At 68.4% G+C, this 54,890-nt stretch carries 52 protein-coding genes and 1 pseudogene (1 of these 53 running past the window's edge); 31 read left to right on the top strand and 22 right to left on the bottom strand.

Annotation, left to right across the window (positions count from 1 at the left end; all coding sequences use genetic code 11):
- Nucleotides 1–170, top strand: the end of a protein-coding gene (locus tag AC3WRI_RS22690; RefSeq protein WP_011617941.1) for a LysR family transcriptional regulator. 778 nt of this gene lie to the left of the window's left edge; the window shows 170 of its 948 coding nt (coding positions 779–948); the start codon falls outside the window, past its left edge; it ends in the stop codon at nucleotides 168–170.
- A gap of 16 nt (nucleotides 171–186) precedes the next feature.
- On the opposite strand, the gene AC3WRI_RS22685 is transcribed toward AC3WRI_RS22690, so the two are convergent.
- Genes AC3WRI_RS22685 through AC3WRI_RS22675 form a run of 3 tightly spaced genes read right to left on the bottom strand, consistent with a single transcriptional unit; the run spans nucleotide 187 to nucleotide 3,160 of the window.
- Nucleotides 187–963: an enoyl-CoA hydratase gene (locus tag AC3WRI_RS22685; RefSeq protein ID WP_010811194.1), complete on the bottom strand. Its 777-nt coding sequence runs from the start codon at nucleotides 961–963 to the stop codon at nucleotides 187–189.
- 15 nt (nucleotides 964–978) lie between these two features.
- Nucleotides 979–1,947 carry a tripartite tricarboxylate transporter substrate binding protein gene (locus tag AC3WRI_RS22680; RefSeq protein WP_010811195.1) on the bottom strand — a complete coding sequence of 323 codons (969 nt, stop codon included), beginning with the start codon at nucleotides 1,945–1,947 and terminating at the stop codon, nucleotides 979–981.
- A 49-nt stretch (nucleotides 1,948–1,996) separates the two neighbouring features.
- Nucleotides 1,997–3,160, bottom strand: coding sequence for a CaiB/BaiF CoA transferase family protein (locus AC3WRI_RS22675; protein WP_011617940.1), 1,164 nt, complete (start codon nucleotides 3,158–3,160; stop codon nucleotides 1,997–1,999).
- A 302-nt stretch (nucleotides 3,161–3,462) separates the two neighbouring features.
- Here AC3WRI_RS22675 and argG point away from each other — a divergent pair, with 302 nt between their 5' ends.
- From argG to AC3WRI_RS22655, 4 genes are all read left to right on the top strand, one after another.
- Entirely contained in the window at nucleotides 3,463–4,788 is a 1,326-nt protein-coding gene (argG, locus tag AC3WRI_RS22670) for an argininosuccinate synthase (protein WP_010811197.1), read from the top strand.
- 232 nt (nucleotides 4,789–5,020) lie between these two features.
- Nucleotides 5,021–6,361, top strand: coding sequence for an MFS transporter (locus AC3WRI_RS22665; RefSeq protein ID WP_010811198.1), 1,341 nt, complete (start codon nucleotides 5,021–5,023; stop codon nucleotides 6,359–6,361).
- A gap of 17 nt (nucleotides 6,362–6,378) precedes the next feature.
- Nucleotides 6,379–6,969, top strand: coding sequence for an RBBP9/YdeN family alpha/beta hydrolase (locus AC3WRI_RS22660; protein ID WP_011617938.1), 591 nt, complete (start codon nucleotides 6,379–6,381; stop codon nucleotides 6,967–6,969).
- Nucleotides 6,970–7,036: 67 nt separating this feature from the next.
- On the top strand, nucleotides 7,037–8,200 hold the full coding sequence (locus AC3WRI_RS22655) for a porin (protein WP_010811200.1): 1,164 nt from the start codon (nucleotides 7,037–7,039) through the stop codon (nucleotides 8,198–8,200).
- 568 nt (nucleotides 8,201–8,768) lie between these two features.
- On the opposite strand, the gene AC3WRI_RS22650 is transcribed toward AC3WRI_RS22655, so the two are convergent.
- Nucleotides 8,769–9,770 (bottom strand): AraC family transcriptional regulator, encoded by a 1,002-nt coding sequence (locus AC3WRI_RS22650; RefSeq protein WP_010810820.1) that lies wholly within the window; start codon nucleotides 9,768–9,770, stop codon nucleotides 8,769–8,771.
- A 116-nt stretch (nucleotides 9,771–9,886) separates the two neighbouring features.
- On the opposite strand from AC3WRI_RS22650, the gene AC3WRI_RS22645 reads away from it, so the two are divergent.
- The 4 genes from AC3WRI_RS22645 to AC3WRI_RS22630 are packed head-to-tail and all read left to right on the top strand — an operon-like array spanning nucleotide 9,887 to nucleotide 12,945.
- A complete protein-coding gene (locus AC3WRI_RS22645) occupies nucleotides 9,887–10,945 on the top strand; it encodes a beta-keto acid cleavage family enzyme (protein WP_010810819.1) in 1,059 nt (352 codons plus the stop codon).
- Nucleotides 10,946–11,003: 58 nt separating this feature from the next.
- Complete coding sequence (locus tag AC3WRI_RS22640; protein ID WP_010810818.1) at nucleotides 11,004–11,204, top strand: DUF1289 domain-containing protein; 201 nt, start codon at nucleotides 11,004–11,006, stop codon at nucleotides 11,202–11,204.
- Nucleotides 11,201–11,917: a DsbA family oxidoreductase gene (locus AC3WRI_RS22635; protein WP_011617937.1), complete on the top strand. Its 717-nt coding sequence runs from the start codon at nucleotides 11,201–11,203 to the stop codon at nucleotides 11,915–11,917. The genes AC3WRI_RS22640 and AC3WRI_RS22635 overlap by 4 nt, the downstream gene beginning before the upstream one ends.
- A 53-nt stretch (nucleotides 11,918–11,970) precedes the next feature.
- Nucleotides 11,971–12,945, top strand: coding sequence for a Bug family tripartite tricarboxylate transporter substrate binding protein (locus tag AC3WRI_RS22630; protein WP_011617936.1), 975 nt, complete (start codon nucleotides 11,971–11,973; stop codon nucleotides 12,943–12,945).
- 67 nt (nucleotides 12,946–13,012) lie between these two features.
- Here the strand turns inward: AC3WRI_RS22630 and AC3WRI_RS22625 are convergent, their stop codons facing one another.
- The 3 genes from AC3WRI_RS22625 to AC3WRI_RS22615 are packed head-to-tail and all read right to left on the bottom strand — an operon-like array spanning nucleotide 13,013 to nucleotide 16,525.
- Nucleotides 13,013–14,659, bottom strand: a complete 1,647-nt coding sequence (locus AC3WRI_RS22625) for a fatty acid--CoA ligase (RefSeq protein ID WP_011617935.1) — start codon at nucleotides 14,657–14,659, stop codon at nucleotides 13,013–13,015.
- A gap of 11 nt (nucleotides 14,660–14,670) precedes the next feature.
- Nucleotides 14,671–15,519: a TauD/TfdA dioxygenase family protein gene (locus tag AC3WRI_RS22620; RefSeq protein WP_011617934.1), complete on the bottom strand. Its 849-nt coding sequence runs from the start codon at nucleotides 15,517–15,519 to the stop codon at nucleotides 14,671–14,673.
- 25 nt (nucleotides 15,520–15,544) lie between these two features.
- The gene (locus tag AC3WRI_RS22615; RefSeq protein ID WP_010810813.1) at nucleotides 15,545–16,525 is read right to left on the bottom strand and encodes a quinone oxidoreductase family protein; all 981 of its coding nucleotides are present in this window, start codon (nucleotides 16,523–16,525) and stop codon (nucleotides 15,545–15,547) included.
- A 190-nt stretch (nucleotides 16,526–16,715) separates the two neighbouring features.
- On the opposite strand from AC3WRI_RS22615, the gene AC3WRI_RS22610 reads away from it, so the two are divergent.
- The gene (locus tag AC3WRI_RS22610) at nucleotides 16,716–17,714 is read left to right on the top strand and encodes an AraC family transcriptional regulator (RefSeq protein ID WP_037024847.1); all 999 of its coding nucleotides are present in this window, start codon (nucleotides 16,716–16,718) and stop codon (nucleotides 17,712–17,714) included.
- Between the two features lie 14 nt (nucleotides 17,715–17,728).
- Here the strand turns inward: AC3WRI_RS22610 and AC3WRI_RS22605 are convergent, their stop codons facing one another.
- Both AC3WRI_RS22605 and AC3WRI_RS22600 read right to left on the bottom strand, forming a co-directional pair.
- The gene (locus AC3WRI_RS22605; RefSeq protein ID WP_011617932.1) at nucleotides 17,729–18,862 is read right to left on the bottom strand and encodes an NADH:flavin oxidoreductase; all 1,134 of its coding nucleotides are present in this window, start codon (nucleotides 18,860–18,862) and stop codon (nucleotides 17,729–17,731) included.
- The gene (locus AC3WRI_RS22600; RefSeq protein ID WP_010810810.1) at nucleotides 18,859–19,257 is read right to left on the bottom strand and encodes a RidA family protein; all 399 of its coding nucleotides are present in this window, start codon (nucleotides 19,255–19,257) and stop codon (nucleotides 18,859–18,861) included. Before AC3WRI_RS22600 ends, AC3WRI_RS22605 begins: the two co-directional genes overlap by 4 nt.
- Nucleotides 19,258–19,403: 146 nt before the next feature.
- Between AC3WRI_RS22600 and AC3WRI_RS22595 the strand changes: the two genes are divergently transcribed.
- The 3 genes from AC3WRI_RS22595 (at nucleotide 19,404) to AC3WRI_RS22585 (ending at nucleotide 22,013) form a co-directional block, all read left to right on the top strand.
- The gene (locus tag AC3WRI_RS22595) at nucleotides 19,404–20,291 is read left to right on the top strand and encodes a LysR substrate-binding domain-containing protein (protein ID WP_010810809.1); all 888 of its coding nucleotides are present in this window, start codon (nucleotides 19,404–19,406) and stop codon (nucleotides 20,289–20,291) included.
- Between the two features lie 69 nt (nucleotides 20,292–20,360).
- Nucleotides 20,361–21,317 carry a prolyl aminopeptidase gene (pip, locus tag AC3WRI_RS22590; RefSeq protein WP_011617931.1) on the top strand — a complete coding sequence of 319 codons (957 nt, stop codon included), beginning with the start codon at nucleotides 20,361–20,363 and terminating at the stop codon, nucleotides 21,315–21,317.
- A gap of 42 nt (nucleotides 21,318–21,359) precedes the next feature.
- Nucleotides 21,360–22,013, top strand: coding sequence for a glutathione S-transferase family protein (locus AC3WRI_RS22585; RefSeq protein ID WP_010810807.1), 654 nt, complete (start codon nucleotides 21,360–21,362; stop codon nucleotides 22,011–22,013).
- Here AC3WRI_RS22585 and AC3WRI_RS22580 read toward each other — a convergent pair.
- On the bottom strand, nucleotides 21,971–23,278 hold the full coding sequence (locus tag AC3WRI_RS22580; RefSeq protein WP_011617930.1) for an SGNH/GDSL hydrolase family protein: 1,308 nt from the start codon (nucleotides 23,276–23,278) through the stop codon (nucleotides 21,971–21,973). The genes AC3WRI_RS22585 and AC3WRI_RS22580 overlap by 43 nt on opposite strands.
- A 135-nt stretch (nucleotides 23,279–23,413) precedes the next feature.
- Here AC3WRI_RS22580 and AC3WRI_RS22575 point away from each other — a divergent pair, with 135 nt between their 5' ends.
- A complete protein-coding gene (locus AC3WRI_RS22575; RefSeq protein WP_011617929.1) occupies nucleotides 23,414–24,319 on the top strand; it encodes a LysR family transcriptional regulator in 906 nt (301 codons plus the stop codon).
- Nucleotides 24,320–24,334: 15 nt separating this feature from the next.
- Here AC3WRI_RS22575 and AC3WRI_RS22570 read toward each other — a convergent pair whose 3' ends face one another.
- The 3 genes from AC3WRI_RS22570 to AC3WRI_RS22560 all read right to left on the bottom strand — a co-directional run bounded on the left by AC3WRI_RS22570 (nucleotide 24,335) and on the right by AC3WRI_RS22560 (nucleotide 27,609).
- Nucleotides 24,335–25,552, bottom strand: coding sequence for a cation:proton antiporter (locus AC3WRI_RS22570; RefSeq protein WP_011617928.1), 1,218 nt, complete (start codon nucleotides 25,550–25,552; stop codon nucleotides 24,335–24,337).
- A 25-nt stretch (nucleotides 25,553–25,577) separates the two neighbouring features.
- On the bottom strand, nucleotides 25,578–26,309 hold the full coding sequence (fabG, locus tag AC3WRI_RS22565; protein WP_011617927.1) for a 3-oxoacyl-ACP reductase FabG: 732 nt from the start codon (nucleotides 26,307–26,309) through the stop codon (nucleotides 25,578–25,580).
- A gap of 70 nt (nucleotides 26,310–26,379) precedes the next feature.
- On the bottom strand, nucleotides 26,380–27,609 hold the full coding sequence (locus tag AC3WRI_RS22560) for an NAD(P)/FAD-dependent oxidoreductase (protein ID WP_011617926.1): 1,230 nt from the start codon (nucleotides 27,607–27,609) through the stop codon (nucleotides 26,380–26,382).
- Between the two features lie 296 nt (nucleotides 27,610–27,905).
- Here AC3WRI_RS22560 and AC3WRI_RS22555 point away from each other — a divergent pair, with 296 nt between their 5' ends.
- Nucleotides 27,906–28,940, top strand: a complete 1,035-nt coding sequence (locus AC3WRI_RS22555; protein ID WP_010810784.1) for an aldo/keto reductase — start codon at nucleotides 27,906–27,908, stop codon at nucleotides 28,938–28,940.
- 223 nt (nucleotides 28,941–29,163) lie between these two features.
- Nucleotides 29,164–32,439, top strand: coding sequence for a transglycosylase domain-containing protein (locus AC3WRI_RS22550; RefSeq protein WP_011617925.1), 3,276 nt, complete (start codon nucleotides 29,164–29,166; stop codon nucleotides 32,437–32,439).
- On the opposite strand, the gene AC3WRI_RS22545 is transcribed toward AC3WRI_RS22550, so the two are convergent.
- Both AC3WRI_RS22545 and AC3WRI_RS22540 read right to left on the bottom strand, forming a co-directional pair.
- Nucleotides 32,412–32,663 carry a GlsB/YeaQ/YmgE family stress response membrane protein gene (locus AC3WRI_RS22545; RefSeq protein ID WP_011617924.1) on the bottom strand — a complete coding sequence of 84 codons (252 nt, stop codon included), beginning with the start codon at nucleotides 32,661–32,663 and terminating at the stop codon, nucleotides 32,412–32,414. The genes AC3WRI_RS22550 and AC3WRI_RS22545 overlap by 28 nt on opposite strands.
- Nucleotides 32,664–32,785: 122 nt before the next feature.
- The gene (locus AC3WRI_RS22540) at nucleotides 32,786–34,342 is read right to left on the bottom strand and encodes a methyl-accepting chemotaxis protein (protein WP_011617923.1); all 1,557 of its coding nucleotides are present in this window, start codon (nucleotides 34,340–34,342) and stop codon (nucleotides 32,786–32,788) included.
- Between the two features lie 459 nt (nucleotides 34,343–34,801).
- Between AC3WRI_RS22540 and AC3WRI_RS22535 the strand changes: the two genes are divergently transcribed.
- From AC3WRI_RS22535 to AC3WRI_RS22510, 6 genes are all read left to right on the top strand, one after another.
- On the top strand, nucleotides 34,802–35,458 hold the full coding sequence (locus AC3WRI_RS22535; RefSeq protein WP_011617922.1) for a PepSY-associated TM helix domain-containing protein: 657 nt from the start codon (nucleotides 34,802–34,804) through the stop codon (nucleotides 35,456–35,458).
- Between the two features lie 55 nt (nucleotides 35,459–35,513).
- The gene (locus AC3WRI_RS22530) at nucleotides 35,514–36,038 is read left to right on the top strand and encodes a DUF2271 domain-containing protein (protein ID WP_010810779.1); all 525 of its coding nucleotides are present in this window, start codon (nucleotides 35,514–35,516) and stop codon (nucleotides 36,036–36,038) included.
- 18 nt (nucleotides 36,039–36,056) lie between these two features.
- On the top strand, nucleotides 36,057–36,896 hold the full coding sequence (locus AC3WRI_RS22525) for a DUF4198 domain-containing protein (RefSeq protein ID WP_011617921.1): 840 nt from the start codon (nucleotides 36,057–36,059) through the stop codon (nucleotides 36,894–36,896).
- A 14-nt stretch (nucleotides 36,897–36,910) separates the two neighbouring features.
- Nucleotides 36,911–37,918 carry an FAD:protein FMN transferase gene (locus AC3WRI_RS22520; protein WP_492294118.1) on the top strand — a complete coding sequence of 336 codons (1,008 nt, stop codon included), beginning with the start codon at nucleotides 36,911–36,913 and terminating at the stop codon, nucleotides 37,916–37,918.
- An 11-nt stretch (nucleotides 37,919–37,929) separates the two neighbouring features.
- Nucleotides 37,930–39,513, top strand: a complete 1,584-nt coding sequence (locus AC3WRI_RS22515) for a sulfite reductase subunit alpha (protein ID WP_492294119.1) — start codon at nucleotides 37,930–37,932, stop codon at nucleotides 39,511–39,513.
- Nucleotides 39,514–39,638: 125 nt separating this feature from the next.
- Entirely contained in the window at nucleotides 39,639–42,071 is a 2,433-nt protein-coding gene (locus AC3WRI_RS22510) for a penicillin acylase family protein (protein ID WP_492294116.1), read from the top strand.
- Between the two features lie 108 nt (nucleotides 42,072–42,179).
- Here the strand turns inward: AC3WRI_RS22510 and AC3WRI_RS22505 are convergent, their stop codons facing one another.
- Entirely contained in the window at nucleotides 42,180–42,857 is a 678-nt protein-coding gene (locus AC3WRI_RS22505; protein ID WP_439669474.1) for a type 1 glutamine amidotransferase domain-containing protein, read from the bottom strand.
- A gap of 119 nt (nucleotides 42,858–42,976) precedes the next feature.
- Here AC3WRI_RS22505 and AC3WRI_RS22500 point away from each other — a divergent pair, with 119 nt between their 5' ends.
- The gene (locus AC3WRI_RS22500) at nucleotides 42,977–43,933 is read left to right on the top strand and encodes a LysR family transcriptional regulator (protein ID WP_492294114.1); all 957 of its coding nucleotides are present in this window, start codon (nucleotides 42,977–42,979) and stop codon (nucleotides 43,931–43,933) included.
- Here the strand turns inward: AC3WRI_RS22500 and AC3WRI_RS22495 are convergent.
- Nucleotides 43,920–44,612 (bottom strand): SDR family NAD(P)-dependent oxidoreductase, encoded by a 693-nt coding sequence (locus AC3WRI_RS22495; RefSeq protein WP_011617917.1) that lies wholly within the window; start codon nucleotides 44,610–44,612, stop codon nucleotides 43,920–43,922. The genes AC3WRI_RS22500 and AC3WRI_RS22495 overlap by 14 nt on opposite strands.
- A 183-nt stretch (nucleotides 44,613–44,795) precedes the next feature.
- Entirely contained in the window at nucleotides 44,796–45,758 is a 963-nt protein-coding gene (locus AC3WRI_RS22490; RefSeq protein ID WP_011617916.1) for a LysR family transcriptional regulator, read from the bottom strand.
- 216 nt (nucleotides 45,759–45,974) lie between these two features.
- On the opposite strand from AC3WRI_RS22490, the gene AC3WRI_RS22485 reads away from it, so the two are divergent.
- From AC3WRI_RS22485 to AC3WRI_RS22450, 8 genes are all read left to right on the top strand, one after another.
- Nucleotides 45,975–46,922: a hydroxymethylglutaryl-CoA lyase gene (locus AC3WRI_RS22485; RefSeq protein ID WP_011617915.1), complete on the top strand. Its 948-nt coding sequence runs from the start codon at nucleotides 45,975–45,977 to the stop codon at nucleotides 46,920–46,922.
- A gap of 8 nt (nucleotides 46,923–46,930) precedes the next feature.
- Nucleotides 46,931–48,088 (top strand): CaiB/BaiF CoA transferase family protein, encoded by a 1,158-nt coding sequence (locus tag AC3WRI_RS22480; protein WP_011617914.1) that lies wholly within the window; start codon nucleotides 46,931–46,933, stop codon nucleotides 48,086–48,088.
- Nucleotides 48,089–48,164: 76 nt separating this feature from the next.
- Entirely contained in the window at nucleotides 48,165–49,157 is a 993-nt protein-coding gene (locus tag AC3WRI_RS22475) for a tripartite tricarboxylate transporter substrate binding protein (RefSeq protein WP_011617913.1), read from the top strand.
- Between the two features lie 101 nt (nucleotides 49,158–49,258).
- Nucleotides 49,259–49,639 carry a DUF427 domain-containing protein gene (locus tag AC3WRI_RS22470; protein ID WP_011617912.1) on the top strand — a complete coding sequence of 127 codons (381 nt, stop codon included), beginning with the start codon at nucleotides 49,259–49,261 and terminating at the stop codon, nucleotides 49,637–49,639.
- A 107-nt stretch (nucleotides 49,640–49,746) separates the two neighbouring features.
- Complete coding sequence (locus AC3WRI_RS22465; RefSeq protein WP_010810766.1) at nucleotides 49,747–50,571, top strand: ABC transporter substrate-binding protein; 825 nt, start codon at nucleotides 49,747–49,749, stop codon at nucleotides 50,569–50,571.
- Between the two features lie 29 nt (nucleotides 50,572–50,600).
- Nucleotides 50,601–51,341, top strand: coding sequence for an ABC transporter permease subunit (locus tag AC3WRI_RS22460; RefSeq protein WP_011617911.1), 741 nt, complete (start codon nucleotides 50,601–50,603; stop codon nucleotides 51,339–51,341).
- Nucleotides 51,334–52,119 carry an amino acid ABC transporter permease gene (locus AC3WRI_RS22455; RefSeq protein WP_136227892.1) on the top strand — a complete coding sequence of 262 codons (786 nt, stop codon included), beginning with the start codon at nucleotides 51,334–51,336 and terminating at the stop codon, nucleotides 52,117–52,119. The genes AC3WRI_RS22460 and AC3WRI_RS22455 overlap by 8 nt, the downstream gene beginning before the upstream one ends.
- A gap of 171 nt (nucleotides 52,120–52,290) precedes the next feature.
- Complete coding sequence (locus tag AC3WRI_RS22450) at nucleotides 52,291–52,806, top strand: DUF2306 domain-containing protein (RefSeq protein ID WP_492294112.1); 516 nt, start codon at nucleotides 52,291–52,293, stop codon at nucleotides 52,804–52,806.
- A gap of 12 nt (nucleotides 52,807–52,818) precedes the next feature.
- Here the strand turns inward: AC3WRI_RS22450 and AC3WRI_RS22445 are convergent, their stop codons facing one another.
- The 4 genes and pseudogenes from AC3WRI_RS22445 to AC3WRI_RS22430 all read right to left on the bottom strand — a co-directional run.
- Entirely contained in the window at nucleotides 52,819–53,169 is a 351-nt protein-coding gene (locus AC3WRI_RS22445) for a hypothetical protein (protein WP_037024831.1), read from the bottom strand.
- Nucleotides 53,170–53,224: 55 nt separating this feature from the next.
- On the bottom strand, nucleotides 53,225–53,644 hold the full coding sequence (locus tag AC3WRI_RS22440) for a cupin domain-containing protein (RefSeq protein WP_010810761.1): 420 nt from the start codon (nucleotides 53,642–53,644) through the stop codon (nucleotides 53,225–53,227).
- Nucleotides 53,645–53,759: 115 nt separating this feature from the next.
- The gene (locus AC3WRI_RS22435) at nucleotides 53,760–54,578 is read right to left on the bottom strand and encodes a GntR family transcriptional regulator (protein ID WP_011617908.1); all 819 of its coding nucleotides are present in this window, start codon (nucleotides 54,576–54,578) and stop codon (nucleotides 53,760–53,762) included.
- A gap of 90 nt (nucleotides 54,579–54,668) precedes the next feature.
- Nucleotides 54,669–54,890: pseudogene (locus AC3WRI_RS22430) on the bottom strand (allantoinase); the annotation flags it as partial.

The raw sequence follows: 54,890 nt of genomic DNA, 5'->3' as shown, positions 1-54,890 counted from the left end.
TGGTGGGGGTGCGGCTGGCAGAGCCGTGGGCGCTGCGCGAACTGAACCTGATCGTGCGCGCCGACGGCAAGCTGCCGGCGTTTGCCGAGGCCTTTGCGCAGTTCCTGCTGAACGATCCGCGCGTGGTGGCCACGCGCGAAGGCGGCGCCGTGGCAGCCACGGCGCCGTAAACACTTTCCCCGCGCTTCAGCGCTTGCGGTTCAGGAAGGTGGCCATGTGCTGCTGTGGCTCGCCGGTGTCGAAGGCGCTGCCGAACTCGGTCACGCTGTTGTTGATCGAGACTTCCAGCGGCGCATCTTCCCACTCGCGCAGCAGGCGCTTCTGCTGGCGCACCGCGACCGGGCCGAAGCCGGCCAGCAGCGCGGCCACGCGTTCGATTTCCAGGTCCAGCTCCGCCAGCGGCACCACGCGGCTCACCAGCCCCCATTGCAGCGCCTCGGCGGCATCGGTGATCTCGCCCGTCAGCAGCATCCACGCCGTGCGCGCATTGCCGATCAGGCGCGGCATCAGCGCGGCGTGGATCACCGACGGGATGCCGACCTTCACTTCCGGCATGCCCAGCTGCGCGTTGTCGGCGGCGATGCGGATATCGCACGCCAGCGCCAGTTCCAGCCCGCCGCCCAGGCACCAGCCCGGCATGCGCGCGATCACCGGCACCGGCAGGTGGCGCACGGCGTCGCACAGGCGGCGCAGGCCGCTGATGAAGGCCTCGGCGCTGGCGCGGTCCAGTGCGGCCATTTCCTTGATGTCGGCACCGCCGACAAAGCCTTTCTCGCCGGCGCCGCGCAGCACCAGCACGCGTACCGCGTCATTGCCGGCCAGCGCTTCGATGGCGCGCGTGAGCGATGCGATCACCGGCGTGCTCAGGATATTGAGCGAGCCCGCCTCGCGGATGGTGACGGTGGCGATGCCGCGCGCGTCGATCTCGACGCCGGCGTGCGGTTCTTGCTGAAGTGCGCTCATGTCGTTCCTTGTGGCTTACTGGAGCCTGGTGAAATGGATGTCCTCGACGACTTGCTTCCAGTGCGCATTCTGCGCCCGGATCAGGTCGCCGAAGGCCTTGCGCGAACTCGGTGCCGGGATCGCACCTTGTTTCTCGATGGCGGCGATCACCTCGGGCTCGGCCAATACCTGGCGCACGGCGTCGTTGAGCTTGTCGAGAATGGCCGAGGGCGTGCCCGCCGGTGCGCCCAGGCCGAACCACGACGGGTTGTTCATCGCCGGCAGGCCGGCCTCGGCATAGGTCGGCACATTGGGCAGCACCTTCAGGCGCTGCTGCGCGGCGACCGCCAGCGGCTTCAGGCGCCCGCCCTGGATCAGGCCGGACGACGACGGGATATTGTCGAACACCACCTGGATCTGGCCTGCCACCGCATCGTTGAGCGCCGGGCCCAGGCCCTTGTATGGCACGTGCAGCATGCGCGTGCCGGTGGCGTTCATGAACAGCTCGCCGTTCATATGGCTCAGTCCGCCGTTGCCGGACGAGCCGAACGAGTACTTGCCCGGGTTGGCCTTCAGCAGCTTGATGAACGACTGCAGGTCCGTGGCCGGGAACGCCGGGTTGACCACCAGCACGTTGGGCACGTCGGCCAGGTTGCTGACCGGCGCGAAGTCCTTGACCGGGTCATAGGCGGTCTTCAGGTAGACGTTGGGGTTGACGGCGTGCGAGCTCTCCACCTCCATCACCAGCGTGTAGCCGTCGGCCGGCTGCCTGGCCGCGTAGGCGCTGCCGACCGCGCCGCCGGCGCCCGGGCGGTTCTCGACCACCACCGGTTGCCCCAGCACCGGGCCCAGGCGCGTGCCGACGATGCGGGCAATGATGTCGGTGGTGCCGCCGGCGGCGTAGGGGACGATCAGCTTGATCGGCCGGTCGGGATACGCGCTTGCATGTGCGGCGCCGCTTGCGCATGCCGCCAGCAGCGCGATGGCGGTGAAGGTCGGTTTCATCGGTGTCTCCGTGTCGGTGTTTTTGGTCTCGTGGGTAGCTGCGCGCCGTTCAGCCCGCCGGGCTGTGTTCGCCCAGCAGCGGCGGCGGTGGCAGCGGCAGGTCGTGCCCGGCCAGCATCGGGTTGCGCACCATGGGTACGCGGCCCATGACGGGGTGTTCGGCCATCTGCATCAGCCCGCGGTGCTGGACCTGCGGGTGGGCGAAGACTTCGGCCATGGTGTGGATCGGCCCCCAGGGCACGCCGGCCGCATCGAAGGCATCGGTCCACGCAGCGCGGGTGCGCGTGGGGAAGAGATCGGTCAGCAGGGCGCGCAGCGCGGGCAGGTGTTCGATGCGCGCGGAATTGGTGGCATAGCGCGGGTCCTGCGCAAGATCCGGCATGCCGGCAACGGCGCAGAAGCGCGCAAACTGGCTGTCATTGCCGATCGCCAGGATCAGGTGGCCGTCGGCGCAGCGGAACACCTCATAGGGCGCGCAGTTGGGATGAGCGTTGCCGCTGCGCTGCGGGTTCTGGCCCGACACCAGGTAGTTGGCAGCCTGGTTGGCGTTCATCGCCACCGCGACATCGAGCAGCGCGATATCCAGGTGCGCACCGAGCCCGGTCGCCTGGCGCTGGTACAGCGCGGCCAGGACTGCGGAGGTGGCATACATGCCGGTGCTCAGGTCGACCACGGCGACGCCGGTGCGCAGCGGCCCGGCGCCGGGCGTGCCGTCGGGCTGGCCGGTGTAGCTCATCAGCCCGCCCATGCCCTGGAATACATAGTCGTAGCCGGGTTTGTCCGCCATCGGCCCGCTCTGGCCGAAGCCGGTGATCGACAGGTAGACCAGGCGCGGGTTGAGCGCCTTGAGCGTGTCGTAGTCCAGCCCGTAGCGGCGCAGCGTGCCGACCTTGTAGTTCTCGACCAGCACGTCGGCCTCGCGCGCCAGCTCACGTACCTGCGCCGCGCCCTCGGGCGTGCCGTAGTCGATCGCGACCGAGCGCTTGCCGCGGTTGCAGCAGATGAAGTAGCCGGACAGGCGCCGGGTGTCGCCGCTGCCCTCGGGCGCTTCCAGGTAGGGCGGGCCCCAGCCGCGGGTATCGTCGCCGCGCTCCGGGTGCTCGACCTTGGTTACCTCGGCGCCCAGGTCGGCCAGGTTCTGGGTACACCAGGGACCGGCCAGGATGCGCGACAGGTCCAGGACCCGGACTCCTTCCAGGGCACGATGCAGCATGACGACTCCGCTTTCAGACAACAGTGCGGCGGAGTATAGGGAGGGGTCCTGGCGCGAACCAGTCGAGAGTTTTGAAAGGCGCGTTCGCGGGATTTGAATGGTCCGGCGGGCCCGGATGCAGGTGGCGCCGGCGCCCCCGCCAGTCCCGGCGTTTGGCGCGTGGGCGCTGCCGTGTCACAATTCGCGTTTGGCACTGACGCGGCGCGTGACTCGGCCGGCCGCGTCGCCGTGCTTCCCGCCGCCCCGGCGCGCGTATTGGAAGCCCGCCCAAGAGCCGACAAATTCACTTAGATTTTCTGGCGATGACTACCATCCTGCAGCACATTCCTTCCGGCCAGCGCGTCGGAATCGCCTTCTCCGGCGGCCTTGACACCAGCGCGGCACTCCTCTGGATGCGCCAGAAGGGCGCTGTCCCCTACGCCTACACCGCCAACCTGGGCCAGCCCGACGAGCCCGACTACGAGGACATCCCGCGCCGCGCCAAGGCCTACGGCGCCGAGGAAGCCCGCCTGGTCGACTGCCGCACGCAACTGGTGGCCGAAGGCATCGCCGCCATGCAGTGCGGCGCGTTCCATATCTCGACCGCCGGCATCACCTACTTCAACACCACCCCGATCGGCCGCGCCGTCACCGGCACCATGCTGGTTGCTGCGATGAAGGAAGATGGCGTCAATATCTGGGGCGATGGCAGCACGTTCAAGGGCAATGACATTGAACGCTTCTACCGCTACGGTCTCCTGACCAACCCCGGCCTGCAGATCTACAAGCCGTGGCTGGACCAGCAGTTCATCGACGAACTGGGCGGCCGCGCCGAGATGTCGGAGTTCATGCGCCAGAACGGCTTCGATTACAAGATGTCGGCCGAAAAGGCGTACTCGACCGACTCCAACATGCTGGGCGCCACCCACGAGGCCAAGGACCTGGAGCACCTGGATTCGGGCATCCGCATCGTGCAGCCGATCATGGGCGTGCAGTTCTGGCGCGATGACGTGGAAGTCAAGCGCGAGGAAGTCACCGTGCGCTTCGAGGAAGGCCAGCCGGTCGCGCTGAACGGCCAGACCTTCGCCAACAGCGTCGACCTGTTCATGGAAGCCAACCGCATCGGCGGGCGCCATGGCCTGGGCATGAGCGACCAGATCGAGAACCGCATCATCGAAGCCAAGAGCCGCGGCATCTACGAAGCCCCGGGCCTGGCGCTGCTGTTCATCGCCTACGAGCGCCTGATCACCGGCATCCACAACGAAGATACCATCGAGCAGTACCGCGACAACGGCCGCCGCCTTGGCCGCCTGCTGTACCAGGGCCGCTGGTTCGACCCGCAAGCCATCATGCTGCGCGAAACCGCCCAGCGCTGGGTGGCCGGCGCCATCACCGGCGAAGTCACCATCGAATTGCGCCGCGGCAACGACTACTCGATCCTGAACACCACCTCGCCCAACCTGACCTACAAGCCGGAACGGCTGACCATGGAAAAGGGCGAGTCGATGTTCACGCCGCTGGACCGTATCGGCCAGCTGACCATGCGCACGCTGGATATCGTCGACACGCGCGAGAAGCTGCAGACGTATGCCAAGAGCGGCCTGCTGTCGACCAAGGTCAGTGCCTCGCTGCCGAAGCTGGAAGACTGAGCGTCGCCGCGCCTCGCCTGACGGCGGGCCAGCCAGAAACCGGCACCTTCGGGTGCCGGTTTTTTTTCGTCTCGGCGTTTTCCCCAGCTGTCCCGGAATGTCAAACGTACGTCCCGGAATATCAAACCGCGCGGTCCCGATCGCCAGATACTGCGTGCGCTCGTCGCCCTTCGGGGGCGGGCTGTGAACGCACGGCGGCGCGAAGACCGCCGGTCTGCTTCCGGAGACGCCCATGTCCAGACCTCGCCTTGCCCTTGCCGCAGAGCCGGCCACGCCGGCCCTGCCGGCTGTTGCCGGACCGCGCTATGCGTGGCTCGTCTTTGCGCTGACGTTCGCGCTGCTGCTGTCGGACTACATGTCGCGCCAGGTGCTCAACGCGGTGTTTCCGCTGCTGAAGGCCGAATGGCAGCTCGGTGATACAGAGCTGGGCGCGCTCGGCGGCGTGGTGGCGCTGATGGTGGGCGTGCTCGCGATTCCGCTGTCGCTGCTGGCCGACCGCTGGGGACGCGTGCGCAGCCTGATCCTGATGGCGGCGCTGTGGAGCCTGGCCACGCTGGGCTGCGCGGTGGCGGACAGCTTCGGCCAGATGTTCCTGGCGCGGCTTTGCGTCGGCATCGGCGAGGCGGCCTATGGCAGCGTGGGTATCGCGGTGGTGGTGTCGGTGTTCCCGCGCCATCTGCGCGCCAGCCTCAGCGCGGCATTCATTGCCGGCGGCGCGTTCGGCTCGGTGCTTGGCATGGGGCTGGGCGGCGTTCTGTCGGCCCATTTTGGCTGGCGCATCGCCTTTGCCGGGATCGCCGGCTTCGGCCTGGTGATGGTGGCGCTCTACTACCTGACGATCAGCGAGCATCGGCTGCGCGGGCTCCAGCAACGCGTGGGCGCGGCCAACGGCGACGCCGCGGCCTCGGCCCGGCAACTGGAGCCGCGCCGGATCGTACGCGAGCTGCTGACGGTGCCTTCCATGCTCTGCGCCTGCGCGGGAAGTGCGCTGCAGCTGCTGGTGATGGCGGCGCTGCTGGGCTGGCTGCCCAGCTTCCTGTCGCGCGACTACGGCATGGCGACCGGGCGCGCCGGCGTGGCCGCGGCAATGCTGGTGCTGATGGCCGGCGTAGGCATGGTGGCCTGCGGTGCGCTGACCGACCGCGTGGCGCGGCGCGTGCCCGCGCGCAAATGGCAGATGGCCATCGCCTACAGCGTGATTTGCTGCGTCTTGCTGATGACGGCGTTCCGGCTGCCCGCGGGCCACGCGCAGCTGGTGCTGATCGGCGCGGGCATGCTGGTGGTGGGCGGCACCGCCGGCCCCGCCAGTGCGATGGTGGCCAACCTGACGCGGCCTGCCATCCATGCGACCGCGTTTGCCACGCTGACCCTGATCAACAACCTGCTGGGGCTGGCACCAGGCCCGTTCCTGACCGGCGTGCTGGCCGACCACATCGGCCTGACCGGCGCGCTGCAATGGATTCCGCTGGCCGGTGCGGCCGCGGCCCTGCTGTTCTGCCTCGGTCGCCGGCATTACGCGGCGGACCTGCGCCGCCTGGATGGCCACGCTGTGCCTCACGTTATTCCTGCCTGACTCTTTCCAATCCGACCATGACTGCTACCACCCACACTGTCCTGATGGTGCCGGGCCTGCGCGACCACGTCGCCGAGCACTGGCAAACGCTGCTGCAAGCCGAACTGCAGGCGCAGGGGCACGACGTCCGCTGCGTGCCGCCGCTGGAGCACGACAAGCTCAGCTGCGCGGCTCGCGTCGCTGCACTCGATGCGGAACTGGCGGACATCGACAAGCCGGTCGTGCTGGTCGCGCACAGCGCCGGCGTGATGATCACCGTGCACTGGGCGGCACGGCACCAGCGCCAGATCCTGGGCGCGCTGCTGGTGACGCCGCCGGATTTCGCGCAGCCGCTGCCGCCCGGCTATCCGGCGCCGGACGCGCTGGTGCAGGGGGGCTGGCTGCCGACGCCGCTCGCGCCCCTGCCGTTCCCAACTTTGGTTGCTGCCAGCGGCAACGACCCTTTGGCCAGCCATGCGCGCGTCGCGGAGATGGCCGCCGCATGGGGCGGCCGGCTGGTGGACCTGGGCAACGTCGGCCACCTCAACCCTGCCGCGGGCTACGGCCCGTGGCCGCGTGCCCATGACTTGCTGGCGGAACTGGGCACCCTGGTCACGCGCGATTCGTGACCTCGCCGCATCCGCGGCACAACAAAAGAATCCGGCCGCAAAGGCCGGGCAATCAAGGAGGAGAAAAATGAAAACCAGAAGCACCGTCATGGCCCTGATGCTGGGCTGTCCGCTGGCGGCCGCCGCGCAATCGTCGGTCACGCTGTATGGCGTGGCGGACGTCAATGTCGAGTACGTGAACCGCGTCGGCGCTGTGCCGGTTGCCACCAACGGCTTCAACCCGGGGCCAGGCGACAAGGTGTTCCGCATGGCCTCGGGCGGGCTGTCCGGGTCGCGCTGGGGCCTGCGCGGCGCGGAAGATCTTGGTGCGGGATGGCAGGCGTCGTTCGTGCTGGAAAGCGGCTTCAGCCTGGACAGCGGCACCATGCAGCAGAGCGGCCGCCTGTTCGGCCGCCAGGCCTTTGTCGCGCTGCAGCGCGCCGGCATCGGCCAGCTCAGCCTGGGCCGCCAGTACACGTCGATCTTTGAAGCGCTGGCGAACTTCTCGCCTACTGCCTACGCCACGCAATATGAACCGGTGGTGCTGCAGGCGGGCGCCAATTTCCGCGAGGACAACACGGTCAAGTACACCGGCCAGTTCGGCCCGCTGACGGCGCGCGCGCACTGGTCGTTCGGCGCCGGGCTGGCGCTGCCGCAAACGGTTGGCATTGCCACGCCGATCGGCGGCAATGGCGAAGTGCCCGGACAGTTCCGGCGTGACACCGCCTACGGGGCCTCGCTGGCATATGGCACCGGGCCGTTCGGCGCCACTATTGGCTATGACCAGTGGAACCCCACCATCGGCACCAGCAATGGCACCGTGCGCAAGGCGGTCGTGGCGGCGAGCTATGCCTTCGGTCCGGCCAAGATCATGGGGGGCTATCGCTGGGGTCAGAACAAGAATGCCGCTGACGTGGTGATCCAGCGCGATGACTATTACTGGATCGGCGCCAACTACCAGGTCACCCCCGCCGTGGGGCTGACGCTGGAGTACAACTATGACAATGTCAGGAGCCTGTTCGGCAATACGCAGGTCGCCAATCCGTGGCAGCTTGCTTTTGTTGCCAACTATGCGTTCTCGCGGCGCACGGATGTGTACCTGTCTACGGCCTATGCTCGCAATGCCGGGCTGATGCTGGAGTCGCTGGCCACGGTCTATGCCAACAGCCTGTCGTTGGGCAACAGCTATGCGGCGGCCAACGGGCAGCGCAGCATGGTTGGCGTGGCTTTGGGGATGCGGCACAAGTTTTGAGTTGGCTGCAGTTGGATTGTTGCCATGCGGTCGGTTGTCGTTCTTGGCATACGTGGCTGTTTCGCCGGCTTAGCCGGCGAGTCACTTTTTGTCCGAGCGACAAAAAGCGTAGGCCGCCTGCTGCCAGCCGCATCGCGGGGACGCCTACGGCTGCTGCGCAGGCTCAAAATGCGTTGACGGTCATTGGGCGCTTGCGCGGAGCGCAGCCGAAGGCGTTGATGCGATATCGCTCGAGAGCGCGGGCCACCGCCCGACTTGGGGATCGTTCAAAAGCCGGTTATCGCAGGCACTGTCCCTGACTCACATGGCGTAGCAGGGTCGAACCGCGATCACATCCAAACGGCAAGCACCGCCGCCCATATGACCGACGCCGCGTAATTGATTGCCAGCCGCATAGGCGACGCGCTTCTTGCCTACTTCTTGTCGCTTGGACAAGAAGTAGGTCGCCGGCTACGCCGGCGAAACAGCCACGCTAGTCAAGAACGACAACCGACCGCGTAGCGACAGCCCAATCAACCACACCCGCCAACAGCCACCACCCTCAAATTCGCAAAGAACCTTTCCTCTATTACCCCGCCTGCGCCCGCCATGCCGACACGCTGCGCCCAAAACGCCCGCTGAACCACCGCGAGAACGCGCTCAGCGACGAAAACCCCAGCAGCGCGGCCACTTCCGACAGCGGACGCTCGCGGTTCTCCAGGTAGCGGATTACCAGGTCGGCACGGGCCTCGGCAAGGATGTCGGAGTAGGTCGTATGTTCCTGCCCGAGCCGCCGATGCACGGTGCGCCGGTCGACGCTCAGGTGCTGGGCCACGCGTTCGACCGAGCACAGTCCGGTGGGCAGCAGCGCATAGACCAGCTTGCGCACCATGTCCGACATGGTCGCCGCGGTCGACTGCGCCAGCAGCGTGCCGAGATAGTGCTTCACCTGCTGCGCCATCACCGGGTCATACGACGGCAACGGCGCCTCCAGGTCCGAGGCCAGGCAGACGATGCCGTCGAAATCCTGGTTGAAGGTGCAGGGCATGCCGAACACGCGTGAAAACGTGGCCGCGTTGGCCGGCGCGGGGTGGGTGAAGCAGATGCTGCGCGGCCGCCAGGACTGCCCCAGGAACAGCCTCAGCATCCGGAACACCACGCCGACCGCGAGGTCGGCGGCCTGCCGCAAGGTGCCCGGCGCTTCGGTGAGCACCTGCAGCCGGATCATCACCAGTTCATCGCTGTCTTCGATACGCATCGACAGCGATTCATTCTGCAGGCCCATGTAGCGGACCATCGACTCCAGCGCGCGGCGCAGCGTGGGCTCTTCACGCACCACGAAGGCGAGCGGGCCGAGGTTGGAGAACTCGCGCAGCTCGGCCATGCGCAGGCCGAAATCGTCGGCCCCGGTGGCGTGTGCCGACGCATCCAGCAAGCGGCCGACCGAGGCCGCGGGGATGCGGATATCGGGATCGAGCAGGACCGAGCGGTTGATCTTTGCCGCCCTCAGTTGCTGGTACGGATCGAGCCCCAGCGAACGCGCGACTTCCACGTAATTGGTCAGGCTGGCGCTGCGCAGATAGTAGGACATTGGGCGGATTCCGTGCTTTCCCTGAGTGTCCCGAAATGTAAATCGGATGTCCCCAATCGTCAAATCGCGGCCGGTCGTTCACCGATACTCCAACCACTAACCAACCGGAGCCATCCATGCAATTCCTTGACGATTCCCTGCACCCCGAAAACATGGACAAGGTGGTGATCACCGTTGCGCCCTATGGCCCGGAATGGATGCCGCAGGACTTTCCCGAAGACATCCCCGTCACCATGGAAGAGCAGGTCCAGAAAGCCGTGGACTGCTACAACGCCGGCGCCACGGTGCTGCACCTGCACGTGCGCGAACTGGACGGCAAGGGCTCCAAGCGCTTGTCCAAGTTCAACGAGCTGATCGCCGGCGTGCGCGCCGCGGTGCCGGACATGATCATCCAGGTGGGCGGCTCGATCTCGTTTGCGCCGGAAGACGACGGCCAGGCGGCCAAGTGGCTGTCCGACGACACCCGCCACATGCTGGCGGAGCTGGAGCCCAAGCCCGACCAGGTGACCGTGGCGATCAACACCACGCAGATGAACATCATGGAGTTGCTCTATCCGGAATACCTGAAGGGCACCTCGCTGGAACACCCGGCCTACCAGGCCGCCTATCGCGAAATGACCGTGCCGGCCGGCCCGGGCTGGGTGGAAGAGCACCTGCGCCGGCTGCAGGCCTCGGGCATCCAGCCGCATTTCCAGCTGACCGGCATGCACGCGCTGGAAACGCTGGAGCGGCTGGTGCGCGCCGGCGTCTACACCGGCCCGCTGAACCTGACCTGGATCGGCATCGGCGGCGGCTTCGACGGCCCCAACCCGTTCAACTTCTTCAACTTCGTGCACCGCGCGCCGGACGGCTGCACGCTGACCGCCGAGTCGCTGCTGAAGAACGTGCTGCCGTTCAACATGATGGCGATGGCGATGGGCCTGCACCCGCGCTGCGGCATCGAAGACACCATCATCGACCAGCACGGCAACCGCATGACCTCGGTGCAGCAGATCGAGCAGTGCGTGCGCGTGGCGCATGAACTGGGCCGCGAGATCGCATCGGGCAAGGAAGCCCGCGAGATCTACCGCATCGGCACCTGGTACGACAGCGCCGACGCCACGCTGGAAGCCAATGGCATGGCGCCCAACCGCAAGGCGGGGCAGAAGAACCTGCCGCTGCGCGCGGCGGCCTGACCCTGGCCACAGGGCCGGCATACCGGCCGGCCCTTGCCATGCACTACCGGAGTTCGTGATGCATCACCCTGACGCCCTCGCCAATCCCTGCATCAACATCTGCCGCATGGACCTCGCCAACCGCTATTGCCAGGGCTGCGCCAGGACACGGCTGGAAATCGGGCGCTGGGCGCAGATGAGCGAGGCGGAGCGTGCGCAAGTGCTGGCGGCGGCGCCGGCCCGCCGCGGGCAGCGTGCCGCTACGGGCGCTCTGCCATGAACCAGCCTGTCTCCCTCTTCATCCAGGTCGGGTTCGACCTGGTCTGCCCCTGGTGCATGATCGGCAAGCGCCATCTTGAAACGGCGCTGGCGCAGCTGGCCCAGCAACGGCCCGATGTAGCGGTCACGGTCGAATGGCGCAGCTCTCTCCTGTTTCCGACGCTGCCGCCTGCCGGCATCCCCTATCGCAAGTTCAGCCTGGCGCGGCTTGGCAGCGCCGAAGCCGTGGCGCTGCGGCAGGCGCAGGTATGCGCCGCGGCGCGCGAGGCCGGCATCACGCTGGAACTTGACCGCATCGAAGTGCTGCCCAACACCGTGCTTGCGCATCGCCTGATCCGGTATGCGCGCCAGGCTGGTGGCGAGGCGGCCGCATCCGTGCTGATCGACCGATTGTTTGAAGAGTACTTCCTGCGCGGCGAGGACCTCGGCGATCCACGCGTGCTGCACGCCGCGGCGATCGCCTCCGGCATGCCGATGCCGCAAGCGGCGGCACCGGCCACTGTGCAAGACCTGGCATGGCTGCCGCCGCTGCATGGCGAGGATGTGCCGCTACCCAATCCCGGCCTGGGCGTGCCGCGCTTTGTGATCAACGGTGCGCCGCCGATCGCTGGCGCCAGGCCGCCGCGTGCCTTGCTGGAGGCAATGCTGCGGGCGCTGGCCCGCGCGTCTCCCGCTTCCCCACCCCCGCCAGGCATCGCGCTCACCGCCCGGTGACGCCGCGCCCGGCAATGCTGGACAGAAGATCCATACTACATAACGGAGACAACATGCCCACCCACCCTTCATTCCTGCTGCGTATCGCCGCCGTGGCGGCCGGCCTGGCGCTGGCGGCTCCCGCTGCCATGGCCTGGACCAGCAAGCCGGTCCGGATGCTGGTGCCCGCCCCCGCGGGCGGCACCATGGACGTGCTCGCGCGCCTGCTGGCAGACCAGCTGTCGGCCGACCTTGGCCACCCCGTGGTGGTCGACAACAAGCCGGGCGCCGGCGGCGGCATTGCCATCACTACCATGCTGGCCGCGCCCGCTGATGGCCAGACCATCATGGTCACCGCCAGCAATGTGCTGACCGAGATCCCGCATGTGCTCAAGCAGCCGTTCGACCCGCTGAAAGACGTCAGGCCCGTCGCCGCCGTGGCGCGTTCGCGCATGGTGATGATTGGCGCGCCTGGCCTGCCGGCCAAGGACCTGAAGGGCCTGGTCAGCTACGCCCGGGCCAATCCGGGCAAGCTCAGCTTTGCTTCGTACAGCGCCGGCACCGCTTCGCACTACGCGGGCATGATCATGAACCAGAAGGCCGGGCTGGACTTGCAGCATGTGCCCTTTGCCGGTTCCGCGCCGGCGCTGACGCAGGTGATGGGCAATCAGATTGCCGTGATGTACGACGGCATGGTGACCTCGCTGCCGATGATCCGTGCCGGCAAGGTGCAGGTCTATGCCGTGGCGTCGAAGAGCCGCTCGGCGCTGCTGCCGCAGGTGCCAACCTTTGCGGAAATGGGTTACCCCGACATGGAGTTCAGCAACTGGGTGGGCGTGATTGCGTCGTCGAAGCTGTCGCCCGAACTGGCCGAGAAGGTCCACGCGGCTGCCTACAAGGCCGCGGCTTCTGCCAAGGTGCGTGACCGCATGGAGGCGCTCGGTTATGAGCCGCTGCCGGCGCAGCCCCTGCCGCAACTGAGCGAATCAGTGCGCACGGAGTTCGAGCGCAATGCCGGCATCGTCAAGGCGTTCAATATCCAGCCCTGAGTCAGTTCCCGGCAACGCAAAAGGGCAGCCTCATCCGAGGCTGCCCTTTCTTCTTCCTGCTGCCGGCTCAGGCGCCGGTGCTGCGCAAGCGCTTCTTGTCGATCTTGCCGACGCTGGTCTTCGGGATCTCGTCGACAAACAGGATCCGCTCGGATTCCGGCACCGCATATTTGCTGAGCCGGTTGGCCTCGACGCGCGCCAGCAGCGACGTACGAATCGTATCCGCGGTCACCGTTGTGCCAGGCTTGCGCACCACGAATGCCATCGGCCGCTCGCCCCACCTGGCGTCCGGCACGCCGATGACCGCGCACTCCTGCACGCCCGGCACCTGCGTGACCAGGCTCTCGACCTCGATCGACGAGACCCATTCGCCGCCGGTCTTGATCACGTCCTTGATCCGGTCGACGATCTGCACGAAGCCGTCGGCCCCCATTACCGCGATGTCCTGCGTATGCAGGTAGCCGCCGGCCCACAGCTCGGCCGATGCCTCGGGCTTGCCATGGTATGCCCTGGTCAGGAACGGTGCGCGCAGCACGATCTCGCCGCGCGCCTGGCCGTCGCGCGGCACCTCGTGCATCGATTCATCCACCAGGCGGAAGTCCACCATCGCCACCGGCCGCCCCGTCGAGCAGCGCATGCGCACTTCGGTCTCATGGTCGCGATGTGCGTCGCCTGGCGGCAACTGTGCCAGCGCGACGATGGGGCCGGTCTCCGACATGCCATAGCCGGCAAACACATCCATGCCGCGCTCGAGGGCAGCCTCGCACAACGCCGGCGGCAGCGCCGAGCCGCCGATGATGAGCTTCCAGCCCGACAAGTCCTGGCCGCTTGCCTGCGCCGCCTGCAACAGCATCTGCAGCAAGGTCGGCACGCAGTGCGAGAACGTGACCCGCTCGGTCTCGCGCAACTGCAGCAGCATGTCCGGCGCATAGCGCCCCGGCAGCACGATGCGCAGCCCGAGCATGACCGCGACATACGGGATGCCCCAGGCGAGCACGTGGAACATCGGCGTGATCGGCATGTAGACGTCTTCCCGATGCAGGCGCTGTCCTTCGCGCGGCGCGCACAGGCTGGTGGCCGAGGCCAGCGCATGCAGCACGATATCGCGATGGCTGTAGCACACGCCCTTGGGATCGCCGGTGGTGCCCGTCGTGTAGAAGGTGGCGGCGCGGGTGTTCTCGTCGAACTCGGGGAAGTCGAAGTCGGGCGAGGCCGCGCTCAGCAGCGTCTCGTACTCGCCGCAGAACGGCAGAGATGTCGGCGGCACGTGCTGGCCGTCGGCCAGCAGGACAAAGCTGCGCACGCTGGTCAGCTGGCCGCGGATCTCTTCCATCACCGGCAGGAAGTCGGGATGGAGCAGCACCACCTCGGCGCCGGAATCGTTCAGCGTGTACAGGATTTGCTGCGCCGACAGCCGCACGTTGACCGTGAACAGCGTCGCGCCCATCATCGGCACGCCGAAATAGCATTCCAGGTAGCGGTGGCTGTCCCAGTCCATCACCGCCACGGTGGTGCCGTGCGCCACCCCCTGCGCCGCCAGCGCTGAAGCCAGCCGGCCGACACGCCGGTGGAAGTCGCGATAGCTATGGCGCAGTTGCCCGCGGTACGTGATCTGCTGGTCGCCGTAGAGCGACAGCGAATTGAGCAGCAGTTGCCTGACGAGCAAGGGATAGGCATAAGCCTGCGGCGCCGCAGGCACAAGGTTTGGTTGCATGTCTGCCTCCGTCAGAACGGCACGTCGCCGATGATGCCGGCGCGCTCCATTTTGCGCACCGTGGGCGCATAGTCCTGCACTGCGTAATGCTGGGTGCAGCGGTTGTCCCAGATCGCCACGCTGTTCTTCTTCCAGCGCCAGCGCACCTGGTACTCCGGGATCTCCGCCTGCGCGCACAGGTAGTGCAGCAGATCGCCGGCGCCGGGCATGAAATCCTTGCCGAAGCGGACCACGTCGTCGCGGTGGTAGTTGGCAAAGTGCGAGGTGAAGGCGTTGACGAACAGGACCTTCTCGCCCGTCTCCGGGTGGGTGCGCACCACGGGATGCTCCACCATCGGGAACTGCGCCGCCAGCGCGGCACGCTTCTCCGGCGGCATATTGGCGCCGAAGGTGTGTTCGATGCTGTGCTTGGCGCGCAGGCCTTCGATGCGGGCCTTGATGTCCTGCGGCAGGCGGCGGTACGCCTCGCCCATGTTCACCCAGATGGTGTCGCCGCCCACTGCCGGCGTTTCCACGCAGCGCAGCACGCAGCCCATCGGCGGCGCCTGGCGCCAGGTGGCGTCGCAATGGAACGAGTTCTCGTAGTGCTCGACCTTGCTGTCGGGCGACTTGTAGATCTGCACCAGGCCCGGGTGCTCCGGGTCGCTGCCTACCACCGGGTGGTCTTCCAGTTCGCCGAAGCGGCGGGCAAAGGCAACGTGTTCGGCGCGGGTGATGTCCTGGTCGCGCAGGAACAGCACCTTGTGCTGCAGCAGCAGCGCCTTGATCTCGGTGAACAGGCCGGCGTCGCGTGATGCATCGGCCAGGCTGACGCCGCTCAGTTCGGCGCCAATGGTGCAGGTCAGGGGTTCTGCATGCATGGTGTGGTCTCCTCTGTTGTTGTTCTCAGATGACGAAGATCGACGAGCCGGTGGTACGGCGCGCCTCCAGGTCCTGGTGCGCCTGGACCGCGTCTTCCAGCGCATAGCGCTGGTTGATGCCGATGCGGATGCGGCCCGCGCCCACGTGGTCGAACAGCTCGCCCGCCAGCGCTTGCTTCTCCGCAGGGTCGGCGATGTAGTCGGCCAGCGCCGGGCGCGTCAGGAACAGCGATCCCTTCATCGCCAGCAGCACGGGGTCGAACGGCGGAATCGGGCCCGATGCGGTGCCCACGCACACCATGGTGCCGCGCCGCTTGAGCGAATCCAGCGACGCCATGAAGGTGGTCTTGCCGACGCTGTCGAATACCACCGAGACCCCCACGCCGTCGGTCAGCTCGCGCACGCGCTTGGCTACGTCTTCGCGGGTGTACTGGATGATGTGGTCGCAGCCGTGCGCACGCGCCACTTCGGCCTTGGCTTCGGTGGACACCGTGCCGATCACCGTCAGGCCCAGCAGCTTGGCCCACTGCGACACGATCAGCCCGACCCCGCCCGCCGCGGCGTGCAGCAGGATGGTGTCGCCCTGGCTGAACGGATAGATGCGGCGCATCAGGTAGGCCGAGGTCAGCCCGCGCATGGTCATGGCCGCGGCGGTTTCGAAGGCAATGCTCTCGGGCAGGCGGATCAGCGGCGCGGCCGGTACCAGGCGCTCGGTGCTGTAGGCGCCCAGCGTGTTGACGAAGCCGGTGTAGGTGACGCGGTCGCCCGCCGCCACGTTGGTCACGCCCGGGCCGACGGATACCACCACGCCGGCGGCTTCCACGCCCATGCCGCTGGGCAGCGGCACGGGATAGGTGCCATTGCGGAAGTAGGTGTCGGCGTAGTTCAGTCCCACTGCGACGTGGCGGATGCGGACCTGTCCGGGGCCCGGATCGCCCACTTCCATGTGTTCATAGCGAAGCACTTCGGGGCCGCCGGTCTCGTACATGCGGACAACGTTTGCCATGGTCTTGTCTCCTGGAGTCTGGTTGGTGCAGAACACGCTGCAGCTGCAGGGAACTGTAGAGATTGCTGCCCCGGCCGGCTTTGCATTGGCTCCCGATGACTTTGCATTTCATGCCATGCGGCCCTATGATCGCTGCTGCGGCGGGCAGACCGCGCCCCCGACTGACATCTCATCGCAAGGCAACGCTGGCTTGGAAACCCTGATACGTGCTGCCGCACTAACCAACTTCCTCGAGGTTTCGCGCGACCTCGGCCTGGATCCGCAGCCGTTGCTGCGCCAGGCGCGACTGCGGCGGGCCTGGCTGGACGATCCCGACCAGCGCGTCCCGCTCAGCGCCTGCGTGGCGCTGCTGGAAGCCGCCGCGCAGGCCTCGGCCTGCCCGACCTTCGGGCTGCGCATGGCGGAGTCGCGCCAGCTGTCGGACTTTGGCGTGATGAGCCTCTTGATCAGCCAGCAGCCCACGCTGCGCGCCGCGCTTGCCACCACCATCCGCTACCGGCACCTGGTCAATGACTCGGTGGCGCTGTTGCTCGAGGATGCCGGCAGCGCCGTGGTCATCCGGCAGGAAGTGCTCAGCGACGCGCCCTCGCGGCAGGCCACCGAGCTGGCCATCGGCGTCGTCTTCCGCATGTGCGCGCTGCTGCTGGGTCCGCGCTGGCAGCCGATCGGCGTGAGCTTCACGCATGCGCCGCCGGCCGACCTGCGCATCCATCGCCGCCTGTTCGGTTGCCCGCTGGAGTTCAACGCGGACTGCAATGGCATCATCTGCCGCGCGGCCGACCTCGACGCGCCGAACCCGACGGCGGATCCGGTCATGGCACGCTACGCACAGCAGTTCATCGACACGCTGCCGCGCGCCAACCCGCAGTCCATCGGCCATGAAGTGCGCGCCGCCATCTACCTGATGCTGCCAATGGGCCGCGCCACCTGCGAGGCCGTGGCGGAGGGCCTGGGCCTGAGCCTGCGCACCATGCAGCGCCAGCTCGACGACGCGGGCGAGACCTTTACTGAGATCCTGAACGACGTGCGGCGTGAACTGGCGCGACGGTACGTGGAGAACCCGCGCTATTCGCTGCTGCGGGTGTCGCAGTTGCTGGGGTATGGGTCGGCCAGCTCCTTTACCCGGTGGTTTTCTGCGCAGTTCGGGATGGCGCCGGCCAGCTGGCGCAGGGATCACGCGCAACGCTAGCGCGGGCGATGCCGTCAGCCTGGCGTCACCGTCGCGCGTGCTTCGCGCAGCGCCTGCTCGGCATCCTTGATATTGCCCAGCGGCGCGAGGACGGCCGCATCGAACGGCCGCACCGGCTGTCCCTCGCGCACCAGCACCGGCCAGTCCGGATTCGCAAGGGCGCCGCGTCCGAGCGCGACCAGCGTCGCGCCATCGTCCAGCAGGCTGGCCGCGCGCGATGGCTCATGCAGGCTGCCGTTGGCCATGATCGTGAGCCCGGGCGCGGCACGGCGTGCAAGCTGCACCAGCGTCGCGCCGTCGTCCGCGAAGGCGGGCTGCCATGCTTCGTGCTCCGTCACGTGGAGGTAGTCCACGCTGCTTGCCGCGAGCGCGGAGAAAACGGCGGCCGCGCCTTCCGCGCCTTCCGGCCACTTGTGGACGAAATCATTGACCTTGCCTTGCGAGATGCGCACGCCGACGGGGAAGCCAGCTCCCACGGCAACGCGCACCGCGCGGACGGTTTCCAGCGGCAGGCGCATGCGCTGTGCGATGCTGCCGCCCCAGGCGTCCTGGCGTTGATTCGTATAGCTCGTCAGGAACTGATCCAGCAGATAGCCATTGGCACCGTGGATTTCAACGCCGTCGAAACCCGCGTCACGGGCCAGCCGGGCGGCCTGCGCAAAGCCTTCGATGGCCTGCAGGATGTCCGCCTCTTCCATGGCGCGCGGCATCCGGTATGGACCCTTGCCGGCATACACGGTCATTTGCAGCCCCTTGGGCTGCACCGCCGAGGGCCCGACCGTGTGGTCGCGGAAGCGGTTGGCCTGCGACAGCGCACCGGCGTGCATCAGCTGGGCCACGATGCGCCCGCCCTGCTGGTGGACCGCGGCAACCACCTGGCGCCACGCGGCCACTTGCTGCGCATCCGTCAAACCGGGCTGGCCGGCATAGCCCTGGGTATAGGCACGGTCGGTATAGATACCCTCCGTGACGATGAGGCCAAAGCCGCCGCGGGCAAAGCCTGCGTAGTAGCGCGTCATGGCCTCGGTGGGAACGCCTGCGGCGGTGGCGCTGATGCGCGTCATCGGCGCCACCGCGAGCCGGTTGCGCAGCGGCACGCCGTTCAGGGCCAGCGTATCGAACAGTGAGGGCGCGGCGGGCGTGGTCATCGCGCAGCTTCTGCGGCCAGGGCGATGGCTTCGATCTCGATCTTCGCGTCCGGCGAGTAGAGCGCCGAGACCTCGACGATGGTGTCGGCCGGATAGGGGGCAGAGAACCACTTGCGGCGCAGTGCGACGATCTTCGGGAAGTGTGCCATCGAGGTCAGGAAGATCGTCACCTTCACCACGCGGTCCAGCCCCGAGCCGCCCGCCTGCAGCGCGCGCCTGAGGTTGCTGAACGCCTGCTCGGCCTGGGCATCGAAGTCGTCACGGCCCACGATGGCGCCATCGTCGCCGACCCCGGCCTGGCCGGAGACAAAGAGGAAGCCGCCGGCCCGGATGGCTTGCGAAAGCAGATAGGGAGCATAAGGGTCGGGTTGGGTGTGGACTTGTTCCAGTAGCATTGCTGACTCCGGTAGATGATTTAGTAGAATTCACCTGGTCGCCTGGGTGGCCGATCAGATAGGTCAAGTATCGGAGCGGAGATCAGGCCGCGACAAATGGTCGCTTTTCAGTCGACACATGAATACATCTCATCTAAGGGGGAGGCTTGCGCAAACTGCCGCCACTGGGTGCCCTGCGCACCTTTGAAGCCGCCGCCCGGCGCGCCAGCTTCAAGCACGCGGCGGACGAACTGCACGTCACGCCGACGGCGGTCAGCCACCAGATCCGGTTGCTGGAAGAGAGCCTTGGCGTGAAGCTGTTCGAGCGCCAGACCCGCAAGGTGCGCCTGACGCCCGCCGGGCATCAGTTGTTTCCCGCGGTGCGGGACGGCCTGGACGGGATGGAGCGCGCCGTGCTGGCGGTGCAGCGCAGCGCACAGGCCAACGTTGCCACGCTGACGTCGACGGTTGCCTTCATGGCCAGGCGGCTGGCACCGCGCGCCGGCCAGTTCCGCACGGCCTACCCTGACTGGACGCTGCGCCTGGATGCGTCGGACCAGGTCGTCGACCTGGACCACGATGCGGACGCTGCCATCCGCTACGGCAGCGGCAGCTATCCCGGCCTGGTGGTCGAGCCGTTGTTCTGCGACCGGTTTGCGCCGGTCTGCAGCCCCGGCCTGAAGCTGGCCAGCGTGCAAGACCTGAAGCACGCCACGCTGGTGCACTTCGAATGGGGCGCCGGCGCGCGCGATGACGAGCGCGCGCCGGTATGGCACCAGTGGCTGGCGCACGCCGGCGTCGAGGTCACCGATCCACAGGCGGGCCTCAGCTTTACCGACGAGATCCACGCCGTGCAGGCCACCATTGCGGGACAGGGAGTCGGCCTGCTCAGCCTGACGCTGGTCGCCGAAGAGCTGGCCTCGGGCGTGCTGGTGCAGCCCTTCGGGCTTACGCTGGAGAGTTTCCGCTATGACCTTGTCTACAGCGAGCGCGCCGCGGAGCGTCCCGCCACGCGGTTGCTGAGGGACTGGGTGAAGGCGGTGTTCGCCGGTTAAGGGGCGGGCTACTGTTTGACGTTCCCTCCGGCGTACACTGTGGCTCCCGATCTCCGTAGACCCATATCCATGCCGGCCTTGCGCACCCTCTATCCCGAAATCGAGCCCTATGAAACCGGCACGCTGGATGTCGGCGACGGGCATGTCATCTACTACGAGCGTGTGGGCACGCCCGGCGCCAAGCCGGCGGTGTTCCTGCACGGCGGGCCCGGTGGCGGGATCTCTGCGGACCACCGGCGGCTGTTCGATCCGGCGCGCTATGACGTGCTGCTGTTCGACCAGCGCGGCTGCGGGCGTTCGACGCCGCATGCGGGGCTGGAGGCCAACACCACCTGGCACCTGGTCGACGATATCGAGCGCCTGCGCGATCTGGCCGGCGTGGAGCGCTGGCTGGTGTTCGGCGGCTCATGGGGCTCGACGCTGGCGCTGGCCTATGCGCAGAAGCACCCGCAGCGCGTCAGCGAGCTGGTGCTGCGTGGCATCTACACGGTGTCGCAGGCCGAGCTGGACTGGTACTACCAATACGGCGTGTCCGAGATGTTCCCCGACAAATGGGCGCGTTTCCAGGCGCCGGTGCCCGAGGCCGAGCGCGGCAACATGATGGCCGCGTACCGCAAGCTGCTGACTGGTGACGACCAGGACAAGCAGGTGGAAGCGGCACGCGCATGGAGCGTTTGGGAAGGCGAGACCATCACGCTGCTGCCAGACGCCGGCAACAGCGCCAAGCATGACGACGGGCACTTCGCGCTGGCGTTCGCGCGGCTGGAGAACCACTATTTCACGCACCGCTGCTGGCTGGAAGACGGGCAGCTGCTGCGCGACGCGCACAAGCTGGCCGACATCCCCGGCGTGATCGTGCACGGCCGCTATGACATGCCGTGCCCGGTGCGCTATGCCTATGCGCTGCACCAGGCGTGGCCCGCGGCCGATTTCCACCTGATCGAAGGCGCCGGCCATGCGTGGACCGAGCCGGGCATCATGGACCAGCTGATTGCCGCGACCGATCGCTTTGCGGCGCAGCAGTAGTCGCGCGCCGACCACCACCGAAGATCACCACCGGAGACCACGATGGAGCTATACGCCCACCCGTTTTCGTCCTATTGCCAGAAGGTCCTGGTTGCGCTGTACGAGAACGCCATCCCCTTCGAATTCCGGATGCTGTCGCCTGAACACGCGCAGAACATGGACGAACTCGCCAGGCTGTGGCCGCTCAGGCGCATGCCGGTGCTGGTCGATGGCAGCCGCACGGTGTTCGAGTCCAGCATCATCATCGACTACCTGGACCAGCATCACCGCGGCCCGGTGCGCTGGCTGCCGGATTCGCCCGACGCCGCGCTGGAAGTGCGCATGCTCGACCGCTTCTTCGACCAGTACGTGATGACGCCGATGCAACGCATCGTGGCCGACTACCTGCGCCCGGCGGAGCACCGCGATGCCTATGGCGTGGCCGAGGCGCGCAAGCTGCTTGACTCGGCCTACGCCTGGCTCGAGCCAACGCTGGCCGGCCGGGAATGGGCCGCGGGCGGCGCCTTCACTCTGGCCGATTGCGCTGCCGCGCCATCGCTGTTCTACGCGGACTGGGTGCATCCCATCCCCGATGCGCGCGGCAATGTGCGCGCTTATCGCAACCGGCTGCTGGCGCGGCCATCGTTCGCGCGCGCGGTGGACGAGGCGCGGCCTTACCGCCCGCTCTTTCCACCGGGTGCGCCGGACCGGGACTGACGGCCAAGCTCAGGCAGCGCCGCATCGATCTGCGCCGCCATGGCGCGATAGCCCGCGTCGCCGGGATGCAGGTGGTCGCCGCTGTCGAACGCCGGCAGCAGCGCCTGCGGGCGCGCGGGATCGCGCACCGCGGCGTCGAAGTCCACCACCCCATCGAACGCGCCGCCGTTGCGGATCCAGTCGTTGACCGCCAGCCGCACCGCTTCCTTGCCCGGGCTGTCATAGCCGCGGATCGGCGTATCGCGCAGCGCCCCCGCAAACGGCGTGATGGTGGCGCCGATCACGCGCACGCCGCGCGCATGGGCGCGCGCGATCAGGCGGCGGTAGCCCTCGATCAGCTCGGCGGCCTGCGGCACCGCATCGCCCGGTGCAAAGGTGGAGCCTGGCCAGGCGATATCGTTGATGCCGATCGCCGCGATCACGGTGCGCACATGCGGCTGGCTCAGTACGTCGCGATCCAGCCGCGCCAGCGCGGACTCCCCCATGCCATCGCGCAGCAGCCGGCCGCCGGAGATGCCGGCATTGAGCACAGCCACGCCGTTGCCGGCAGCACGCTGTGCCAGCACGTCGGGCCAGCGGCGGTTGGTGTCGGGGGTTGAGCCGTTGCCCTCGGTGATCGAATCGCCGATGGCCACCACGGCGCCGGCATGCCCGGGCGCATCGACCTGCACCTCGCTGAGCAGGATGCGTGCGCTGAACGACTGCGGCGCAGGCAGCGTGGCCTGCCTGGTCGCATTGCCGGCCACGAGCCACGCGGTCTGGCGCCCATCCCAATGGAACGACTCGATCGCTGTCGGTTGCGGCAGGTAGAGGCTGAGTGCCAGTTCGCCCAGTACGGGGGAGTCGAAGACGACCGGATCGCTTGCCACGGACTGGCCAGCCGGGAGGATCACCGACGCGCTGCCGCGGAACGTCACCGCGCTGCTGCCCGCCGCATCGGTACTGCCACCGCCGGCATGGCGCGCGAGTTGCGCCGCGCCGACCGCGACCGGGTGGCGGCCGTAGGGGTTGGACAGCACCACGCGCACGCGCTTGCCGCCCACGCTGAGCCGTACCACCTGGCGCAGCGTCTGGCCGGACAGCACCGCGGGCACGCCGGTCGGCAGCGGCTGGGCGCCGGGCTGCCACACCGGCTGCTGGCTTGCCATCCAGCTGGTCAGCCAGGCCGGGTCTTGCAAGGGGCTGGCCAGCGCCGCGGTGCTGGCGATGGTGGCGGACAACGTCAGCGCAGTCAGGCGGCGCAGGATGCGGGGAATGCGGAACATGGTTTGCCTCGGTTCGTGGACCGGCGTTGGTGCCGGGATGGCGCCAAAGGTAGGGCATTCCAGAAATGACAGGTAGCGGGCAGAATGGCATATCGCTCATGCCATGATGGAATGAGTGGGCACACAAGGAACGGCATGGACACCATCAGGGCAATGCAGGTCTTCGTGCGCGCCGTGGAGCTGGGCAGCCTGTCGGCGGTGGCGCGCGAGCAGCAGTCGACCCAGCCGACCATCAGCAAGGTCGTGGCTGCGCTGGAGAAAGAGATGGGCGTGCGGCTGCTGGAGCGCAGCACCACCAGCCTGTCGCCGACCGAGGCGGGGCGGCGCTTCCATGAGCGCGCGCGCCGCGTGCTGGATGAATACGGCGAGGCGGTCAGCGATGCGCGTGGCATGTCCGGGCAGCCGGCCGGGCGGGTGCGTGTCAGCGCGCCGGCCAGCTTCGGCGTGCTGCGGCTCAATGCGCTGGTGCTGGCGTTCCAGCAGCGCTATCCGGAGGTAGAGGTGGAGTTGCTGTTCGACGACCGCTTCGTCGACCTGGTGGAGGAGGGCGTCGACATCGCGGTGCGCCTCGGCGCCTCGCTGCCGCCCAATGTGGTCGCGCGCCGCATCGCGGTGTCGCCGCGGCTGCTGGTAGCCTCGCCCGACTACCTCGCACGCCATGCGCGCATCCGGCAGCCGGCCGACCTGGCGCGGCACCAGATCCTGCGCTTCACCTGGCTGGCCGCCGGCGACGAGATCGTGCTCGACGGGCCCGGCGGGCAGGCGCCGGTGAGCGCGTCCTGCCGCTACCGCGTCAACAACTCGCTGGCGATGCGCGAAAGCTTCCTGGCCGGCGCCGGCTTTGGCATGACGCCGGCATGGCTGGTGCAGGACCTGCTCGACAGCGGCGCCCTGCAGCGCGTGTTGCCACGCTGGAGCGGTCCGGCGCAGGAAGCCTTCCTGGTCTATCCGTCGCGGCGCTACCAGCCGGAGCGGGTGCGGCTTTTGCTGGACTACCTGGCGCAGGCGATTGCAGGGTTGCCGGGATTGACTCCGGTGTGAGCGGCCGGATGGCGCTTAATGCAACCGGCCCCGCGCTACCAGCATCGTCAACGGCCGCGCCAGCAGCGTGCTGGCCAGCGCCATCAGCAACAGTCCGGAAAACGCCGCGGTGCTGATGATGCGCGCGTCCAGCAGCACGGTCAGCACCACCACCTCGACCAGGCCCTTGGTCTGCAGTAGCGTGCCCAGTGCCAGCGATTCGTGCCAGCCCATGCCGGCGCGGCGCGCGGGCAGCGCGACGCCGGCCATCTTGCCGGTGATCGCGATGACCAGCGACAGCAACGCGATCCACAGTGTCATCGGATTATCCAGCGAGATCTCGGTGCGCAGTCCGGCGGCCAGGAAAAAGAAGGGCAGCAGCACCACCACCGTGACCGGTTCGAGCTGCTGGCGCACACGCTGCGCTTCGCGTGCGGGCCATACCAGTCCGGCGACGAAGCCGCCCATCACATGGTGCAGCCCGGCCAACTCCCCCAGGAATGCCGACGCCAGCACCAGGAACAGCGCCATCGCCAGCAGCAGCTCGGTCTCCGGCGCGCGGCGGCGCAGCAGCCATGCCAGCGCGGGGCGCACTGCCAGGAACATGAACGCCAGGTAAGCACCGGCGCGGGCCGCCACGATGAGGCCGCTGGCGCCGTCCTGGCCGCCATGCTGCAGCAGCACCAGGGTCAGGAACAGCCACACCCAGGCATCGTTGACGGCCGCGCAGCGCAAGGCCAGCTGGCCCAGGCGGGTGCCGGTCAGGCGCATCTCGCGCAGCAGCGCACCCAGCACCGGCAGCGCCGTGACGGCGGTGCAGATGCCCATGGCGCAGGCAAACCAGTAGGGGCTGGCCAGTTCCCCCGCGACCGGCCAGCCGGCCGTGGTCATCCACCAGCCGGCAGCGGCCCCCAGCGCGAACGGCGCCGCAATGCTGCCCAGCGAGATCTGCAGGGTCGCGCGCCAGTGCGCGGGCACGCTGTCTTCGCGCAGGTGCAGGCCGGTCAGGAAGCAGAACAGCGTCACCGCCAGCCACTGCAGGCCGGACAGCATCGGCAGGCGATCAGGGCCGAACAGCGCGGTCCAGCCCTGCGGCGCCAGTTGCCCGAACACCGACGGCCCCAGCACGATGCCGGCCAGCACCTGCACACCAACCAGCGGAAACACCGAGCGCAGGCCGGCACCACGCCATAGCAGATAGGGCAGGGCGACCACCAGCATCGCCTGCAGGAAGAAGATGCTGACCCCGTTCATGGGGTCACGCTGGCGACGACGCGCTTCATCCGAACATGCCCCCGTTGACCGAGATCACCTGGCGCGTGATATAGCCAGCGTCGGGCGACATCAGGAAGGCCACGGTCGCGGCCACTTCGTCGGGCGTGCCGAGCCGCCGCGCCGGGATCATGCGCAGCGCCTCGTCGCGCACGTGCTGCTCGACCATGTCGGTGTCGATCAGGCCGGGCGCCACGCAGTTGACTGTGATGGCGCGTTTGGCAAGTTCGATTGCCAGCGCCTTGGTGGCGCCGATGATGCCGGCCTTGGCCGCGCTGTAGTTGGTCTGGCCGCGGTTGCCCACCAGGCCCGAGACCGACGACAGCGTGACGATGCGCCCGGGCTGGCGTCGCTGCACCATCGGCATCACCACCGGGTTGAGCACGTTGTAGAAGGCGTCGAGGTTGGTGTGCACCACCTCGTCCCATTCGGCGCCGCTCATGGCCGGGAAGGCCGCGTCGCGCGCCAGGCCGGCGTTGCACACCACGCCGTAGTAGCAGTCATGTGCGGCGATATCGGCCAGCAGCGCGGCAGCGGCTTCCTCGCGCCGGGCCACGTCGAAGCACAACACGCGGGCCTTGCGGCCGCAAGCGCGCACCGCGTCGGCGACGGAGTCGGCTTCGTCGCGGCGCGAGCGGCAATGCACCACCACGTCATAGCCGTCGCGGGCCAGCCGCAGGGCGATGGCGCGACCGATGCCGCGCGACGATCCCGTAACCAGTACGGTCGGATTGGTCATACCAGGTGTCCTTGAAAAAAGTCCTCTGCGGGCGCAGGCGCGAACGCGGAACGCGTGCAGATGCGGCGCATCATACGCGGCAGAATTCTTCCAGCACCGCCAGCCGGCGGCGCGGCTCGGCCACGAAGGGGTTGCTGCGGTCCCACGCGTAGCCGGCCAGGATCGACGAGATCATGTCGCGGATCTCGGAGTTGGCATTGGGATGGAAGATCAGTTGCTGGAAGCGGCCCTCGTACCAGGCTTCGACAAACACGCGGAAGCAGTCCACGCCGGCCTTGAGCGGCTGGGCGAAGTCCTGCTCCCAGTCCACGGTGTCGCCGGCAAGCTGGCGCACCAGGCATTGCGCCGCCAGGCTGGCCGACTTGAAGGCGATGGTCACGCCGGACGAGAACACCGGGTCCAGGAACTCCCCGGCATTGCCGAGCAGCGCATAGCCGTTGCCCCACAGGGACTTCACATTGGCCGAATAGCCGGCGATCTGGCGCGCGGGGGTGTCCCACTGCGCGTTGCCAAGCAGCTTTGCCAGGCCGGGTTCCTCGGCCACCAGCGCCCGCAGCCGTTCGGTCTCGGTGCCCGTGTAGCGGTCCAGGAATGCCTTCTCGGCAACCACGCCCTGCGAGCAGCGGCCGTCCGAGAACGGGATGGTCCAGTACCAGACGTCAGGGTGTTGCGGATGCACGCTGATCAGGATCTTGTTGCGATCGAAGGCGCCCGGCGCGATGCGGTCTTCCACGTGGGTGAAGAGCGCGCTGCGCACCGGGAAGCCCGACGGCGATTCCAGCTGCAGCAGGCGCGGCAGGATGCGGCCAAAGCCGGAGGCATCGAGCAGGAACTTCGCGCGCACGCTGTACCGGCTGCCGTCCGGCGCACGCACGGTCACCTCCGGCTGCGCGCCGCTGACGTCGACGTCCTCGACCAGGTGCGAGAAGCGCACCTCGGCGCCCTGGCGCGCCGCCTCGCGGATCAGCACGTCGTCAAAGCGCGCGCGCTGCACCTGGTAGGTGGTGCCCCAGCCGGGCGAGAACTTCTCGCGAAAGTCAAAGGCGGTCTGCTGGTCGCCGCGCGCGAAGGCGGCGCCGTTCTTGTACTGGAAGCCCGCTTCCACCACCGCGCGCAGCATGCCTGCCTCTTCGATGTAGGCCATGCTCTGCGGCAGCAGGCTTTCGCCGATGGAAAAGCGCGGGAACGTCTCCTTCTCGATCACCAGCACCGGAATCCCATGCTTGCGCAGCAAGCCGGCCGCGACCGAGCCCGCGGGCCCTGCGCCGATGATGACGACATCCGTGGTTTCCGTTTTCATAAGGTTCGACTCTTTTCTTCTCTTGCATGAACGCCGCGAGGGTAGCGCAAAGCGTCATCCTCCGCGGCAAACGCGAGAATATGACTGCAAATTGGCTCCCGTTGGCCGGCCTGCAACATATTGAAACCAATTCTCCCGGGCTGGATCCCCGATGGGCCGCACGGAAACCGGCAGGGGGCCAGCAAGCCACGCCGACTCGCGGCAAAATGTGGAACCGTGGTCACAGTCTGCCGTTTCCGCCTGTGCCCTGTGCTTTCACCAACCCGACGCCATCCCACCCCACCCAAGGAGCCACCATGCCCGCCACCACCATGCCCTACCGCCGCCTCGGCGCCAGCAACCTGCGCGTTTCGGCACTTTGCCTGGGCACCATGATGTTCGCCGACCAGACCGATGCGGCCGAAGCCGCCCGCATCGTCGCCAGCGCGCGCGACCACGGCGTGAACTTCATCGACACCGCCGACGTGTATACCAAGGGCGCGTCGGAGCAGATGGTCGGGCGCCTGCTGACCGCCAGCCGCCACGACTGGGTACTTGCCACCAAGCTGGGCAACGCGATGCAGGCGGCGCCCAATCACGGGCACTATTCGCGGACCTGGATCCTGCGCGCGGTGGAGGACAGCCTGCACCGGCTGGCGACGGACTACATCGACATTCTCTATCTGCACCGCGATTATCCCGGCGCGAACCTGGAAGAGGCGGTGCGGGCAATGGGCGACCTGGTGCGCAGCGGCAAGATCCGCTACTGGGCGGTGTCGAACTTCCGCGGCTGGCGCATCGCGGAGATCGCACGGCTGTGCGGCGAGCTGGGCGTGCCGCGCCCGGTGGCATGCCAGCCCTATTACAACCTGCTGAACCGGATGCCGGAGGTGGAGATCCTGCCGGCATGCGAGCACTACGGGCTGGGCGTGGTGCCCTACAGCCCGGTGGCGCGCGGCGTGCTGACCGGCAAGTACGCGCCCGGGCAGGCACCGGGCGAGGGTACGCGCGCCGGCCGCGCAGACCGCCGCATGATGGAAACCGAGTTCCGTGAAGAGTCGCTGCTGATTGCACAGCAGCTCAAGGCCCATGCCGAAGGGCGCGGGCTGACCCCGGGCCAGTTCGCCACGGCGTGGGTGCTGGCCAACCCGATTATCTCGTCGGTCATTGCCGGTCCGCGCACGCTCGCGCAATTCGAGGACTACCTGGGCGCGCCCGCTGCCGTCATCACGCCCGAGGAAGAATCGATGGTCGATGCGCTGGTGTCGCCGGGCCATGCCTCGACGCACGGCTACAACGACCCGGGCTATCCGTTCGGGGGGCGGCCCGTGGCACGCGCGCAGGCAGCCTGATGACCGTTTCGGACAGGGGCGCAATGTGGCTCAGGCGCTGCCTGGAGTGATGCCTGTATGCAACGGCACAATGCCCGCGCGTGCGCTTGCTGCAGGCTGCCTTTACTCCTACTAATATCAAGACAGGCGGCGCGCGGCGTGCGCGCGCCGCGAGAACATTGCGCTTCGAGCCGGTGCATGACAGCCCCTGCGCGCTGCATCGGCCCAACAGGGAAGCCCAAACGTGTCGCGTCGTGGCTGGATCTTCGCTGGCTTGGCGGTCGCCCTTGGTGGGGGCGCCTATGTTGTGTACAGCTTTGTCGCAAGCGAAGTGCACAACTCGCACTTGCAGGCGCGGCTGATCGGCAGCCTGGGGCAGCGGCTGACATTCGAGATCCTGCCGGGCGCCAGCGACAGCATCCGTTTCCCGCATTCCGGGCCCTATGACGCCCGCATGGGCTACGGCCAGGTGCCGCTGTTCGCGCAGCGGCTGGAGCAGCGCGGCTACGTTCCCGCCGAACAGGCGCGCATGTCGCCCGAGATGGTGCGGCTGATCGACGAAGGCCTGTTCACGCCCTACCGCGAGAAGAACCAGGCGGGCCTGCTGCTGCGCGACTGCAACGGGCTGACGCTGGCGTTCGAGCGTTATCCGCAGCGCCAGTACCCGGACTTCGGCACGGTGCCGCCGCTGCTGGTGAGCGCCTTGCTCTATGTCGAGAACCAGGGCCTGCTCAACCCGGAATACCCCAATATGAACCCGGCGCTGGACTGGCGCCGGCTGTCGCGCGCGGTGCTCGACCAGGTGATCCGGCTTGCCGACAAGTCGCATGACGCGCCCGGCGGCAGCACGCTGGCCACGCAGATCGAGAAATACCGGCACTCGCCCGAAGGGCGCACCGCATCGATCCCGGAGAAATTCCGCCAGATGGCGTCGGCGTCGCTGCGTGCCTACCTGGACGGCCCCGACACCCAGCGCGCGCGCGAGCGCATCGTGGTCGACTACCTGAACACGGTGCCGCTGTCGGCGCGCGCCGGCTTCGGCGAGATCAACGGCATCGGCGATGGGCTCTGGGTCTGGTATGGCGAGGACTTCGGCGAGGTCAACCGGCTGCTCAAGGAACTGGACCAGCACGCGCCCGAGCCGCGCCAGGCGCAGGCCTTCAAGCGCGCACTGTCGCTGATCATCTCGCAGCGCCGCCCGTCCTACCACCTGCGCCGCGATGACACCAACCTGGATGCGCTGACCGGCAGCTACCTGCGCCTGCTGGCGGCCAACAACGTCATCACCGCCGAGCTGCGCGACGTAGCGCTGGCGCAGCCGCTGGACAAGGCCGCGCCACCCCAGAGCCCGCCGCAGGAGCCCTTTGTCACGCGCAAGGCCGTCAACCGGGTGCGTGCCGATATCACCCGGCTCACCGGGGTGGAGAGCCGCTACGACATGGACCGGCTCGACCTGACCGTGGACAGCACCGTCAACCGCGAGGCGCAGCGCATCGTCACCGAAACGCTGCAGCGCGTGAACAACAAGGCCGATGCGCGCGCCATGGGCCTGTACGGCCACAACCTGCTGCGCGACCACGACGACCCGTCGAAACTGATGACGAGCTTCACGCTGTATGAGCGCGTGGGCAATGCCAGCGTGGTGCGGATCCAGGCCGACAATATCGACCAGCCCTTTGATATCAACAGCGGCGCGCGCCTGAACCTGGGTTCCACGGCCAAGCTGCGCACGCTGGTGACCTACCTGGAGATCATCAGCGAGCTGCACGCGCGCTATGCCGGCATGACCAGCGCACAGCTGGCCGCGGTGCCGCTGGCACGCCAGGACGCGCTCAGCCACTGGGCGGTCGATTACTTGCTTAAGGCGCGCAAGCCCGCGGAGCGCGAGCTGATGGCCATGCTCGATGCCGCCATGGAGCGCAAGTACTCCGGCGGCGCCGGCGAAGCCTTCTACACCGGCGGCGGCCTGCAGAGCTTCAGCAATTTCGAGCGTGAATCGGGCATGCGCAACCTGACGGTGCGGACCGCATTCCAGCACTCGGTCAACCTGGTCTTCATCCGCATGATGCGCGACATCGTGCGCTACGAGACCTTCCACGCCAGCCCGGACATTGGCGAGCTCTTCGATGACCGCGACGCGCCCGGCCGGCGCGCCTACCTGGAGCGCTTTGCCGACCAGGAGGGCAGCGCCTACATGACGAACTTCTACCAGCGCTACCGCGGCAAGAGTTCTGAGCTGCGCCTGGCCACGCTGCTGGGCCGCGTGCGCATGACTACGCCGCACCTGAATGCGGTGCGCATGTCGGTGACGCTGCTGAGCGCGCGGCCGCACCTGGACGAGGACAGCTACATCCGCATCATGCGCGCCCGCCTGGGCGACAAGCAGCTGGCCGGCGAAGACCTGAGCGCGCTGTACCGCAAGTACGGCAAGGACAAGTTCAACCTGAACGACCGGGGCTACCTGTCACGGGTGCATCCGCTGGAACTGTGGATGGTGGAGTACCTCGACCAGCACCCCGACGCGACGCTGGCAGAGATCCTGAAGGCCAGCACCGCCGAGCGCCAGGAAGTGTACAAATGGCTGTTCCGCACGCGCAGCAAGGCCGGCCAGGACAACCGCATCCGCACGCTGCTGGAGCAAGACGCCTTCACGCGGATTGCGCGGCGCTGGCAGCGGCTGGGCTATCCGTTCGATTCCCTGACGCCGTCGTACGGCAGCGCCATCGGTGCCGCGGGCGACCGGCCGGCCGCGCTGGCGGAGCTGGCCGGCATCCTGCTGGCGGGCGGCGTAGTCACGCAGAACACGGCGGTGCGCAGCCTGGCGTTTGCCGACGGCACGCCGTACGCCACGCGCTACGTGCTGCAGCCGGGTCCGGGCAAGCGGGTATTGCCGGCCGAAGTGGCCGAACTGGCGCGGCGCTCGATGCTGGATGTGGTGGAGCGCGGCACCGCCAGGTCGATCCGCGGCGCCTTCACGGTGCCCGGGCGCGACGGCGCCACGCTGGCGGTGGCGGGCAAGACCGGCACCGGCGACCAGCGCTACCAGGTCTATGGGCCGGGCGGGCGGCTGATTTCGTCGCGCTCGGTGAACCGCTCGGCCACCTTTGTGTTCACGCTGGGCGAGCGCTTCTTCGGCACCGTAGTGGTCAATGTGAGAGAACCCTATGCGGCGCGCTACAGCTTTACCAGCGCGCTGGCGGTGCGGGTCCTGCGGGCGGTCGCGCCGCAGGTGTCGGCGATGGCGCCGGGTGGCGACCGCCCGCTGCTGCGTTGCCATGATGCCGCGCCCGGCCTGCGTACGCCGCGCGTGCCCGCCATGGCCACGCCGGCCGACGCCGTGCCTGGCGCCACGCTGGCCCAGGGCCTCCAGAGCCTCCAGGGGCCGGCGCGCAGCGGCACGCCCAATACTGCCGCGGTACCGCAGGCGCCTGCCGCGCCCGAGGTACCGGCCCTGGCCGACGCGCAGGACGCCGCCGGCGTGCGCCGCGCCAGTCAGCCCTTGCGCCGGACCATGCCGTAGATCACCAGCAGCACGATCGCGCCAATCACCGACGCAATCCAGCCGGCCGGCTGGCCCGGCAGGTACCAGCCCATGGCGCGGCCGACGTAGCCTGCAGCCAGCGAGCCCAGCACGCCCAGGACGATGGTCATGATCCAGCCCATCTTGTCGTCGCCGGGTTTGACCGCCCTGGCGATCAGGCCGACGATAAGGCCAACGAACACGGTGCCAATGAATGCCATCATGATGCGCTCTCCCGGTAGTGGTCTGAGTCCATGCCGGCCGCAAGGGGCGGCCGGTTGCGCTTCATGATACACGCAGCAGTCTGGTGCGTATGACGCTCAAGTGACAAGCGCAGGCGCTGCCGTCAGGCCTGCGCCAGCCGGAACTGGCCGACCGCGTGATGCAGCGCATCGGCCTGGTCTTCCAGCGAGGCGGCGGCGGCCGCGGCTTCTTCCACCAGCGCGGCGTTCTGCTGCGCCATCTGGTCCATCTGCGACACCGCCTGGTTGACCTGCTCGATGCCGCCGGTCTGCTCCTCGGTAGCCGCGCGCATCTCGGCCATCAGGTCGGTCACGCGCTTGACCGCGCCGACGATCTCGTCCATCGCCTTGCCCGCGCTTTCAACCAGCACCGCGCCGTCATCCACGCGCTGCGCCGAGTTGCCGATCAGCGCCTTGATCTCCTTTGCAGCGGTGGCGCTGCGCTGCGCCAGCGTGCGCACCTCGCCGGCCACCACCGCGAAGCCGCGGCCCTGGTCGCCGGCACGTGCCGCTTCCACGGCCGCATTGAGCGCGAGGATGTTGGTCTGGAAGGCAATGCCCTCGATCACGCCGATGATGTCGACCACCTTGCCCGAGGCATTCTTGATCTCGCCCATGGTGTCCACCACCTGGCTGACGATGGTGCCGCCGCGCACCGCGATGTCCGATGCGCCTTCGGCCAGGTGGCTGGCCTGGCGCGCGTTCTCGGCGCTCTGGCGCACGGTGCTGGTGAGCTGCTCCATGCTGGCGGCGGTTTCCTGCAGCGACGCGGCCTGTTCTTCGCTGCGGCGCGACAGGTCGGCGTTGCCCGCGGCGATCTGCTTGGCCGCGCCCGCGATCGAATCGGCCGAGCCGCGGATGCTGCCGATTGCGCCGGTCAGGCGCGCCTGCATGCGATGCATCGCATAGAGGACGCTGTGCTCGTCGCCGGGGCGCACCTCTACCTGGCTGCCGAGGTCGCCTTCGGCAATGCGCCCGGCGATGTGCGCCGTGGTGGCAGGTTCGCCGCCCAGCTGGCGCTGCAGGCTGGCCGCCACGCGCACCATCACCAGCGACATCAGCAAGCCAACCCCCAGCAGGATGCCGAACGCCTTCATCAGTTCGGCGCGGAACGCCGCCTCGATGTCGTCCAGGTACAGGCCCGCGATGAAGTTCCAGTCCCACGGGCGGAAGTTGGCCACGTAGCTCAGCTTGGGCTGCGGCGCATCCGCGCCGGGCTTGGGCCACAGGTACTCGACGAAGCCCTTGCCAGGCCCTTTGCCGATCCCGGCGATTTCGCGGAAGAGGTAGACGCCGTTGGGGTCCTTGGTGCCTTCCATGGCCTTGCCGTTCATCTCCGGCTTGAACGGGTGCATCAATACCACGGTGTCCGAGCGCATCAGCGTGAAATAGCCATCGCTGCCGAAGCGCATCGCGCGCACGCGCTCGATGGCCTGATTCCTGGCCTCGTCCTGCGTCAGCTTGCCGGCCTTGGCCAGCGCCTCGTACTCGGCCACCACCGAGAATGCGGTGTCGGTGACGTGGGCCAGGTCCAGGCGCCGCTCTTCCATGCGTAGCGAGCGGATCTGCCACGCGTTCCACAGCGTGATGCCGAGCAGGCAGATCCAGCTCAGCACCAGCGGCAATAACAGCTTCTTCTTCAGGCTCAGGTTGTGCAGCATTGCTTCCACTCCTCCATATTCCGCGCTCTGCGCGTTTTCTTGTCGGCGACACGCCGGCGGCGTCATGCATCGGTGGCGCCTGTCGCATGCGTGTGAGTCATCGCCTTAACGGCGCAGGAGGCAACTAACTTGACTGGGTAATTTCACCCCTTCGGGTGATATGGTTGATTGGCTTACATGTGCCGTCTTGCTTGTGCGTTGCACATCTCTTCCAGCGAACCAGAGCGCCGCGGACAAGTGATCCGTCCCGCTGCTTCACGTTGTAATGCGCTGTAATCCAGCGCCGTCCCGGACCGTTTGCGATTTCAAATGCGAACGATTATCCTTCTCTCTTCCGCCAACCATTGTGCAGACAATGGCACGCCTGAGCCCGTGTGATGCGCGCAAGGGACGCTCCAGCTATCCGTACACAAGGCAAGACCGGGCCGCCACTTGGGCCGCGCCCGCCGACCAACCGCAATGACCGAAACCCAGCCGGCCTCCGGCCAACAGCGGCGTGCCTTCTGGCTCAAGCATCTCCACCAGTGGCACTGGATCAGTTCCGCGATCTGCCTGATCGGGATGCTGATGTTTGCCGTTACCGGCTTCACGCTCAACCACGCCGCACAGATCGAGGCCAGGCCCGCGGTCGAGACGCGCCACGCCACCATGCCCACGCGCGTGCTCGACAAGGTGCGGGCCGAAGCGCCGGCGGGCGATGCCCAGGGGCGTGAAAAGAAGGCGCCGGTGCCGCCGGTGCTGGCCGACTGGCTGGCGCAGGCGCTGGACATCGACGCCAGCGGGCGCGAGGCCGAATGGTCCGCCGACGAGATCTACGTGGCGCTGCCGCGTCCGGGCGGCGACGCCTGGGTCAGCCTGGAACTCGACAGCGGCGAAGCCCAGTACGAGAAAACCACGCGCGGCGCCATCTCCTACCTGAACGACCTGCACAAGGGCCGCAACACCGGCGCCGCGTGGAGCCTGTTCCTGGATGTGTTCGCGCTGGCATGCCTGGTCTTCAGCGTGACCGGCCTGTTCCTGCTCAAGCTGCATGCGGCCGGGCGCGTGGGGACCTGGCCGCTGGTGGGGCTGGGGCTGGTGGTCCCGGTGCTGCTGGCGCTCCTGTTTATCCATTGAGTCAACCGTTCCAACCGTTTTCCTTCCTGCATCCCACTGACGAGGTTTCTCCGATATGCGCCGACTGCTCACCGTCACCCTGACCGGCATGGCCGCGGTTCCCCTGGCCGGCCCCGCGCTGGCCGCGGACCTGAACGTCAAGGTCGAAATCCCGCGCCTGACCGTGGCCGAGTACCACCGCCCCTATGTGGCGATGTGGGTCGAGCGCGCCGACCAGAGCCCGGTGCAGACCCTGGCGGTCTGGTACGACGGCAAGCTCAGGGACGGCGAAGGCACCAAGTGGCTCAAGGACATGCGCCAGTGGTGGCGCAAGGCCGGCCGCGACCTGCACATGCCGGCCGACGGCATCTCCGGCGCCACGCGCGCGCCGGGCGAGCACGGCGTGAGCTTCAGCGACGACAAGGCGCCGCTGGGCAAGCTGCCCGCCGGCAACTACCAGCTGGTGGTGGAAGCCGCGCGTGAAGTGGGCGGGCGCGAGCTGCTGCGCGTGCCGTTCACGTGGCCGCCGCAAGCCGCACAGACCGCCCGCGCCAAGGGCGAACACGAACTCGGCGGCGTGACCGTCGAACTGAAGCCGTAATCCTTCCGGAGCCAGACGATGAAACCTTCCCTTATGTCCGCCGCATCTACCCGCATCGCCACCCGCGTGGCCGTGCTCGCCCTGGCCGCCCTGGCGCCGCTGGCCGCGCACGCGCACCGCCAGTGGCTGCTGCCGTCGGCTACCGTGCTGTCAGGCAGCGATCCGTGGGTGACCGTGGACGCCGCTGTCTCCAACGACCTGTTCTATTTCGAGCACGTGCCGATGCGGCTCGACAACCTGCAGGTGACCGCGCCCGATGGCAGCGCCGTCAAGGCCGAGAACGCTGCCACCGGCAAGTACCGCAGCACCTTCGACCTGCACCTGACCCAGCCCGGCACGTACCGCGTGGCGGTGGTCAACAACGGCCTGTTCGCCAGCTACAAGGTCGACGGCCAGGCCAAGCGCTGGCGGGGTTCGGCCGAGAACTTCGCCAAGGAAGTCCCGGCCAATGCGCAGGACCTGCAGGCCACCCAGGCCGAAGGCCGCATCGAATCCTTCATCACCGCCGGCAAGCCCAGCGACAAGGGCCTGCGCACCGCCGGCCGCGGCCTGGAACTGGCCCCGATCACGCACCCGAACGACCTGGTCGCGGGCGACACCGCCAGCTTCCGCATGCTGCTCGACGGCAAGCCCGCCAGCAACCTGAAGGTCTCGGTGGTGCCGGGCGGCATCCGCTACCGCGACCAGCTGCAGGAGTTCAGCGCCACCACCGACGCCGACGGCAAGTTCAGCGTCAAGTGGCCGGCCCCAGGCATGTACTGGATGGAAGCCGAGGTGAAGGACGACAAGACCACCTTCAAGCAGGCCAAATCGCGCCGTGCCGTCTATGCGGTGACGGTCGAGGTGCTGCCGCAATAAGCCGGTTGCCGGGTTTGAACCGCGTCCTGGTACCTGTTGCGCTGACCGCGCCCCCACAGCCGCCCGCAGCCGATATGCGGCTGCAGCGCTGGGGCGGCGCGACCATGGGCACGACCTGGTCGCTGGCGGCACTGCTGCCGCCGGCCACGGATGCGGACGCCATCGCCGCCGGCATCCAGGCCGTTCTGGATGGCGTGATCGCGCAGATGAGCAACTGGGAAGCGGATTCCGATCTGAGCCGTTTCAACGGCGCGGCACCCGGCAGCTGGCACGCGCTGCCTGAAGACTGCTTCATGGTGCTGCAATGCGCGCTGCAGGTGGCGCGCGACAGCGGTGGCGCCTATGACCCGAGCGCCGGTCCGCTGGTCGACCTGTGGGGCTTCGGCCCAGCACCGGCGCGCACCGCGCCGCCGTCGCCAGACGCGGTGCAGGCCACGCGCGGCCGCTGCGGCTGGGCCCGCATCGAAGTCGATGCCACGGGCCGGCGCGCCTGGCAGCCGGGCGGCGTGTCGCTGGACTTCTGCGCCATCGCCAAGGGCTTTGCCGTCGACGCGGTGGCAGGCTACCTGTGTGAGCAGGGCCTTGACCACCACTTGACGGAGATCGGCGGCGAACTGCGCGGCCATGGCGTCAAGCCCGACGGCATGCCGTGGTGGGTCGCGCTGGAGGCCCCGCCGGGGCTGGGCAGCGATGCCGCGGGGCAGACGCTGGTGGCACTGCACGGCCTGTCCGTCGCCACTTCCGGCGACTATCGCCGCTATTTCGACAGTGACGGTCGCCGCTACGCCCATACCATCGATCCGCGCACCGGCTATCCGGCCAGCCACGCGCTGGCCTCGGTCACGGTCATCCACGCGCAGTGCATGCTGGCCGATGCGCTGTCCACCGCGCTGACCGTGCTGGGCCCGCAGGCAGGCATGGCGCACGCGCGCCGCCACGGCATTGCCGCGCGCTTCCTGGTGCGCACGCCGGGCGGCTTCGACGAACAGCTGTCCCCGGCCTTTGCCGCGATGCTGGCATGAGCGCGAAGGCCATGCCGTCCGCCATCGCCGGCGCAAGCTGGCTTGCCGTTGCCGGCGGCGTCGCGCTGTCCGTGCTGGGGCCGTCGCGCATGGCCATGGCGGCCGGCGTGGTGGCCGCCTATGCGGGCTTCTGCAGCGCGGTGCTTGCCCACCATCGCCAGCGGCGCGTGCGCGTGGTGGCACTGGCTGGCACGGAAGAGGGCGCGACGCTGGTTGCCTATGCCTCGCAGACCGGGTTTGCCGAACAACTGGCGTTGCAGACCGCCAACGCGCTGCACGGCGCGGGGGTGCCGGTGCAACTGCTGTCGCTGGCCGATGTCGATGCGCGGCGCCTGCAGGCATGCCGCCAGGCGCTGTTTCTGGTCAGCACCACCGGCGAGGGCGACGCCCCCGACAGCGCGTCCGGTTTTGCGCGCCGCTTGCTGGCCGGCGCGGATGGCCTGCAGTCCTTGCGCTACGGCATCCTCGCGCTCGGCGACAGCAGCTACGCGCGCTTCTGCGCCTTCGGCCACGCGCTCGACGGCTGGCTGCAGCGTCACCGCGCGCAGCCGCTCTTTGACCTGGTCGAAGTCGACAACGGCGACGCCGGCGCGCTGCGCCACTGGCAGAACCACCTGTCGGCCCTGAGCGGCGGCGCGGAGATTGCCGACTGGGAACGCCCGCGCTATGACCGCTGGCGGCTCGCGCAACGCCGTCATCTGAACCCCGGCAGCCAGGGCGCGCCGGCATTCCACCTGTCGCTGGCGCCGCAGGACGATGCGGCAATGGACTGGCAAGCCGGCGACATCGCCGAGATCGGCCCGTGCCACGCGCCGGCCGAGGTTGAACGGCTGCTGGCGCGGCTTGGCCTCGACGGCGCCACACCGGTGCGCTGCGACGGCCGCGACGCCACGCTCGCCGAGGCGCTGGGCACACGCATGCCGCTGCCTGAGGCGCACTTCGCGGCGATGCAGGGCCTGCCGCCGCAGCAACTGGTGGACACGCTGCCGCCGCTGCCGCACCGCGAATATTCGATCGCCTCGCTGCCGCGGGACGGGCAACTCGAACTGCTGGTGCGGCAGACCCGCTACGACGACGGCCGCCTGGGCCTGGCCTCCGGCTGGCTGACCGAACACGCGGCCGTGGGCACCCGCATCGCGCTGCGCATCCGCACCAACCGCAGCTTCCACCCGCCGGCCGATGACCGGCCCCTGATCCTGGTCGGCAACGGCACCGGGCTGGCCGGGCTGCGCGCCCAGCTCAAGGCCCGCGCCGCGGCCGGGCGGCGCCGCAACTGGCTGCTGTTCGGCGAGCGCTCGGCGCAGCATGATGCGCTCTTTGCCGGGGACCTGGCCGCATGGCAGGCCGACGGCACGCTGCAGCGCGTGGACCATGCCTGGTCGCGTGACGGCGGCGCGCCGCGCTACGTGCAGGACGCCTTGCGCGCGCAGGGCGATACGGTGCGCCAATGGGTGGCGGACGGCGCCGCCATCTATGTCTGCGGCAGCCTGCAGGGCATGGCCGGCGGCGTCCATGACGCACTGGCCGGGATCCTCGGCGCAGACGCGCTGCGCCGGCTTGCCGACGACGGCCGCTACCGGCGCGACGTTTACTGAGCGAACCCGCAGCGGCACACGCCGTGCGGAGATCGGCCGCGCGGCTCGCGCGCTGGCTGGCGATGCACTATCTTCGGTGTGAACTGCAAGACATCTGCAGCCAATCACAACACCGAGGAGACCTGATGTTACGCACCCCCCGCCGCCTGGCCGCTGCGCTGGCCCTGCTCGCCACCACCATCCCGGCCGCCATGGCCGAAGCCCCCGTCCGCAACAACGTGCTGGCCGTGCCCGGCCTGGAAAAGCCCGCCAGCGTGCTGGTCGACCGCTGGGGCGTGCCGCATATCTATGCCGGCACGCTCTACGACGCCTTTTTCGTGCAGGGCTTCATGGCCGCGCGCGACCGCCTGTGGCAGATCGACCTGTGGCGCAAGCGCGGACTCGGCGAAATGGCCAGGGACTTCGGCCCGGCCTATGCCGATGGCGACCGCATGGCGCGCGCGGTGCTGTTCCGCGGCGACATGTACCGCGAATGGCTGGCCTATGGCTCCGACGCCAAGCGCGTGGCCGAGGCCTTCGTGGCCGGGGTGAACGCCTATGTGGCGCTGACCGAGCAGAAGCCCGAGCTGCTGCCGCCGGAATTCCGCAAGCTCAACTACAAGCCTGCGCGCTGGCGCGCCGACGATATCGTGCGCATCCGCCACCACGGCCTGACGCTCAACTTCACCGGCGAAGTCGAACGCGCCCAGCTCTATTGCCAGGCCAAACAGGACGCCCCGCGTGCCGACTGGCTGCGCCGCGAACTCGACCCGCAGATCGAGCCCAGGCTCAGCCCCGGCATCGACCCCTGCACGGCTCCCGCCGCCGAGCTGCGCCGCGCCTACGAACTGGCCACCGCCGCAGCGCGCTTCCCGAAAGAGGCGTGGGGCAATGCGCAGGCCGCCAGCATCCCGCTCGACCAGCTCTACGCACTGGTGGACCCCAACAGCGACGCCGGCCGCAGCCTCGGATCGAACAACTGGGTCATCGGCGGCAAGCGCACCACCACCGGCCGCCCGATCCTGGCCAACGACCCGCACCGCTCGCACGGCGCGCCCAGCCTGCGCTATATCAGCCACCTGAACGCGCCGGGGATGTCGGTGATCGGCGCGGGCGAGCCGTTCCTGCCCGGCATCTCGATCGGGCACAACGGCACCATTGCCTTTGGCCTGACGCGCTTCTACATGGACCAGGAAGACCTGTACGGCTACGAGCTCAATCCGGCCAACCCGCATGAGTACAAGTACAAGGGCCGCTGGGAACCGATGGAGAGCATCACCGAAGAGATCGTGGTCAAGGGCGAGTCCGCGCCGCGCAAGGTCACCATCGACTTCACGCGCCACGGCCCGGTGCTGGTTGCCGATGCCGGCCGCGCGCAGGCGTGGGCGCTGCGCGCCGCGTGGCTCGACTACGGCATGGCGCCGTACTTCGGTTCGATGGACTATATGCGCGCGCGCAACTGGGACCAGTTCCGCGCCGCCATGAACCGCTGGGGCGCGCCCGGCGAGAACCAGGTCTATGCCGATAGCAGCGGCAATATCGGCTGGATCCCGGGCGGGCTGACCGTCAAGCGGCCCAACTGGGACGGCCTCACGCCGGTGGCGGGCGATGGCCGCTACGAGTGGGCCGGCTACCGCAACATGGACGAGCTGCCGTGGGCCTACAACCCCGCGCCAGGCTACATCGTCACCGCCAACGAGAACAACATCCCGCCCGAGCACCCGGCCGCGAAACTTGGCGTGGGCTATGAATGGAGCGACAGCTCGCGCGCGCGCCGGCTCAAGGCCGTGGTGGGCGCCAATGCGCGCAGCTCGGTGCAGGACTCGATGGCGTGGCAGAACGACACCGTTTCGCTGCCGGCCCAGCGCGTGGTGGCGCTGCTGAGGGATGTGCGCAGCGACGACCCGCAACTGGCCCGCGGCCTGGACCTGCTGCGCGGGTGGGACGGCAACGAGCGTGCCGACAGCGCCGCTGCGGCATTGTTCGAAGTCTGGTTCAGCAAACACCTGCGCCAGGCCGTGGTGCGCGCCGCGCTGACGCCCGAAGCCGCACGCCTGGTCGGTGCCGGCGATGCCGCGCGCGTGGTGGCGGTGCTGGAGCAGCCCGGTCCGTGGATGCCGGTGGAGCGCCGCAATGCGGTGATGCTCGAATCGCTGAAGGCCGCCATGGCGGAAGCGGAAGGCAAGCTCGGCCCCGACCCGCGCGCATGGCGATGGGGCAAGCTCCACACCGCCGTGTTCACGCATCCGATGGACCCGATCCTGAGCGACGCGGAACGCCAGCAGTTCAACGTCAACGCCGGTCCGATCGGCGGCTCGGCCTTCACGCCGATGAACACCAGCTACCGCAATACCGACTTCCGGCTGACCGCGGGCGCGTCGTTCCGCATGGTGCTGGATGTGGGCAACTGGGATGCCTCGCGCGTGATCAACACGCCGGGGCAATCGGGCAATCCCGCCAGCCCGCATTACCGCGACCTGGCGCCGTTGTGGGCCAAGGGCCAGTATTTCCCGCTGGTGTATACGCGCAAGGCGGTGGAGAAGGCCAGCCGGGAGCGGTTGGAGTTGGTGCCGCAGTAAGTGGGACAACCCATGCGTTTGAAGTAGCCATCAAGCTTGGCGTACGCACCCCTCTCCCGCAAGCGGGCGAGGGGTGCAAACCGGCGGCGGCGCGTTTGCCGCCTTCCCTTACTTCAACATCTTCAACAGCGCCTGCGCCGCAGCATCAGACGATGCCGGATTCTGCCCCGTCACCAGCCGCCCCGCGACCACGACATGGCTGGCCCAATCCTCGCCACGCGTGAAGCGCCCGCCATTGGCCTTGAGCATATCCTCCACCAGGAACGGGACCACCTTGGTCAGCTGCACGGCTTCTTCCTCGCTGTTGGTGAAGCCGGTCACTTCCTTGCCCTTGACCAGCGGTTCCCCGTCCGCGCCCCTGGTATGGCGGAACACCGCCGGTGCGTGGCATACCGCTCCCACCGGCTTGCCGGCGCGGTCGAACTGCTCGATCAGCGCGGCCGAGCGCTTGTCTTCGGCCAGGTCCCACAGCGGGCCGTGGCCGCCCGGGTAGAAGATGGCGTCGAAGTCTTCCGCCTTCACCTGGTCCAGCGTCAGCGTGCTGGCCAGTGCGGCCCTGGCGGCCGGGTCACCCTGGAAGCGCCGGGTGGCGTCGGTCTGGGCGCCCGGATCGTCGCTTTTCGGGTCGATCGGCGGTTGGCCGCCCTTGGGCGAGGCCAGCGTGATGTCGGCGCCGGCGTCCTTGAAGACGTAGTAGGGCGCTGCGAATTCCTCCAGCCAGAAGCCGGTCTTCTTGCCGGTATTGCCCAGCTGGTCGTGCGATGTCAGCACCATCAGGATTTTCATTGTTCCGCTCCATGTCGGTTCACAGGCAGCCGGGCGAGAAATGCCTCGGCACTGGCACCATCCTAGGCAGCGGACTATGATTCGAAAACTTCTATTATTCGATCTCTGCTATCCAAAAAATGAATATCGGCAGCAAGGACCTGAACCTGCTGTACGTGTTCCACGTGCTGTATCAGGAGGGCAATGCCTCGCGCGCGGCCGGGCGCATGGCGCTGAGCCAGCCGGCGCTGAGCCACAAGCTCAACCGCCTGCGCGACGAGCTCGGCGATCCGCTGTTCGTGCGTGCGCCGCGCGGCCTGACGCCGACGCCGCGTGCGCACGCGCTGGCGCCACAGGTGCAGCGGCTGATCGGGGATCTCGACGCGTTCTATGATGCCTGTGCCGGCCACGACTACCTGGCGCGCAGCGAGCACCTGCACATCTACACCACCGACTACATGGAGCAGCTGCTGCTGCCCGCCCTGCTGCCGCGGCTGCGCAGCCAGGCGCCGGGCGTGGTGCTGGTCACGCACAACACGCGCGGCGAGCTGCCGCGCGAGGAACTGGAGAAGGGCACCTGCGACCTGGCGATCGCGGGTTTCTATGAGAACCTGCCCGATACCTTCCACCAGCAGCGGCTGTGCAGCGAGGACTTCGTGGTGCTAGCCTCGCGCGCCAATCCGCGCATCGCCGATGGCCTGGATCTCGACGCCTTCCTGGCGTGCGAACACCTGCTGACCACGCTGACCGGCGACCTCAACGGCGTGGTTGACCGTGCGCTTGCCCGGCAGGGGCACAAGCGCAGGGTGGTGGCGGGATTGTCGAGCTTCCTTGCGCCGAGCCGGCTGGTGCGCGGCACGGAACTGCTGCTGACCTGCCTGCGCTCGGTCGCGGAAGAGGCCGTGGCGCGCGACCCTGATCTGGTGCTGCTGCCGGTGCCGTTCGCGCTGCCCCACGTCGACATGATGCAGATCTGGCACGCGCGCACCGATGCCGACCGGCTGCGGCGCTGGCTGCGCCAGCAGATCCAGGAGGCGGCCAGCGCCATCAGCGCGGCCGAGCCGGCCGCGCGCAAGCCCCGCGTCAGGCGCGGTTGACCACCGGCAGCAGCGCGCCCTGCACCGCGCGCGCCGCATCCGAGGCCAGGAACAGGATCACGTCGGCCAGCGCATCCAGGCTGACCCAGCGCGCGGCATCGGCATCCGGCATGGCCTGGCGGTTCTCGGGCGTATCCAGCACGCTGGGCAGCACCGCGTTGACGCGGATGCCCTGGTCGCGCAGCTCTGCCGACATCGATTCGGTCACACGCGCCAGCGCGTCCTTCGAGGCGCAATAAGCGCTCATCTGCGCCAGCCCGCGCGCCGCCGAGTTGGCACCCACGTTGACGATGGCGCCGCCGCCGGCGGCCAGCATGTGCGGCACCACCGCGCGCGCCATGTTCAGCACCGTGCCCACGTTCATGTCGAACACGTGGTTCCAGGCCTCGGCGCTGGTTTCATGCACGCTTGGGCCCATGGCGAAGCCGCCGGCCAGGTTGCACACCACGTCGATGCGGCCGCATGACTGAACCGCTTGCGCGACGGCCTCGCTCAGCTTGGCGGCATCCAGCAGGTCCGCCTGCAGCGTGAGGTGGCCGGTGCCCGCTTCGGGCAGCGGCGCTGCATGCCGGTCCAGCAGCACCACGCGCGCGCCTGCCTGCGCGAAGGCCTGTGCCACGGCGCGGCCCAGGTTGCCGCGTGCGCCGGTGATCAATACGTTCTTGCCGTTGAAGTTCATTTGCGTGCTCCTGCGCCGTCGTGGCGCGCATGGTCGGGTCAGCATCGCCCGGGGGCCGGCTTTTACCATCGTGGGCCGGGGCGAAAAACGCAAGCCAGTCTACGCACCGCTCCCCAACATTTGCTTGCGAAATTGCCTCGGGCTAACCCTTGAACGGCACAGGAAGTTGCGCGCCACGCCGCGTCATTGCCGATTGCGCCGTGGCTTGCGCGCTGGCGTGGTGTCCGCGGGGGCGGCCGCCGCTTCCGCCGCCGCGGTCTGTTCAAGGAAGGCCACCAGCAGCCGCGCCGCCGGCGACAGCAGTTCCAGGTCGCGGAAGCAGATCGCAAAGCGCCGCCGCGCCCAGTCGTTGCGCAGCGGGATCACGCGCAGGCCGAAGGTAGGCGCGATCGGCGCGGCGATCTCGGCCGGGATGATGGTGATGCCCAGGTCGGCACGCACACAGCGCAGCGCAGCGTCGAAGGTCGAGACCACCGCGCGGTAGCCAATGCCGCGCCCGAGGATGGCCGCATAGCGCGTCAGCATGGTCTGCACCGCGGTCTGGGCGGGCATGCCGATATGGTCGTAGTCCAGCGTGTCCTCGAAGCGGCAGTCCTCGGCCTGCGCCAGCGGATGCGAGGCGTGGACCACTGCCGCGAGCTGGTCGGTGCGGTAGGGCCGGGTCTGGAAGCCTTCCAGGTCGGCCGCGTCCCAGCAGATGCCCAGCGGCGCCGAGCCCTCGCGCAGCGCTCGCACCACGTCACTGCTCAGGCTTTCCTCGATGGTCACGCGCACATCGCGGTTGGCCGGCTGCTGCAGGAAGGCGGCAATATCGTCCGGCAGCGATTCCGCCATTGAGGACACCGTCGCCAGCAGCCGCACCTGCCCGCGTATGCCTGCGCCGTAGTCGGCCATGTCGCGCGCGACGCGGTCCGCCGCCGCCAGCATGGCGCGCGCATGCGCCAGCACCATTTCGCCCGCGGGCGTCGGGATCACGCCGCGGCGGCGCCGCTCCAGCAGGGTTGCGCCAACCGTCCCTTCCAGTTGCGCCAGCCGCTTGCTGATGGCCGATGCCACGATGTGCTCCTGCTCGCCCGCACGCGCCATGTTGCGGGTTTCGCAGACGGCGACGAACAGGCGCAGGCTGGTGAGGTCGAGGTCTCGCATGGTAAGGGGCTGCGTGTTTCCGGAATGGAATGTTAAGCCCCTTTGGTTGCCGGTAATCATTCATCCGGGAATTTCTGGATGTAGCTGTGCGGCGCCCGGCAGACATTCCGGTTCGGAATGTTATCGTGCGCGAATCACCGCTTCAGCTCTTGGGCAGAAACTCATAGAGTTCTTCCGTCGCCCCACTGCGGGGCGCAAACCGGAAGCCCCTGAATCATGTCTGTTCCCTTTCCCCGCCACGCCGTTATCCGCGAAGTCGGATTGCGCGATGGCCTGCAGAGCATCCGCACCATCCTGCCCACGGCCAGCAAGGAAGCGTGGATCCGCGGCGCGTACGCGGCCGGTCTGCGCGAGCTGGAGGTGGGCTCGTTCGTGCCCGCGCACCTGCTGCCGCAACTGGCCGATACCGCGCAGCTGGTCGCGTTCGCGCGCACGCTGCCGGGTTTGTTCGTCTCGGTGCTGGTGCCGAACCTGCGCGGCGCGCAGGATGCGCTGGCCAGCGGCGCGGACCTGATGCTCGTGCCGCTGTCGGCCAGCCATGCGCACAGCCTGGCCAACCTGCGCAAGACGCCGGATGAAGTGGTGGCTGAAGTGGCGCGCATCCGCGCCGCGCGCGATGCCAGCGGCGCGAAGACGCTGATCGAAGGCGGTGTCGGCACCGCGTTCGGCTGCACGCTGCAGGGCCATGTCGATCCCGATGAAGTGCTGCGCCTGATGCAGGCGCTGCTCGATGCCGGCGCCGACCGCGTCAGCCTGGCCGATACCGTCGGCTATGCCGACCCGCACATGGTGCGCGAGCTGTTTGCGCGCGCCGTCGATATCGCCGGCGATCGGTTCTGGTGCGGCCATTTCCACGATACCCGCGGGCTTGGCCTGGCCAACGTCCACGCGGCGCTGGAAACCGGCGTGACCCGCTTTGACGCCTGCCTGGCCGGCATCGGCGGCTGCCCGCACGCGCCCGGCGCCAGCGGCAATGTCACGACCGAAGACCTGGCCTACATGCTCGGCAGCATGGGCATCGACACCGGCATCGATATCGGCCGCTTGCTGGCGCTGCGTGAAGACGTGGCTGGCTGGCTCAAGGACGAAACCCTGCACGGCACGCTGTGGCGCGCCGGCCTGCCCAAGACCTTCCCGGCCCAGCCTGCTGGCGCCGCTGCCTGAGACGCAAGATGACCCAAGACAACAGCAACTCCCTGCCGCTGGCCGGCATCCGCGTGGTCGAATTCACGCATATGGTGATGGGCCCCACCTGCGGCATGATCCTGGCCGACCTGGGCGCCGAGGTGATCAAGGTAGAGCCGCCCGGCGGCGACAAGACGCGCAACCTGCCGGGCCTGGGCATCGGCTTCTTCCGCGCCTTCAACCGCAACAAGAAGAGCGTGGTGCTGGACATCACCACCGAGGAAGGGCGTGCCGCCGCGGCCGAGCTGGCGGGCCAGAGCGACGTGCTGCTGGAGAACTTCCGGCCCGGCCTGATGCAGAAGCTGGGGCTGGACTACGCCACACTGTCGCGCGACTACCCGCACCTGATCTACGTCTCGCACAAGGGCTTCCTGCCCGGCCCGTACGAGAACCGGCTGGCGCTCGACGAGGTGGTGCAGATGATGGGCGGGCTGTCCTACATGACCGGCCCAAGCGGGCGGCCGCTGCGCGCGGGCACCTCGGTCAACGACATCATGGGCGGCATGTTCGGCGCCATCGGCGTGCTGGCCGCGCTGCGCGAGCGCGACCGCACCGGGCGCGGCCAGGAGATCCAGAGCGCGCTGTTCGAGAACTGCGTATTCCTGGCTTCGCAGCATATGCAGCAGTTTGCGATGACCGGCGAGGCGCCGCCGCCGATGCCGTCGCGCGTGTCGGCGTGGAGCGTGTATGACGTCTTTACGCTGGCCGGCGACGAGCAGCTGTTTATCGGCGCGGTCAGCGACAAGCAGTTCGCGACGCTGTGCCAGGTGCTGGAGCATCCGGAGCTTCTCGGCAAGCCCGAGTACGCCAGCAATGCCTCGCGCGTGGCGGTGCGTCCGCAACTGCTCGATGAGCTGGGCGCGATCCTGCGCCACCACCGCAGCGCAGAACTGGCGCCCAGGCTCGAAGCCGCCGGCATCCCCTATGCGCCGATCGTGCGCCCGGACCAGCTGCTCGACGATCCGCACCTGCTTGCCAGCGGCGGGCTGGTGCCGATGCAGGCCGACGACGGCTCGACCACGCCCACGGTGCTGCTGCCGCTGCTGATGGGCGGGCGCCGCCCGGGCGTGCGCCGGCCGCTGCCCAGGGCCGGCGAGCACAACGAAGAGATCCTGTTGCAGCTCGGCCAGGGCCGCGCCGGCTGACCGGTACCACGACGGGCATGCCGCGGCACAGCGGCAGCCCGCAAAGATCCTACGATAACGATACGGAGACAACCTCATGCACCCCCGTCGCATCCTTCTCAAGTCAGCGCTGGCGCTGGCCGCCACCGTGGCCGCCGCGCTGGCCGCGCCCGGCATCGGCGCGCTCGCGCAGGGCAATACCGGCAAACCGGTGCGCCTGATCCTGCCGATCAGCGCCGGTTCCGGCGTGGACACCATCGCGCGCGCGGCCGGTCCGGCCCTGGGCAAGGCCTTTGGCCAGCCGGTGGTGATCGAGAACCTGCCCGGCGCCGGCGGTATCACCGGGGCCGCAGCCGTGGTCAAGGCGCAGCCGGATGGCAGCACGCTCGGGCTGGTCTCGAACAACCATGTCATCAACCCGAGCGTGTTCCGCACCATGCCGTTCGATGCCATCAAGGACATCACCCCGATCAGCGTGATCGGCACCACGCCGCTGGTGCTTGTCGTGAATCCCAAGGTGCCGGCAAGGAACGTGAAGGAACTGGTGGCGCTGCTCAAGGCCAGGCCCGACGGCTACAACTACGGCTCGTCCGGCAACGGCACCATCATCCACCTGGCCGGGGAGATGTTCCTGGACGAGGCCGGCGTGAGTGCGCGCCACGTTCCGTACAAGGGCACGGGCCCGATGATGAACGACCTGATCGCCGGACAGGTGGAACTGGGCGTGGTTGCGCTCAACGCGGTGGCGCCGCACCTGAAGGCCGGCACACTGCGCGCGATCGGCGTGTGCGGCGACAAGCGCTCGTCCGCCGCGCCGGAGATCCCCACCATCGCCGAACAAGGCTTGCCCCACTACAACGTCGCCGGCTGGTTTGCCGTGGTCGGCCCCGCCGGCATGCCGCCGGCAGAGGTAAAGCGCGTGCATGACGCATTTGCCAGGGCCTTCACCTCGCCCGAAGTGCTGGAGGCCATGAAGAAGCAGGCCACCGTGATCGAGCCCGGCACACCCGAGGCGGCCGCCAGCTTCTTCCGCAGCGAGGCCACGCGCTACGCCGCACTGGTGAAGAAGGCCAACGTCAAGGTCGAATAGCGGCGGCTGGGCTGAACCATCGGGCGCGGCCTGCAGGCCGCGCGGCGAACGCCTAGAATGCAGCATCGCCCCCGTGACGATGCCCTGCAGGAGGACGCGCCATGACCGACAAGCCAGTCAGGATCCCCGGCCCCGACCACCCGATCACCATCACGCCGACGGCCGGCAGGGTGGTGGTCAGGGTGGCGGGCATTGCCATTGCGGACAGCGACGCGGCGCTGACCCTGCAAGAGGCGACCTACCCGCCGGTGCAGTACATCCCGCGCGAGCATGTCGACTTGGCGCAGCTGGAGCGTACCGCGCACACGACGTACTGCCCATACAAGGGCGATTGCAGCTACTTCTCCATCCCCGCCGGCGGCGAGCGCGCGCGCAATGCGGTGTGGAGCTACGAGACGCCTTACCCCGCGGTGGCGGCGATCGCCTCGCACCTGGCCTTCTACCCGGACCGCGTCGACAGCATCGAGATTCTCGGCGCCTGAGCGCGCGCCGCCCGGCATGGCGGCATATCCATCTGCGAAACCATTCGTTCCTGATCGGGGCGCGCACCGCTATCGTCTGCCCATCCAGACTTCAGTGAGTGCCTTCCATGTCCTTCCGTTCCTTCCTGCTGCGCGGCGCCATCGTCGCCGGCGTTGCCGTCATGGCCTCCGGTACCGCGCTGGCGGATCGCCTCGACGATATCCGCAAGGCCGGCGTGCTGCACGTGGGCGTGTTCGATGCCAACCCGCCGTTCGGCTTTGTCGATCCGAAGACGCATGCGCCAGCGGGCCTGGATGTCGACTATGCCAACGAGATTGCCAGCCGCCTTGGCGTCAAGGCGGAGTTCCGCGCCACCAACCCCGCCAACCGCATTCCGCTGCTGGCCTCGCAGAAGGTGGATATCGTCGCGGCCAACTTCACCATCACCGATGAACGCCGCCAGCAGATCGGCTTCTCCACGCCTTACTTTGCCAGCGGGCTGCAGTTCATCGCAAGGAAGGGGGCGCTGCGCCAGCCCGATGAACTGAAGGCCTGGCGCCTGGGCGTGGACAAGGGCACCACGCAGGAAACCACGCTGCGCCAGCGCTACCCCGACGCGCGCGTGATCGCCTATGACGATTCGCCGCTGGCGCTGCAGGCGCTGCGCACCGGCGCGATCCAGGCCTTTGCGCAGGACGGCGCCAAGCTCGGCGCGCTGCTGGCCACGCTGCCCAACCGCGACCAGTTCGAGATCTCGCCCTTCACGCTGACGCGCGAATACATGGGCGTGGGCGTGCCCAAGGGCGAGGAGCGCCTGCAGGCCGCCATCGACCAGATCCTGCTGGAGCTGGAGAAGAGCGGCACGGCGGCGCGCATCTACGACAAGTACTTCGGGCCGAAGAGCCAGGCGCCGCTGGCGCGCGACTTCACCATCGGCAGCACGGTCAAGTAAGCACGCCACAGCCTGATCGCCCCTGACCCATGGTTTCCATTCTCTGGCAGTCGTTGCCGGCCAAATACCTGCACTGGCTGCTCGGCGGCTTTGCCATGACGGTGGCGCTGTCGCTGGCGGTGTTCCTGCTCGGCTGCGCGCTGGCCGCAGCCTGGCTGGCGCTGCGCAGGGTGCCGTGGCGCCCCGTGGCCATCGCGGCCAATGCGGTGATCGGGCTGCTGCGCAAGACGCCGCTGCTGGTGCAGCTGTTCTTCTGGTACTTCGGTGCCGCGCAATTGCTGGGCGATGCGGCCATCGGCGCGATCTCGGACTGGCGCGGCCTCCAGATGTGTGCCGTGGCCATTCCCGCGCCGTCGCTGGAAGCGCTGGCCAGCGTATTCGGCATCGCCCTGTATGCCAGCGCCTTCTATGCGCAGGAACTCGAAGCCGGAATCGCCGCGGTGCCGCGCGGGCAGTTCGCCGCGGCGCTGGCGCTGGGCTTCGCGCCGCGTGCCGCGTGGTGGCGCATCGTGCTGCCGCAGGCGCTGCGGATTGCGGCGCGGCCGATGGTGGGGCAGTTTTGCCAGACCATCAAGAACACCTCGCTGGCCATGGCGATCGGCTTTGCCGAACTCTCTTACACCGCGCGCCAGGTCGAGACCGATACGCTGATGGCCTTCCAGGCTTTCGGCATTGCCACGCTGCTCTATGCGGCGTTGATCCTGTCGCTGCAGGCGGTGGCGCCGGCCTTGCTCAGGCGCCTCGGCTGGACCGGAGCACGTCATGCCTGATGGGATGGCAAGCCTGCCGGCGGGCCTGGCGCTGGTATGGGGCCAGCTGCCCTACTTGCTCAAAGGCGCTTTCCCCGAGGGCCCGCTGGCCGGCGCGGCGCTGACGCTGTGGATAGCGGCGCTCGCCTGCGCCGGCGCCACGGTGCTGGGCATTGCGCTGGCGCTGCTGCTGGAGCTTGCGCCATCCAGCGTCACGCGCGTGCTGCGCGCCGTGCTGGCGTTGCTGCGCGCGGTGCCGGTGCTGATGCTGATCTTCTGGACTTACTTCTTGCTGCCGATGCTGGCCGGCGTGCAGGTCAGCGAAGTGCTGACCGTGGTGCTGGCGCTGGCACTGGTGGGCGCCGCGTTTATCGCGCAGAGCCTGCACGCGGGAATTGCCGCGATCGGCGCGGGCCAGCGCCAGGCGGCGCTGGCGCTGGGCATGTCGCGCACGCAGGCACTCTGGCATGTGGTGCTGCCGCAGGCGCTGCGCGCCATGCTGCCGTCCCTGGCCAACACCTGGGTGGCGCTGACCAAGGATACGTCGCTGGCTTATATCGTCGGCGTCAGTGAGCTGTCGACACTGGCCACGCAGGTCAATGGCCGCAGCATGAGCTATGCGGCGGAAGTGTTCGCAGCGGTTGCGCTGCTCTACTTCGTGCTGTGCGTGATGATCGAGGCGGGTGCCGCTGCGGCGCTGCGCCGCCTGCAGGGATCGCACCGGCGCGGCAGGGCCGAGGTCGCGGTGGCGCGCCAGGCCATGGCGCAGTCTGCAAGGGCCGGTGCCCCGATGCTCTGACATCGGCAAAGGCGGGTGCCCCGCGGCTGCCGCCATCCTTGCAATCCCCGCAAGCTTCGCCTTACATGAAGGCTTGCTGTTGCGGCCCGCCCCCACGCAACTCGCCTTGTCTTGCGCGCCGCCACGCCTGTCCAGATCCATTGCGGCACCCACCCGGCTGGAGGCACCATCATGCTCGGACTCACGCAGCTTGGCATCATCCATACCCTGATCAGTCTGGCGAGACTGGCCTGCGGCCTGGTGGCGCTCTCGAGCACCGGCATGGTGCGCCTGCATACCCGGCTCGGACTGGCCTATGTCATCGGCACCGTGCTGAGTTGCCTGACCGGGTTTGGCATCTTCCAGCACGGCGGATTCGGCAAGCCCCATGTGCTGGGCATCGTCACGCTGCTGGTGCTGGCGGTCGCGGTCTGCGCGGCACGCGGTGCATTCGGGCGCATGAGCCGCTACGTGGAGGTGGTGTCGCTGTCGCTGACGGTGTTCTTCCACTTCATCCCGGGCCTGACCGAGACCGGCACGCGCCTGCCGGTGGGCAATCCGGTCTTTGCCAATGCGGAAGCGCCGGAACTGAAGGGGATCGTCGGCGTGCTGTTCCTGGTATTCCTGGCGGGGGCGGTGCTGCAGGTGCGCTATCTGCGACGCGAGCCAGGAGCAGGCGCAGGTTCGTTCCCGGGCCGGATAGCGTGACTGCCGGGCGGCCTAGGGGCCGAGTGCCGCGTCTATCATGGCCACGGCCAGCCCGACCAGCAGCGCAAGCGCCGACGCGATGAACCATCGCACGGTCTTGCGGTATTCATCCACTGCATCGTCCTCGATGCGCAGCGCGCGGTAGAGCGCCACGATCTGCAGCGACACCGCGGCCAGTAGCGAGACCGCGGCGAACAGCGCGCGCAGGTTCCAGTGGCCGGGACTCTCGAAGCCCCAGAACCGCCAGAACGCCAGCGAGAAGCCGAGCAGCACCGTGATCGCGGTGATGATGCCCTGGCGGTAGCCGTTGGGCACCAGTTGCGGCGCGGGCTTGGGCGGAGCCGCTGGCTCGGGAGCAATCATCATGGGGCTCCGTGATCGTGTTGCGTGGCCACAGCCCTGCCGGCACGCCGCGGGCTCAGCTTCGGTTCTCCGGCAACTGCACCACGGCCAGCGTGGCATCGGCAGTACCGACGACCCTGCTGACATGCCCCTTGCCCGTGGTGTCTTCCAGCAATAGCGCACTGCCCGCCGACAGCGGCCGGCGCTCGCCATCGCTGGCTTCGAACTCCATCGCACCAGCCAGCACGAAAATCCACATGCGCAGCGGCGACGGGTGCAGTGCGCCCACCCAGCCGGCCGGCACCAGCAGGAAGCCCTGCCGCGCGGCTTCGTCCAGCGGCGACACCCAGAAGGCGCGCGCGGGCGGCGCGAACAGGCGCTCGGTGATGGCAACGGAAATGGGGCCGAAGTGGGATTCGCCGGCGGCATCCGCGTAAAGCCGTTCGAAGGCCAGCGGTGGACGGGCGGTTGTGACGGGTTCTGCAGCGACAGCCATGGCGCACCTCCCTGCGGCGCATTGCGCGCGGCATTGTTATGCAGCCAGTCTAGGTTGCCGGGCGCGGAGTGCAATGCCGGCCATGAGGCGCCCGCTGGCGCCCCCGCACCGTGCTTCAACCCTTGCTGAAGATGCTGTAGAAGTCCGGCGCGCCGCTGTCGGGCACGCTCAGGTCGAGCGAACCCTCGATGTGTTCCAGGTGTTCCGCCATCAACGCGCTGGCGCGCGCGGCGTCGCGCTGCTCGATGGCGTCGGTCAGCTGGCGGTGCTCATGCTCGGCGCAGGCCGGTGCGCCGGGGCGGTCATACAGCGTGATGATCAGGCAGGTCAGTGACACCATCTCGCGGATCAGCTTTTCGAGGATGGCATTGCCGGCCATCTCCGCCAGCAGGATATGGAATTCCCCCGACAGGCGGATCATCGCGGCGCGGTCGCCGCGCGCGCGCGCGTTGTCTTCTTCCATGGCATGGCGGCGCAGGCTGCGGACTTTGGCCGGCGTGGCACGCTGGGCCAGTTCGGCCGCCAGCGCGGGCTCGACCACGCGGCGCGCCTGGAACACCTCGCGCGCCTCGTCCACCGTGGGGCTGGAGACAAAGGCGCCGCGATTGGGCACCAGCGTGACCAGCTTCTCATGCGCCAGGCGCGCGAAGACCTGGCGGATGCGGGCCCGGCTGGCGCCGGTCACTTCGCACAGCCGTTCCTCGACCAGCTTGGTGCCGGCCAGCAGGCGATGCTCCATGATCGCGGTCAGCAGGCTGAGGTAGATGGCCTCGGTGGCGGAAGCTTCGCTGGCGGCGGCCTCCGGGCCGGCGCTTTCCTCCGGTGCGGCATTGGCGGCGGCCTTGGGTGCCGTTTTCAGGGTTGCCTTGGACGCGGGCCGGCGCGGCGTTTTTGCTGCCGCGCCGGGCGCCGCCTTCTTCGATGTGGTTGCCATATCAGGGGACGGACATTTCAGCCTGTCGCCGGAACTGGCGACGAAAGACGGCTATATCGTACACAAATATGGCGACACGGACGGCATTTGTCAGGCCGGGGCAACTTCCTCGGGCATCGTGCCCACGGCTGCGGCATCGCCCGCGGCTTGGAACGGGTGCACCTGCGCCCAGTGGCGGGCGATATCGACACGGCGGCAGATCCACACCTTGTCGTGTCCCTGCACATAGTCGAGAAAGCGCTGCAGCGCGCGGAAGCGGCCCGGGCGGCCGAGCAGGCGGCAGTGCATGCCGATCGACAGCATCTTGGGGCT

The sequence above is a fragment of the Cupriavidus sp. FW305-27 genome, assembly GCF_058787995.1.
The sequence above is the reverse complement of the archived record's forward strand: the minus strand, read 5'-3'. Positions and strand labels throughout refer to the sequence as shown.

Excerpts from the sequence above, each read along its gene's own strand:
- AC3WRI_RS22685 (WP_010811194.1), bottom strand. The coding sequence starts at position 963 with ATGAGCGCACTTCAGCAAGAACCGCACGCCGGCGTCGAGATCGACGCG.
- AC3WRI_RS22680 (WP_010811195.1), bottom strand. The coding sequence starts at position 1,947 with ATGAAACCGACCTTCACCGCCATCGCGCTGCTGGCGGCATGCGCAAGC.
- AC3WRI_RS22675 (WP_011617940.1), bottom strand. The coding sequence starts at position 3,160 with ATGCTGCATCGTGCCCTGGAAGGAGTCCGGGTCCTGGACCTGTCGCGC.
- argG (WP_010811197.1), top strand. The coding sequence starts at position 3,463 with ATGACTACCATCCTGCAGCACATTCCTTCCGGCCAGCGCGTCGGAATC.
- AC3WRI_RS22665 (WP_010811198.1), top strand. The coding sequence starts at position 5,021 with ATGTCCAGACCTCGCCTTGCCCTTGCCGCAGAGCCGGCCACGCCGGCC.
- AC3WRI_RS22660 (WP_011617938.1), top strand. The coding sequence starts at position 6,379 with ATGACTGCTACCACCCACACTGTCCTGATGGTGCCGGGCCTGCGCGAC.
- AC3WRI_RS22655 (WP_010811200.1), top strand. The coding sequence starts at position 7,037 with ATGAAAACCAGAAGCACCGTCATGGCCCTGATGCTGGGCTGTCCGCTG.
- AC3WRI_RS22650 (WP_010810820.1), bottom strand. The coding sequence starts at position 9,770 with ATGTCCTACTATCTGCGCAGCGCCAGCCTGACCAATTACGTGGAAGTC.
- AC3WRI_RS22645 (WP_010810819.1), top strand. The coding sequence starts at position 9,887 with ATGCAATTCCTTGACGATTCCCTGCACCCCGAAAACATGGACAAGGTG.
- AC3WRI_RS22640 (WP_010810818.1), top strand. The coding sequence starts at position 11,004 with ATGCATCACCCTGACGCCCTCGCCAATCCCTGCATCAACATCTGCCGC.
- AC3WRI_RS22635 (WP_011617937.1), top strand. The coding sequence starts at position 11,201 with ATGAACCAGCCTGTCTCCCTCTTCATCCAGGTCGGGTTCGACCTGGTC.
- AC3WRI_RS22630 (WP_011617936.1), top strand. The coding sequence starts at position 11,971 with ATGCCCACCCACCCTTCATTCCTGCTGCGTATCGCCGCCGTGGCGGCC.
- AC3WRI_RS22625 (WP_011617935.1), bottom strand. The coding sequence starts at position 14,659 with ATGCAACCAAACCTTGTGCCTGCGGCGCCGCAGGCTTATGCCTATCCC.
- AC3WRI_RS22620 (WP_011617934.1), bottom strand. The coding sequence starts at position 15,519 with ATGCATGCAGAACCCCTGACCTGCACCATTGGCGCCGAACTGAGCGGC.
- AC3WRI_RS22615 (WP_010810813.1), bottom strand. The coding sequence starts at position 16,525 with ATGGCAAACGTTGTCCGCATGTACGAGACCGGCGGCCCCGAAGTGCTT.
- AC3WRI_RS22605 (WP_011617932.1), bottom strand. The coding sequence starts at position 18,862 with ATGACCACGCCCGCCGCGCCCTCACTGTTCGATACGCTGGCCCTGAAC.
- AC3WRI_RS22600 (WP_010810810.1), bottom strand. The coding sequence starts at position 19,257 with ATGCTACTGGAACAAGTCCACACCCAACCCGACCCTTATGCTCCCTAT.
- pip (WP_011617931.1), top strand. The coding sequence starts at position 20,361 with ATGCCGGCCTTGCGCACCCTCTATCCCGAAATCGAGCCCTATGAAACC.
- AC3WRI_RS22585 (WP_010810807.1), top strand. The coding sequence starts at position 21,360 with ATGGAGCTATACGCCCACCCGTTTTCGTCCTATTGCCAGAAGGTCCTG.
- AC3WRI_RS22580 (WP_011617930.1), bottom strand. The coding sequence starts at position 23,278 with ATGTTCCGCATTCCCCGCATCCTGCGCCGCCTGACTGCGCTGACGTTG.
- AC3WRI_RS22575 (WP_011617929.1), top strand. The coding sequence starts at position 23,414 with ATGGACACCATCAGGGCAATGCAGGTCTTCGTGCGCGCCGTGGAGCTG.
- AC3WRI_RS22570 (WP_011617928.1), bottom strand. The coding sequence starts at position 25,552 with ATGAACGGGGTCAGCATCTTCTTCCTGCAGGCGATGCTGGTGGTCGCC.
- fabG (WP_011617927.1), bottom strand. The coding sequence starts at position 26,309 with ATGACCAATCCGACCGTACTGGTTACGGGATCGTCGCGCGGCATCGGT.
- AC3WRI_RS22560 (WP_011617926.1), bottom strand. The coding sequence starts at position 27,609 with ATGAAAACGGAAACCACGGATGTCGTCATCATCGGCGCAGGGCCCGCG.
- AC3WRI_RS22555 (WP_010810784.1), top strand. The coding sequence starts at position 27,906 with ATGCCCGCCACCACCATGCCCTACCGCCGCCTCGGCGCCAGCAACCTG.
- AC3WRI_RS22545 (WP_011617924.1), bottom strand. The coding sequence starts at position 32,663 with ATGATGGCATTCATTGGCACCGTGTTCGTTGGCCTTATCGTCGGCCTG.
- AC3WRI_RS22540 (WP_011617923.1), bottom strand. The coding sequence starts at position 34,342 with ATGCTGCACAACCTGAGCCTGAAGAAGAAGCTGTTATTGCCGCTGGTG.
- AC3WRI_RS22535 (WP_011617922.1), top strand. The coding sequence starts at position 34,802 with ATGACCGAAACCCAGCCGGCCTCCGGCCAACAGCGGCGTGCCTTCTGG.
- AC3WRI_RS22530 (WP_010810779.1), top strand. The coding sequence starts at position 35,514 with ATGCGCCGACTGCTCACCGTCACCCTGACCGGCATGGCCGCGGTTCCC.
- AC3WRI_RS22525 (WP_011617921.1), top strand. The coding sequence starts at position 36,057 with ATGAAACCTTCCCTTATGTCCGCCGCATCTACCCGCATCGCCACCCGC.
- AC3WRI_RS22515 (WP_492294119.1), top strand. The coding sequence starts at position 37,930 with ATGCCGTCCGCCATCGCCGGCGCAAGCTGGCTTGCCGTTGCCGGCGGC.
- AC3WRI_RS22510 (WP_492294116.1), top strand. The coding sequence starts at position 39,639 with ATGTTACGCACCCCCCGCCGCCTGGCCGCTGCGCTGGCCCTGCTCGCC.
- AC3WRI_RS22505 (WP_439669474.1), bottom strand. The coding sequence starts at position 42,857 with ATGAAAATCCTGATGGTGCTGACATCGCACGACCAGCTGGGCAATACC.
- AC3WRI_RS22500 (WP_492294114.1), top strand. The coding sequence starts at position 42,977 with ATGAATATCGGCAGCAAGGACCTGAACCTGCTGTACGTGTTCCACGTG.
- AC3WRI_RS22495 (WP_011617917.1), bottom strand. The coding sequence starts at position 44,612 with ATGAACTTCAACGGCAAGAACGTATTGATCACCGGCGCACGCGGCAAC.
- AC3WRI_RS22490 (WP_011617916.1), bottom strand. The coding sequence starts at position 45,758 with ATGCGAGACCTCGACCTCACCAGCCTGCGCCTGTTCGTCGCCGTCTGC.
- AC3WRI_RS22485 (WP_011617915.1), top strand. The coding sequence starts at position 45,975 with ATGTCTGTTCCCTTTCCCCGCCACGCCGTTATCCGCGAAGTCGGATTG.
- AC3WRI_RS22480 (WP_011617914.1), top strand. The coding sequence starts at position 46,931 with ATGACCCAAGACAACAGCAACTCCCTGCCGCTGGCCGGCATCCGCGTG.
- AC3WRI_RS22475 (WP_011617913.1), top strand. The coding sequence starts at position 48,165 with ATGCACCCCCGTCGCATCCTTCTCAAGTCAGCGCTGGCGCTGGCCGCC.
- AC3WRI_RS22470 (WP_011617912.1), top strand. The coding sequence starts at position 49,259 with ATGACCGACAAGCCAGTCAGGATCCCCGGCCCCGACCACCCGATCACC.
- AC3WRI_RS22465 (WP_010810766.1), top strand. The coding sequence starts at position 49,747 with ATGTCCTTCCGTTCCTTCCTGCTGCGCGGCGCCATCGTCGCCGGCGTT.
- AC3WRI_RS22460 (WP_011617911.1), top strand. The coding sequence starts at position 50,601 with ATGGTTTCCATTCTCTGGCAGTCGTTGCCGGCCAAATACCTGCACTGG.
- AC3WRI_RS22455 (WP_136227892.1), top strand. The coding sequence starts at position 51,334 with ATGCCTGATGGGATGGCAAGCCTGCCGGCGGGCCTGGCGCTGGTATGG.
- AC3WRI_RS22450 (WP_492294112.1), top strand. The coding sequence starts at position 52,291 with ATGCTCGGACTCACGCAGCTTGGCATCATCCATACCCTGATCAGTCTG.
- AC3WRI_RS22445 (WP_037024831.1), bottom strand. The coding sequence starts at position 53,169 with ATGATTGCTCCCGAGCCAGCGGCTCCGCCCAAGCCCGCGCCGCAACTG.
- AC3WRI_RS22440 (WP_010810761.1), bottom strand. The coding sequence starts at position 53,644 with ATGGCTGTCGCTGCAGAACCCGTCACAACCGCCCGTCCACCGCTGGCC.
- AC3WRI_RS22435 (WP_011617908.1), bottom strand. The coding sequence starts at position 54,578 with ATGGCAACCACATCGAAGAAGGCGGCGCCCGGCGCGGCAGCAAAAACG.